24 protein-coding genes (1 of these 24 cut by a window edge) are annotated in these 57,671 nt (G+C 61.2%); 4 read left to right on the top strand and 20 right to left on the bottom strand.

Going from position 1 to position 57,671, the window contains the following annotated elements; translation table 11 throughout:
* Positions 1-107: 107 nt before the first annotated feature.
* The 3 genes from MTX36_RS11160 to MTX36_RS11150 form a co-directional block, all read right to left on the bottom strand.
* Entirely contained in the window at positions 108-32,756 is a 32,649-nt protein-coding gene (locus MTX36_RS11160; protein WP_243619806.1) for a non-ribosomal peptide synthetase, read from the bottom strand.
* Positions 32,757-33,360: 604 nt separating this feature from the next.
* A complete protein-coding gene (locus MTX36_RS11155; protein ID WP_374230464.1) occupies positions 33,361-34,710 on the bottom strand; it encodes an MFS transporter in 1,350 nt (449 codons plus the stop codon).
* 218 nt (positions 34,711-34,928) lie between these two features.
* Positions 34,929-35,474: a hypothetical protein gene (locus MTX36_RS11150; protein WP_243619805.1), complete on the bottom strand. Its 546-nt coding sequence runs from the start codon at positions 35,472-35,474 to the stop codon at positions 34,929-34,931.
* 206 nt (positions 35,475-35,680) lie between these two features.
* Between MTX36_RS11150 and MTX36_RS11145 the strand changes: the two genes are divergently transcribed.
* The gene (locus MTX36_RS11145; protein ID WP_243619804.1) at positions 35,681-36,559 is read left to right on the top strand and encodes a glycosyltransferase family 2 protein; all 879 of its coding nucleotides are present in this window, start codon (positions 35,681-35,683) and stop codon (positions 36,557-36,559) included.
* 3 nt (positions 36,560-36,562) lie between these two features.
* On the opposite strand, the gene eutC is transcribed toward MTX36_RS11145, so the two are convergent.
* The 10 genes from eutC to MTX36_RS11095 all read right to left on the bottom strand — a co-directional run bounded on the left by eutC (position 36,563) and on the right by MTX36_RS11095 (position 48,204).
* Positions 36,563-37,336, bottom strand: coding sequence for an ethanolamine ammonia-lyase subunit EutC (eutC, locus tag MTX36_RS11140; RefSeq protein ID WP_243619834.1), 774 nt, complete (start codon positions 37,334-37,336; stop codon positions 36,563-36,565).
* Positions 37,336-38,745, bottom strand: a complete 1,410-nt coding sequence (locus MTX36_RS11135; RefSeq protein WP_243619803.1) for an ethanolamine ammonia-lyase subunit EutB — start codon at positions 38,743-38,745, stop codon at positions 37,336-37,338. Before MTX36_RS11135 ends, eutC begins: the two co-directional genes overlap by 1 nt.
* Positions 38,742-40,214, bottom strand: coding sequence for an ethanolamine permease (gene eat / locus MTX36_RS11130; RefSeq protein WP_243619802.1), 1,473 nt, complete (start codon positions 40,212-40,214; stop codon positions 38,742-38,744). Before eat ends, MTX36_RS11135 begins: the two co-directional genes overlap by 4 nt.
* Positions 40,215-40,331: 117 nt before the next feature.
* Entirely contained in the window at positions 40,332-40,907 is a 576-nt protein-coding gene (locus tag MTX36_RS11125) for a DUF779 domain-containing protein (protein ID WP_243619801.1), read from the bottom strand.
* Between the two features lie 50 nt (positions 40,908-40,957).
* Positions 40,958-42,481: an aldehyde dehydrogenase gene (adh, locus tag MTX36_RS11120; RefSeq protein WP_243619800.1), complete on the bottom strand. Its 1,524-nt coding sequence runs from the start codon at positions 42,479-42,481 to the stop codon at positions 40,958-40,960.
* A 119-nt stretch (positions 42,482-42,600) separates the two neighbouring features.
* Positions 42,601-43,914 carry a helix-turn-helix domain-containing protein gene (locus MTX36_RS11115; RefSeq protein ID WP_243619799.1) on the bottom strand — a complete coding sequence of 438 codons (1,314 nt, stop codon included), beginning with the start codon at positions 43,912-43,914 and terminating at the stop codon, positions 42,601-42,603.
* 76 nt (positions 43,915-43,990) lie between these two features.
* Positions 43,991-45,457 (bottom strand): mycofactocin system GMC family oxidoreductase MftG, encoded by a 1,467-nt coding sequence (mftG, locus tag MTX36_RS11110; RefSeq protein WP_243619798.1) that lies wholly within the window; start codon positions 45,455-45,457, stop codon positions 43,991-43,993.
* Positions 45,454-46,851: a mycofactocin biosynthesis glycosyltransferase MftF gene (gene mftF, locus MTX36_RS11105; protein WP_243619797.1), complete on the bottom strand. Its 1,398-nt coding sequence runs from the start codon at positions 46,849-46,851 to the stop codon at positions 45,454-45,456. Before mftF ends, mftG begins: the two co-directional genes overlap by 4 nt.
* A gap of 70 nt (positions 46,852-46,921) precedes the next feature.
* The gene (gene mftE / locus MTX36_RS11100) at positions 46,922-47,614 is read right to left on the bottom strand and encodes a mycofactocin biosynthesis peptidyl-dipeptidase MftE (protein WP_243619796.1); all 693 of its coding nucleotides are present in this window, start codon (positions 47,612-47,614) and stop codon (positions 46,922-46,924) included.
* A 128-nt stretch (positions 47,615-47,742) separates the two neighbouring features.
* Positions 47,743-48,204 carry a hypothetical protein gene (locus MTX36_RS11095; protein WP_243619795.1) on the bottom strand — a complete coding sequence of 154 codons (462 nt, stop codon included), beginning with the start codon at positions 48,202-48,204 and terminating at the stop codon, positions 47,743-47,745.
* A 92-nt stretch (positions 48,205-48,296) separates the two neighbouring features.
* Between MTX36_RS11095 and MTX36_RS11090 the strand changes: the two genes are divergently transcribed.
* Positions 48,297-49,019 (top strand): HNH endonuclease signature motif containing protein, encoded by a 723-nt coding sequence (locus MTX36_RS11090; RefSeq protein WP_243619794.1) that lies wholly within the window; start codon positions 48,297-48,299, stop codon positions 49,017-49,019.
* 100 nt (positions 49,020-49,119) lie between these two features.
* On the opposite strand, the gene MTX36_RS11085 is transcribed toward MTX36_RS11090, so the two are convergent.
* The 7 genes from MTX36_RS11085 to mftA all read right to left on the bottom strand — a co-directional run bounded on the left by MTX36_RS11085 (position 49,120) and on the right by mftA (position 56,710).
* Complete coding sequence (locus tag MTX36_RS11085; protein ID WP_243619793.1) at positions 49,120-51,069, bottom strand: mycofactocin system FadH/OYE family oxidoreductase 2; 1,950 nt, start codon at positions 51,067-51,069, stop codon at positions 49,120-49,122.
* On the bottom strand, positions 51,069-51,890 hold the full coding sequence (locus tag MTX36_RS11080) for a mycofactocin-coupled SDR family oxidoreductase (RefSeq protein ID WP_243619792.1): 822 nt from the start codon (positions 51,888-51,890) through the stop codon (positions 51,069-51,071). Before MTX36_RS11080 ends, MTX36_RS11085 begins: the two co-directional genes overlap by 1 nt.
* Positions 51,887-53,812, bottom strand: a complete 1,926-nt coding sequence (locus MTX36_RS11075) for a mycofactocin system FadH/OYE family oxidoreductase 1 (RefSeq protein WP_243619791.1) — start codon at positions 53,810-53,812, stop codon at positions 51,887-51,889. Before MTX36_RS11075 ends, MTX36_RS11080 begins: the two co-directional genes overlap by 4 nt.
* A 26-nt stretch (positions 53,813-53,838) precedes the next feature.
* A complete protein-coding gene (gene mftD, locus MTX36_RS11070) occupies positions 53,839-55,014 on the bottom strand; it encodes a pre-mycofactocin synthase MftD (protein ID WP_243619790.1) in 1,176 nt (391 codons plus the stop codon).
* Positions 55,015-55,052: 38 nt separating this feature from the next.
* On the bottom strand, positions 55,053-56,267 hold the full coding sequence (gene mftC / locus MTX36_RS11065; RefSeq protein ID WP_243619789.1) for a mycofactocin radical SAM maturase: 1,215 nt from the start codon (positions 56,265-56,267) through the stop codon (positions 55,053-55,055).
* A 75-nt stretch (positions 56,268-56,342) separates the two neighbouring features.
* Complete coding sequence (gene mftB / locus MTX36_RS11060) at positions 56,343-56,630, bottom strand: mycofactocin biosynthesis chaperone MftB (protein ID WP_243619788.1); 288 nt, start codon at positions 56,628-56,630, stop codon at positions 56,343-56,345.
* Complete coding sequence (mftA, locus tag MTX36_RS11055) at positions 56,615-56,710, bottom strand: mycofactocin precursor MftA (protein ID WP_072782308.1); 96 nt, start codon at positions 56,708-56,710, stop codon at positions 56,615-56,617. Before mftA ends, mftB begins: the two co-directional genes overlap by 16 nt.
* Before the next feature lie 103 nt (positions 56,711-56,813).
* Between mftA and mftR the strand changes: the two genes are divergently transcribed.
* Positions 56,814-57,413, top strand: a complete 600-nt coding sequence (gene mftR, locus MTX36_RS11050; protein WP_243619787.1) for a mycofactocin system transcriptional regulator — start codon at positions 56,814-56,816, stop codon at positions 57,411-57,413.
* Positions 57,414-57,425: 12 nt separating this feature from the next.
* Positions 57,426-57,671 carry the 5' portion of a mycofactocin oligosaccharide methyltransferase MftM gene (gene mftM, locus MTX36_RS11045; RefSeq protein WP_243619786.1) on the top strand. Its footprint extends 603 nt past the window's final position, so the window shows 246 of its 849 coding nt (coding positions 1-246); the start codon lies at positions 57,426-57,428; its stop codon lies off the right edge, out of view.

Genomic DNA, 57,671 nt, shown 5'->3' with positions numbered 1-57,671 from the left:
TACCCCGTCACCCCCGCAAAGGGGTGAAAATCTCCTTCTTCGGGGGGTCTGAAACGGGCTACCCAACGCAGCTCCACACGGCCTCGCAGCCGTGTGGAGCCAGCTCGTCAATGCTTGGTGACCCGTACCGACCGGAGCACATCGTCCACGATCGGTCCCACCATTTCCAGGGATTCCGGAGACGTCATCAGCCAGTGCGTCGTGGGTACGCCATGGTTGCGGACGTTCCCGGTCACGGCCGACTCCCACCCGGACGCGGCCACCCGGCCGCTCGGATCATCGGACTCTGCGGTGAAGAACACCACGTCACCGTCGAACGGTTCAGGTTGGTACTCCCACATCATTCGGGAGTTTCGTGAAGCGCCCTGCATCATCCGTTCAATTGTCGCGGCCGAGTCTTGCGCTGATTGTCCGGTCATCCCGGCAAGCAACCCGGCCACGCTCCGCTCATCGAGCACACCCACAGCGTCAACCTCAGGTATCGCGATGCCGAGTCCGCCCAATACGTCATTCATCGTGACAGCCTGTGCGGTGTCCTCAGCCGGACGGCTCGACGAGGTGAAGCTGTCCATCATCGCAAGCAGTTCCACTTCCTCGCCGGCGCGCTGCAACTGAACTGCCATCGAATGAGCGATGACACCTCCCAACGACCAGCCGAGCAGACGGTACGGACCGGAGGCCTGCACCTTCCTGATCTCCGAAACGTAGCGAACGGCAACCTCGTCGATTGTTTCGGGAGCGAAGTCACTTTCGCGAATCGCGGGATTCTGCAGAGCGTAGATCGGTGTTTCCGAATCGAGGTGCCTGGCCAGTCCGGCATAGGACCAACCCAGTCCCACGATCGGGTGCACGCAGAACACCGGTGACGCACTTCCGGATTCGCGGATCGGGAACAAGACGCCGAGTCCGTTGTCATGACTGTCCCCACCTTCAGCGTCGAGGCGTTGCGCAAGTACCTCGACAGTGGAGTTCGAGAACATCAACGCAACGGGGACATCGCGGCCGAGTATCACCCGGAGCCGAGCTGACACCTGGACCGCGATCAGCGAGTTGCCGCCGAGGTCGAAGAAATCGTCGTCGAGACCCACTTCTTCGACGCCCAGAACATCGGCAAAGACTGACGCAACAGCGCGCTCCGTCTCCGTCGAGGGAGCCCGGAAAACCTTCGCCTCGAACACCGGATCCGGCAACAACTTCCGATCCAACTTGCCCGACGCACCCAACGGAAACGCATCCAACACCAACACAACATCCGGCACCATATAGCCCGGAACCCGCTGCGCCACCGCACCCTTCACCGCATCGACATCAACCGCCACCCCGGCGGCCGGCACCACATAACCCACCAACTGCTGACCCAGCACACTCTCCCGAACCAACACCACCGCCTGCGCCACCGACTCCTGCGCCAGCAACGCAGCTTCGATCTCCCCCAACTCGATTCGCAACCCGCGCAACTTCACCTGGAAATCGGTACGACCGATGTACTCGACCTCACCAAAACCATTCCAGGACACCAAGTCACCCGTGCGATACAACCGCGCGCCCGGGTCGAACGGGTTCGCCACAAACCGATCCGCCGTCAAATCAGCACGACCCACATACCCTCGCGCCAACTGGGTGCCCGCCAGATACAACTCACCCGGAACACCCACCGGCACCGGCTGCAAACGCGCATCCAGGACGTACACCTGCGTATTCCACACCGGCGCACCGATCGGGACACTCAGGGTGTCGGCAGCCGTGACCTCATGGAACGTCACATCCACCGCAGCCTCGGTCGGCCCGTACAAGTTGTGCAACCGCGCATCCGAAAGTGCCCGGAACGCTGCCGCCGAACTCGCCGGCAACACCTCACCACTGCAGAACACCTGACGCAACGACCCACACTGACCCGCCGGCGCCACCGCCGTGAACATCGACAGCATCGACGGCACGAAGTGCGCGACCGTGACGGATTCGTCGAACATGAGCTGCGCCAAATAGATCGGATCGCGATGCCCGTCCGGCTTCGCCACCACCAACGACGCACCAACCTGCAACGGCCAGAAGAACTCCCACACCGACACGTCGAACGTCGCCGGCGTCTTCTGCACCACCGCGTCTGCCGCAGTCAACTCGTACTCCGCCTGCATCCACAACAACCGATTCACAATCGCACTGTGCGCGACCGCAACACCCTTCGGTCTACCCGTCGAACCCGAGGTATAGATGACATATGCCGTCGACGCCGGATCCAGCACCCGGATCCGATCCGCATCCGTAACCGGAGCGTCGTCGAAACCCGACACATCCATGGCGTCCAACGTCAACACCGGCATACCCGCAGGCAACACAACGTTGTCCCGCGAAGTACTCAACACGCACACCGGGGCCGCAGACTCGAGCACATACTCGGTACGCGCCAATGGATGATCAGGATCTATCGGCAGATACGCACCACCGGCCTTGACGATCGCGTACATCCCGACCAACAATTCCACACTGCGCCGCATCGCCAAACCGACCAACGACTCCGAACCAACACCCTCAGCGATCAACCTGCGCGCCAACCGGTTCGACCGCGAATCAAGCTCACGGTAAGTCAGCGATTCACCCTCGAACACCAACGCCACCGCGTCCGGAGTCCGCAAGACCTGGGCGTCGAACAAGGACACCAACGTACCGTCGGCAACTACCTGACCCGTGTCATTCCACTGTTGCAGGACAAGTCCACGCTCATTCCCATCGAGGATGTCCACATCACCGACCGCAATCGACGGATCTTGTACTGCTGCCTCGAGTATCCGTACGAACCGCTCGGCGAAAAGTTTGATCGTCGACGTGTCGAACAAATCGGTGGCGAAGGTGAAATTTGCTGCCATACCGTTCGACTCGCCCGACTCGTCGAGAGTTTCCGCAAGAATCAACTGCAGATCAAACTTCGCGAAGTTGACGTTCGAGTCCACCCCCGAAACCTGGAGGCCTGGCAATTCGAACGAACCGCGTTCGTGATTCTGGAACGACAGCATCGTCTGGAAAAGTGGATGCCTAGCCTGCGACCGCACCGGGTTGAGCACTTCGACCAACCTCTCGAATGGCACGTCGCTATGTGCGAACGCCTGCAGGTCTGCCTCCCGTGTCTGCGCCACCAGTTGGGAGAATGTCATTGCCGGATCGACCTGTGCTCGCAGCACCAGTGTGTTGACGAACATGCCGACCACATCGTCGAGCGCCTGCTCACCGCGGCCTGCCACGGGAGTGCCGATGGCAATATCGGTGGTCGCGGATAATCGTGCGAGCAGAACGGCCAGCGCGGAGTGCATCACCATGAAGAGCGTCGAATGACTCGCACGTGCAAGCACATTAAGATCTCGCAGCAAATCAGCGCCGATACCGAAGTCGAACACATCGCCGCGATAGCTCTGTACTGCCGGGCGTGAACGGTCAGTCGGAAGATCCAACTGATCCGGCAACCCGGACAGCTTTGTCGTCCAGTAGTCGACCTGCTCCGAAATCAACGACGCCGGATCGTCAACTGAACCGAGAACCTCACGCTGCCACAGCGCGTAATCCGCGTACTGCACCGGCAACGGGGTCCAGCCGGGAAGTTGCCCCTGTGCCCGCGCCAGGTATGCCACCACGACATCCCGAGTCAACGGCGAGATGGAGAAGCCGTCACCCGAAATGTGGTGCACAACCATTGCCAGCACAAATTCGTCTTCGGCGAGATGGAAGAGCTTTGCTCGCATCGGCGCCTCCACAGTGACATCGAAGCCACGTGACAGAAATGCGGTTACCTCGGATGGGAACTGTTCTTCCTCGACAACGGCTGGCGTCAGATCGGGCGCCACCTGAGATGCAGGCACGATCACCTGCCGAGCACCGAGTTCGTCTTCGGGGAATATTGTTCGCAGTGCTTCGTGCCGCTCGACCACGTCGGTAACGGCCGCTTGAAGTGCTGGTACATCCAGTGCCCCCGACAACCGTATCGCCGCCGGGATGTTGTCCACGGCCGAGGTGGGATCGAAGCGGTTGAGGAACCACATCCGCTGCTGCGCCAGCGACAACGGAATTCGATCCGGCCGAGCTCCGGCTTCGAGCACCACCCGAGGACGAGAATCATCGCCGGCCGCTTCGATCCGTGCCGCCAGATCCGCAACACTCGACGTTTCGAAAATCAACCGCACCGGTACGGTGGTACCCAACGCAGCACCGAGGCGTGCAACCACTCGGGTCGCCGTCAACGAGTTGCCCCCGAGTTCGAAGAAGCTGTCGTCCAACCCCACGGTATCGACTCCGAGCAGTTCGGCGAAGACAGCGGCAACCAGTTCTTCGATCGGATTACTCGCGGCCCGGAACGGACGGGCTTCGAACTCGGGCGCCGGCAACAGTTTCCGATCGATCTTGCCGTTGACGTTCAAGGGCAGTGAATCGAGAACCATGAACGAATTGGGCACCATGTAACTGGGAAGCGCCAGATTCAGTGCTTCTCGGAGTTCCCCTGAGTCCACCCGGCTCGTGCCTACCGGAACCACGTACGCCACCAGTTGATCACCGGTATGCGCATCTGCGCGTGCGACGACTACCGCCTGGGCAACCGACGGGTGGCCTCGCAAAGCAGATTCGATGTCGCCCAGCTCGATGCGGAATCCTCGGACCTTGACCTGGAAGTCCGAACGCTGCAAGTACTCCAGATTTCCGTCGGCACGCCAGCGCACCACATCTCCGGTGCGGTACAACCGAGAACCTGGCTGGGATCCGAAGGGGTCAGCCACAAATCGCTCGGACGTCAGGTCTGCGCGTCCGTGGTAGCCGCGGGCAAGCTGCACGCCCGACAGGTACAGCTCACCCGGAACACCCGCCGGCACCGGATGCAGACCCGCATCCAAGACGTACACCTGCGTATTCCATTGTGGTGTTCCAATCGGCACGCTCGCCCCATCGCCGTCCCCGGTGCGGTATGCGGTGACCGACACTGCAGCCTCCGTGGGCCCGTACAGATTGTCGAGGCGGGCAGAACTGGTCTGCCGGAACCGAACAGCAGTGGATCCGGGGAGTTCCTCACCGATGCACAGCACTCTGCGCAGCGAAGGCGACAAACCTTCGGATTCGTCGGCGAGCAACATCGACAACATCGACGGCACGATGTGCAAGGTTGTCACCTGCTGCTCCACCAGAAGTGAGCGCAGGTAGTGGGGATCTTGATGTCCGTCCGCGGTCGCTACGACCAATCGAGCACCCACCGACAGTGCCCACCAGAATTCCCAGACCGACAAGTCGAACGTTGCCGCGGTCTTGAGCAACACTGCGTCCGAGCCGTCAAGCTCGTAGTGAGATTGCTTCCATGCCAACTGATTGCAGATCGCGCGGTGCGAAACGGTCACGCCCTTGGGTCGACCAGTCGATCCGGATGTGAAGATGACATAAGCAGTGTTGTCGGGGCGCAGCGGTGCCAACCGCTCTGCGTCGACCACCTCCGTAGCGTCCAGATCGGAGATCGCCAGCCTGTCGATGTGTACGACCGGGACCGCGTACGACGCGCCGTCGTCATCGGCGGAGGTCGTCAGGACCAATACCGGTGCGGCACTCTCGACTACGTAGGCGGTGCGTTCTGCTGGATGATGAGGATCGAGCGGCACGTACGCGCCACCGGCCGCCACGACCGCATACATACCGACCAACAATTCGACCGACCGAGCCATGGACAGGGCGACACGGGATTCCGGACCAACGCCCAATCCGATCAGATGCCGCGCCAAACGATTGACCCGAGAATCGAATTCGGCGTACGAGAGTTCGGCACCCTCGAACACCACGGCAACTTCCTGCGGAGTTCGAGCCACCTGGGCGGCAAACGACGCTGCCAAGGTCGTCGCGGGAACATCGACTGCCGTGTCGTTCCATGTCGAGACGACGGCCTCTCGCTCTGTTTCACTCAGGACATCGATATCACCCACGCGGACTGCGGAATTCGTCGCGACAGTATCCAGAATTCGAGCGAACCGATCAGCAAATCCAGCGATAGAGCCCGCGTCGAACAAGTCTGTCGCATAGGTGAACGACGCTTGGATCGCTCCGTGAGCTCCCGCCTGATCGGCTTGGTCCACCAGGGTGAGATGGAGGTCGAACTTCGCTACATCGACGCCGGCATCGACGGCGCTGATCTCCAGCCCGGGAAGCTCGAATCGATTCTGTGCCATGTTCTGGAATGACAACGCGACCTGGACGAGCGGATGCCGCGCCGTCGACCGAGCCGGGTTGAGCACCTCCACCAATCGTTCGAACGGCAGATCCGAATGCGCAAACGCCGAGAGATCACAGTCCCTTGTCGCTGCCAACAACTCCTCGAACGAGGCGTTCGGGTCCACCTGCGTCCGCAGCACCAGAGTGTTGACGAACATTCCGATCATGTTGTCCAGCGCTGCGTCACCACGGCCCGCGATGGGAGTACCGGTGACGATGTCGGACGTTGCAGACAACCTCGCCAGCAATATCGACCAGGCTGCATGCGCAACCATGAACATCGTTGCATTGTGTGCGCGCGCAATGACTTCGAGCTGTTGGCGTACATGCGAACTTATCGAGAAGTGATGCTGCGCTCCCGCATTCGACATCACCGCCGGCCTCGGCCGATCTACCGGAAGGTCGATTTGTTCGGGCACGTCAGCAAGCGTGCGCTTCCAGTATTCGGCTTGCTGCGAGATCGCCGAATCCGGGTTGCTTTCATCTCCGAGAACTTCCCGCTGCCACAATGTGTAGTCCGCGTAGTGCACCGGGAGGGGCTCCCACGCCGGTTCATTGCCGTGAGCGAGCGAGGTGTACGCCACCATCAGGTCTCGAGTCAACGGGCCCATCGAGAAGCCGTCGGCACTGATGTGGTGCACGACAAACGCCAAGACCGTTTCGGTTGCGGAGATCGAAAACACGCCTACCCGTAGCGGGACTTCGGATGTCACGTCGAAACCATCCGATATTCGTTGCGCAACAGCCGGTATCAGCTCCGAATCGTCGACCCACACCGGTTCGAGATCGAGGACTACGCGCTCGGCCGGAAGCACCTCCTGGTACCCGACGCCGTCTACATCCGGGTACACCGTTCGGAGCGATTCGTGCCGGGCGACGACGTTGCGGATCGCAGATTGCAACGCACCGATATCTATCGTGCCGGAAAGCCTGATGACGGCCGGAATGTTGTTGGCCGACGAATTGGTATCGAAGCGGTTCAGGAACCACATCCGCTGCTGCGCCAACGACAACGGCACCCGAACTGGGCGCACCATCGGCACCAACGCCAAGCCTGCGCCTTCACCGACACCCGAACTCAACCGCGCAGCAAGCGACTCCACCATGGAATCCTCGAACAACACCCGTACCGGCACCGACATATCCAACGCCGCACCCAAACGCGAAACAACCTGCGTTGCCACCAAAGAGTTGCCGCCAAGCTCGAAGAAATCATCATCGAGACCCGTACGGGGCACACCGAGAACATCGGCGAACACAGATGCCACCGCCATCTCTACCGGAGTGACCGGCGCCCGAAACACCTTCGCCTCGAACACCGGTGCCGGCAACATCTTCCGATCCAACTTACCCGCACCCGTCAACGGTAACCGCTCGAGAACAACAATTGCAGACGGCACCATGTACCCCGGCAACACCCCCGCCACGAACTCCGTCAACTCAGCCGTATCGACCGAATCGCCCATAGCAGCAACCACATACGCCACCAACACCGTGACACCCGCAGTCGACTCCCGGCCCAGGACCACCGCAGAATCCACCGAACCGTGTGCCAACAATGCCGACTCGACCTCACCGAGCTCGATCCGGAAACCACGAATCTTCACCTGGAAATCACCACGACCCACATACTCGATCGCCCGGTCAGAAGTCCACCGCACCACATCACCCGTGCGATACATCCGAGAACCAGCAGCAGTGTACGGATTCGCCACAAACCGCTCCGCCGTCAAACCGAAACGATCCCAATACCCCCGAGCCACCTGAACACCCGAGACATACAACTCACCCGTCACACCCACCGGAACCGGACGCAAACGCTCGTCAAGCACCAACGCCGACATCCCACGAATCGGACCACCGATCGTCACCGCATCACCCGCTGACAACGCACCACTGATGTTCGTCGCGACCGTCGCCTCCGTCGGACCGTACGCATTGAAGAACCGGCGCCCACCCGAACCCGCACCCGTCCACGCACTCACCAACTCCGGCGAACATGCCTCACCGCCCACGATGACTACCCGCAGATCATCAAGACCCGCCGGATCCACCGAACCCAATGCCGCCGGCGTCACAAACGCATGCGAGACCCGCTCCGCGCGTAGCAACTGCGCCAACTCACTACCGCCGTACACCGACGGCGACGCAATCACCATCGCCGACCCAGCACCCACCGCCAACAACAATTCCAACACCGACGCGTCGAAACTCGGCGACGCAAAATGCAGCGTCCGCGAAGCACCGGTCAACCCGTACCGATCTACCTGTTCCGCACAGAAATTCGACACACCCCGATGCGTGACAACCACGCCCTTGGGCACACCCGTCGTCCCCGACGTGTAGATGACATACGCCGACGAATCAGGCCGCACCGGCACCGCCCGATCCACATCCGAGACCGGTGCCCCCGACACCGCACCCATCAGATCCGCGCACTCACCGGACCCCAGCACAATCCAATCCACATCCGAAGGCAACACCGACGCGAACTCCGCCGTCGTCAACCCCACGACCACACCCGAATCCGACACCATGTGCGCTACACGATCCGCCGGATACGCGGGATCCACCGGCACAAACGCCGCACCCGATTTCACCACCGCCCACAACGCCACCACAGACTCGAACGACCGTGGCACTGCCACCGCCACCCGATCCTCAACACCCACACCACGATCGATCAATACCCGTGCCAACCGTGACGATCGATCGTCTAGCTCCGCATACGTCAACGACGCACCCTCGAACACCAAAGCCACTGCCGACGGATCCCCCGCCACCGCAGCCGCAAAAACATCCGACAACGTCCCCGCCACCGACGCAGGACCACCATCGACCGCAGTCAATGACACCCACTCCGCCTCCGAGAGCACCTCCACGTCACCGACCACCACCAACGGATCAACCGCCGCAGCCTCGAGAATCCGCACCAAACGATCCGCGAAACCACGCACCGTCGCCTCATCAAACAGATCTGTGGCATAAGTGAATTGTGCCGAGATTCCGGTTTCTGCGCCGTCTTCACCCACTGATTCCGACAACGTCAACTGCAAATCGAACTTTGCGGCCGAACCCTCCATGCCGACCGAACTCACCGTTACACCGGGCAACTCAAACGTCGACTCGGTGAGGTTCTGGAACGACAAGGCCACCTGGAACAACGGATTCCGGGCCTGTGAGCGCGCCGGATTGAGCACCTCCACCAAACGCTCGAACGGCACGTCCGCATGACCGAAAGCCTGCAGATCCACTTCCCGAGTCGCATCCAACAATTCGGCAAACGTCCACCCCGGGTCGAGTTCGGTACGCAACACCAGGGTGTTGACGAACATCCCGACCAGATCATCGAGCGCCTGCTCACCGCGCCCCGCAATCGGGGTGCCGATTGCAATGTCGGGGGTAGCCGACAGACGCGCCAACAGAACGGCCAACGCCGAATGCAACACCATGAACAACGATGCATTACGGTTGCGCGCCAACGTATTCAAAGCCGAATGCATATTTGCATCGAGCACGAACGAGTACGTGGCACCGCGGTTCGACGCCACCGCCGGACGCACCCGGTCGGTGGGCAATTCCAACTGTTCCGGAAGCCCGGCCAACGCATTCGTCCAGAAGCCGACCTGTTGAGCGATCAGTGAATCAGGCTCGCTTTCACTGCCCAGGACCTCCCGCTGCCACAGTGCAAAGTCTGCGAACTGAACCGGTAGCGGTGCCCATCCCGGAGCGTCGCCGTGGGTGCGAGCGGCATACGCCACCATCACGTCCCGCAGCAGTGGCGCGACCGAGAAGCCATCGGCTGCAATGTGATGCACCACAAAGACGAGCACATGTTCGTCTTCGGCAACCTGGAACAGTGCAACCCGCACCGGCGGAGCAAGCGTGACATCAAATCCGCCCGCGACAAACGCCGCAACCCGTTCGACTACTTCGAAGTCGGAGACCACGACAACGCCGAACTCCGCGCCGTCCGTGCTGACCGGCAGCACGACCTGGCAACCGATACCGTCGTGTTCCGGATAGATGGTCCGTAGAATCTCGTGGCGTTCGATGACGTCCGAGATAGCGGCCTGCAGCGCACCGACATTCAACTCACCGGACAGACGAACAGCCGCGGGAATGTTGTTCACCGCAGACTCGGGATCAAAGCGGTTGAGGAACCACATCCGCTGCTGCGCCAAGGACAACGGCACCTGCGCCGGCCTCGCCTGCGGCGCGAGCGCCTTGTGTCCACCGGTACCGGTATGCGTGAGCAGACGAGCAGCCAGGGTGGCCACGGTTGACGCCTCGAACAACTCGCGGACCGGCACCCGCATCTCGAGTGCTGCGCCCAGCCGGGCTGCGACCTGGGTAGCGATCAACGAGTTGCCGCCAAGGTCGAAGAAATCGTCGTCCAGACCGACCCGAGTCGTACCAAGGACATCGGCGAACACACCGGCCACAATCTCTTCGACCGGTGTGACCGGTGCCCGGAATTCACGCACCTCGAACACCGGATCCGGCAACGCATTTCGGTCGAGTTTGCCAACCGCGGTCAACGGCACTTCAGTCAACGACACCACTGCCGAAGGCACCATGTAACTGGGCAGCGACTCCCCGACAAACGCGGTCAACGCTGCTGCGGAAAAGTGGTCGATCGATTTCGGAACCACATACGAGACCAACGCCGTAGCGCCTGAAGGCAACTCACGCCCCACCGTCACCGCAAACTCGACATCAGGATGCCCCGACAACACCGCATCGATCTCACCGAGCTCGATACGGAAACCACGCACCTTCACCTGGAAGTCACTGCGCCCCATGTACTCGAGTTCACCCGTAGCACTCGACATGCCGCCGATCCACCGCACCACGTCACCCGTGCGATACATCCGCGAACCATCCACCGAGTATGGATTCGCCACAAAACGATCCGACGTCAACGACGGCCGATCATGATAACCACGAGCCAATACTGCGCCCGCAAAATACAACTCACCCCTGGTACCTACAGGCACCGGATGCAGACGCTCATCGAGCACCAACGCCGTCACGCCCTCGATCGGCAACCCGATCGTCACCGGATTACCGGCCGTCAGATGCGCGTACGTCGAGATGATCGTCGTCTCCGTCGGACCGTAGCCATTGAAGTACTTACGACCCGGAGCCCACTTGGCCAACAGATCCGGACTGGTGACGTCGCCGCCGATCGAGACCATCTCCAACGCGGTGAGCCCACTCGGATCCATTGTCCCCAACACACCCGGCGTGATGAATGCGTGCGTCACCTGCTCGGTGTGCAGCAACTCGGTCAACTCGTGACCACCCATGATCGAAGGCGGAACGATCACCGACGTCGCGCCGACCGAGAACGCCGACATCCACTCAAGCACCGAAGGATCAAAACTCGGCGAGCAGTTGTGCAGAACCTTCGCCTCGGGCCGCAATCCGTACAAGCCACTCGCCACATCGAGGAGACCACGTAACCCGGTATGCGTGACCGTCACGCCCTTCGGCTTACCTGTCGAACCGGAGGTGTAAATGACATACGCCGCATGCTCCGGACGAAGCACGCTCAGACGCTCAGCATCCGAGACCGGAGCCGCCGACTGGGCCTCGAGAAGTAGCTGCGTCTGCGGCGCATCGAGCACCAACCACTCGGCCGCCCCTACCGGAAGCTGCTCGGTAAACGCCGACCCGGTAACACCCAGCACCGCAACGGAATCGGAGAGCATATGCGCAATACGGTCCGCCGGATAATTCGGATCCACCGGAACGTACGCCGCACCGGACTTCGCGGCCGCCCACACCGCCACCACCATCTCGTACGAACGCGGGAATGCAAGTGCCACAATCTTTTCCGGACCAGCACCGCGTGCAATCAAAACCCGCGCCAGCCGCGACGACGCCTCGTCCAGCTCACGGTAGGTCACCGAACGACCCTCCGAACGCACCGCGACGGCATCCGGATCGATCGCACATCCGGCGGTCAGAATGTCCACCAACCGGCTATGCGGCATCGCGTCATCAGACTCGACCCGAGTCAAACGCGCATGCTCGGCCGGCGCCAACAGTTCAATATCGCCAACAGCACCGGACGGATCCGTGACCACCGACGCCATAACCCGCTGCAACCCGGCTGCGAACTCCGCCACAGTCGACTCGTCGAACAGATCTGTCGCGTAGGTAAACGTCGCCGACATCCCCTCGAAAGTACCGGCCGCGTCGATGTTCTCGACCACCGTCAGCTGCAGATCGATCTTCGCCGACGCAGCGTCGAAGTCCACTCCCGCAACTCGCAACCCGTCCAACTCGAGCGACGGTTGCGCCATGTTCTGCAAAGCCAACCCCACCTGGAACAACGGATGCCGAGCCTGCGAGCGCGCCGGATTCAGTACCTCTACCAACCGTTCGAAAGGTACGTCGCCGTGAGCGAACGCCTGCAGATCTGCCTCGCGTGTAGATGCCAACAATGACTCGAAGGACTCACTCGTGTCGAGTTCGGTTCGCAACACCAGAGTATTGACGAACATGCCAACCAGCTGATCAAGAGCCGCTTCACCACGACCCGCGACCGGCGTGCCGATGACAATGTCGGGGGTAGCCGCAAAACGAGCAAGTGTCACAGCGAAGGAAGCATGAAGCACCATGAACAACGACGCATTATGCTCACGCGCAACTGCATTCGCGCCGGCATGGGTATCAGCATCGATGGCGAAGACATAGTTGGCGCCGCGACCGGACGCGACCGCAGGCCGTGAGCGGTCGGTCGGCAACTCGATCTGATCGGGCAACCCCGCCAGCGTGGACTTCCAGTAGCCGACCTGCTGGGCGATCAATGAGGCCGGATCATCTTCACTACCGAGAATTTCGCGCTGCCACAGGGCGAAGTCCGCAAACTGCACCGGCAAGGGTGACCAGGAAGGTGCTTCACCGTCGACGCGAGCTGCATACGCAACCATGACGTCCCGGACCAGCGGGCCCATCGAAAATCCGTCAGCGGCGATGTGGTGAGCCACAATGACAAGTACGTATTCGTCTTCGTCTGACTGGAACAAACGTATCCGCAGCGGCGCTACGGCGGTGACGTCGAATCCTTCCGAAGCCAGTGCGACAACACGCTCGACAATCTCGGACTCGGAACCTGCTTCAACCTGGAATTCTGTTGCACCGGAATGATTCGGCAGCACAACCTGGTGGCCGATGCCGTCGATCTCCGGATACACCGTCCGCAACACCTCGTGGCGAGCCACTACATCGCCAACTGCCAACCGCAAGGCCTCCACGTCGAGTGCACCCGACAACCGCACCGCTGCCGGAATGTTGTTCAAGCCGGACTCCGGATCGAATCGGTTCAAGAACCACATCCGAGACTGCGCCAACGACAACGGAATACGCTCCGGACGAGGCCTCGCCGTCAACGCGACCCGGCCACCCGCACCCACTTGGGACGCCACCCGCGCAGCCAAAGCTTCTACCGTCGGAGCCTCGAACAACTCCCGCACTGCAACCCGCATATCCAACGCCGCGCCCAACCGCGACGCCACCTGCGTCGCGATCAGAGAATTACCGCCCAGAGCAAAGAAATCGTCGTCGAGTCCCACCCGCGGCACGCCCAACACCTCGGCGAAAACCGCCGCCACGCTCTCCTCGACCGCAGTCACCGGAGCGCGGAACAACGCAACCTCGAACACCGGCGTCGGCAACCCCTTACGATCCAACTTTCCACTGGAGTTGAGCGGGAACTCCGCAAGCACCATCACCGTCGACGGCACCATGTACGAAGGCAACGACTGCGCAGCATAAACCTTGAGTTCATCCTGATCGATTTCAGCGGACTGCGTCGCAACGACATAACCGACCAAATGATCACCCGTCGGCGTCGGCACGACCAACACCGCTGCCTGCAGCACAGACTCGTGAGACAGAAGAGCTGTCTCGATCTCCCCCAGCTCGATCCGCTGACCGCGGAACTTCACCTGGAAATCGGTACGACCGATGTACTCCAACTCCCCCATCGCCGTCCAGACAACCAGGTCACCGGTCCGATACATCCGCTCGCCCAAACTGCTCATCGGGTTAGCCACAAACCGATCCGACGTGATATCCACCCGGCCGTAGTAGCCCCGAGCCAACTGCACACCAGCCAGATACAACTCACCAGGCACGCCCACCGGCACCGGCTGCAGACGCGAATCCAGTACGAACACCTGGGAATTCCACTCCGGACGCCCGATCGACACCGCACCACCAACTCGCGCCGCCGTCACATCGGCAAAGGTGATCGACACCGCAGCCTCCGTCGGCCCGTACAGGTTGTGCACACCCGCATCCGAAACCGCAGCAAAATCCGCGATGGTCTCCGCCGGCAACGCCTCACCGATCACGAACACCAACCGCAACGACGTCAGATCCCCGCGCTCGACCGCACCGGCGAACACCGTCAACATCGACGGCACGAAGTCTGTCACCGTCACACAGCATTCGCGGATCGTCGACGCCACATACGCCGGATCACGATGCCCGTCCGGTGTCGCCACCACCAACTGAGCGCCTGCCCGCAACGGCAGGAAGAAACCCCACAACGAGACGTCGAACGTCGTCGCCGTCTTCTGCAAATACACATCCGAGGAGTCGAGAACGTATTCGGCCTGCATCCACGCAATCTGGTTCGCGATCGCCGCATGACTGATCGCCACACCCTTCGGCTTACCCGTCGAACCCGAAGTGAAGATGACGTACGCCGGATGCTCCGGCAACAACACCGAGGTGCGCTCGGCGTCGGTGACCGGCCCCGCCGAGAAGCCCGACATCTCGATCGTGTCGATGCACAGCACCGGACGCACGCCCGCCGCTGTGAACCCGTCCCGCGACGTGCTCAACACACACACAGGTTGTGCGGTGTCGAGGATGTGCCCGATTCGCTCCGCCGGATGATCCGGATCAACCGGCACATACGCACCACCCGCCCGCACCACCGCGTAGATCCCTACCACCAGATCCAAGGACCGGCGGATCGCCAACGCCACCAGCGATTCCGGACCCACACCCTCCGCAATCAACAACCGCGCCAGGCGGTTAACCCGCGCATCGAACTCCCGGTACGTCAACGAATCACCCTCGAACACCACCGCAGTGGCATCCGGGGTGGCCGCTACCGCGACATCGAACGCGTCGAGCAGCAAATCCCCCGCCGCAACCAGGTGATCGGTGTCGTTCCACCCCGCCAGCACCTGCTCGCGTTCGCCGGCACCGAGCAATTCGATATCCCCGACTACCACCGAGGAATCTGCGGCAACAGCAGCGAGAACGCGAATGAACCGGTCCCCGTAAGTGACCATCGTCGACTCGTCGAACAAGTCCGTCGCGTAGGTCAGGTTCACCGACAAACAGTCCGCAGCGTCCGCATCGCCGGACCGTTCGACAATTGTCATCTGCAAGTCGAACTTCGCGATCACGTCGTCGAGTTCGACGCCGGAGACGGACAATCCGTCAAGTTCGAAGTGCGCACGTTCCATGTTCTGGAAGAAGAGAGCAACCTGGAACAGCGGATGACGCGACTGCGAGCGGGCAGGGTTGAGTACCTCTACTAGTCGCTCGAACGGCACATCTGCGTGTCCGAATGCCCCGAGGTCGGATTCGCGGACCACACTCAGGAGTTCGTCGAACTTCGCTTGGGGCTGCACTTCGGTACGCAAGACCAACGTATTTACGAACATACCGACGAGATCATCGAGTTCGGACTCGCCGCGTCCCGCGACGGGTGTGCCGACAGCAATGTCCGAAGTCCCCGACAGTCTGGCCAGAAGAACCGACAATGCAGCATGGACGACCATGAACAGTGACGAGTTATGTTTCTGGGCAGTAGCATTCAGCGCCGACAGAAGGCCTGTGTTGATCACGAAGTCGACGCTCGCACCCCTGTTCGATGCAACAGTCGGACGAGGGCGATCGGCCGGCAGGTCCAGTTGGGCGGGCAATCCGCCTAGTGCCTCGGTCCAGTGGCCCAGTTGACGCGAGATCAACGACTCCGAATCATCCTCGGAACCCAGTACCTCGCGCTGCCACACTGCGTAGTCCGCGTATTGAACGGTCAGCGGCGCCCATGACGGCGACTCGCCCGTCGAACGCGCCGCGTACGCGATCATCACGTCCCGCGTCAGCGGTCCCAGCGAGAATCCGTCTGCCGAGATGTGATGTACCACGATCACCAGTACGAACTCAGTTGTAGACAGTGCGAACAACGCAGCCCGCAGTGGAACCTCGACAGTGACGTCGAATCCTGTCATTGCCAATGCCGAGGCGGCCTCCGACAACTCATCTTCGGTAACCTGCACCGGCGTGAGATCTGGAACGGCCTGTGCCAGTGGCAGAACCACTTGGACGCCTGCGCCTTCACTCTCTGGGTAGACCGTGCGCAGAATCTCGTGGCGCGCAATCACGTCCGCCACCGCTGCTGCCAATGCTCCCGCGTCCAGAGCGCCGGTCAACCTGATAGCAACCGGAATGTTGTTGACCGCGGAACCGCTGTCGAATCTGCTGAGGAACCACATCCGCTGCTGCGCCAACGACAACGGCACTCGTTCCGGCCGCGGCACTGATCCCAGTTTCGGCAGATCAGTGGAGCGCGAACTACTTTCGGCTGCCCGTGCCAACGACGCGGAATCCGGATAGTCGAAGATGTCACGAATAGCGAGCGAAGTACCCAGCGCACTGTTCACCCGCGCCACCAACCTGGTTGCGAGCAAAGAGTTTCCGCCCAGCGCGAAGAAGCTGTCGTCGACCGACACCTGCTCGATCCCGAGGAGGTCGGCAAAGACACCTGCGACGGTCTCTTCGATCGGGTTCGACGGCGCCCGGAATATGCTCTGGGACAGGAAGCTCGGCACTGGCAACGCACGACGATCCAGCTTGCCGGCGGTGGTGACCGGCAATTCTTCGAGCACTACCCACTGGGTCGGAACCATGTAGTTGGGCAACAAGAGCCCCAACTGAGTCTTCAGGTCTGCGTCGACGAGTTCCACGTCCGGTTCCCCGACCACGTAGGCGATTAGGCGATCGCCGGTACGGGAATCACGGTGCAGCAGAACCGCACTCTGCGCGACACCCTTGATCTGCGAGAGCACAACCTCGATCTCGCCCAATTCGATTCGCAGGCCACGCAACTGAACCTGATCGTCGCTGCGCCCCACAAAGTCGAGAGTCCCGCGAGCGCTCCAGCGAACCAAGTCGCCGGTGCGGTACATCCGCTCCCCCGGCGCACCATACGGATCGGCCAGGAAACGCTCCGCCGTCAGGGCGCTGCGAGCGTTGTATCCACGAGCCAGGCCGGGACCACTCAGGTAGAGCTCGCCGACGACACCGCGCGGGACGGGCCCCAAACGTGCGTCAAGTACCAGGGCCCCGGCTCCGGCGATCGGGCGTCCGATGTCGATCGCCTCACCGGCAGTGAGATCGTCGCTGACGGTGATGATGATGGTTGTCTCGGTCGGACCGTAACTATTGAAGAACCGTCGTCCCGGCGCCAGCCGCGCTGCCAGTTCGGGCGGGCACACGTCGCCGCCGACGATGACAGTCTCGACACCGGCAAACGCCTCGGTGTCCACTGTGCCGAGCACAGCCGGTGCACTGAGGATGTGCGTGATGCGTTCCGCCTGGATGAGCGCGCCCAATTCGTCGCCACCGATGATCGACGGATCGGCTACCACCAGGGTTGCGTTGACGCTGAATGCCACCACCATTTCGATCACGGAGGCGTCGAAGCTGGATGAGGCAAAGCGCAGTACCCGTGAGGAATCCGTGACTGCCAACTCGGTGCGAGCCTCGCCGGTGAACGACGCGAGGCCGCTGTGGGTGACGACGACGCCCTTGGGTAGTCCCGTCGAACCGGAGGTGTAAATCATGTAAGCGGGATTGGACAGTGCCGTCGGCGTCGGGAGGTCGTCCGCCGACAGAGTCTGATCGGACAACTTGCGAGTGGCTGCGGCCTCAACGGTTCTGTCGATCTCGAGCCAGTCCAGCTCTCCCGGCAGCGCCCCGCGCAGTGCGGGAGTGGTCAGACCGAGGACTGCGCCGCAGTCACGCACCATGTGCTCGATCCGGTCAGCCGGCAGAGCCGGGTCGACCGGCACGAAAGCGGCGCCGGTTTTCGCCACTGCCCACAGCGCGACAATCGATTCCGCAGTACGGGTGAAGGAGAGAACAATAAACTGTTCAGGTCCCGCGCCTCGAGCGATGAGCGCGCGGGCCAGGCGGTTCGATTCCGCGTCCAACTCTGCGTACGTCAGGTTGCCGCTCGGGGTGACAACGGCGACGCGCGTGGGATCGACCGCAGCCCCGGACGTGAGAATCTCAGCCAGGATGCGTGGTGCGGGCGCCGTCTCACTGGTCGACAACGCCAACTCGGATATTTCTTGCTCGTTGAGGATCGGTACCTCGCCGATGATCCGATCGGGGTCCTCGACGACAGCGCTCAACAGTTCGATGAAGCGCCGCGCGAATGTCCGGGCGCTACCGGCATCGTAGAGATCTGTGGCGTAGGTCAGTATCCCGGCATATCCGCCGTCGATGTTTTCACTCATCGTCAGTTCGAGGTCGAACTTCGCGGTACCGGCAGCAGTCTCGTCGAATTCGACTACTACACCGGGCAACTCGAAGGAACCGAGAGCGGATTCGTGCAGGGACAACGACACCTGGAAAAGTGGGGCGTGAGCCTGCGAGCGCACTGGATCCAGAGCTTCGACAACGCGGTCGAACGGAATATCCGCATTCTCGAACGCGTCCAGATCGACCGTACGAGTATCACTCAGCACTGCCGAGAAACTGGCCGCTGAATCGATCTCGGTACGCAACACCAAGGTATTGACGAACATACCGACCAACGCATCGAGTGCTGCCTCGCCGCGGCCCGCGATCGGGGATCCGACCGTGACGTCCGAGTTGGCGCTCAACCGCGACAACAGCACGGCAAGCGCGGCATGGATCACCATGAAGACACTGGCTTCGTGCTCACGCGCAACAATATTCAGCTTCTCGCGCACCGCCCTACCGACAGCGAATTCGACACGCCCACCAGTCATCGAAGCCGTGGCCGGTCGACTACGGTCCGTGGGCAGGTCGATAACCGCCGGGGCGGAGGCGAGTTGCCGCTTCCAGTAGGCAAGCTGAGTGCCAGCCGGCGAATCCTCGTCGGCTTCATTTCCCAACCGATCGCGTTGCCACAGTGCGTAATCCGCGTACTGCACCTCGAGCGGCGCCCAACCCGGCGCTGTACCCGATAGCCGAGCTGCGTAAGCGACCATCACATCCCGGGCCAACGGACGCATCGAGAAGCCGTCGGCGCTGATGTGATGAACCACGAGAGCAAGCGTGTACTCGTGTTCACCGATCCGAAAAATTCCGGCGCGTAACGGAACTTCGGTTGTGACATCGAAGCTGCCACCTACGACCGCGTACACCGCGGCCTTCAGATCCTGCTCAGCTGCCACCTCAATCGGGTCGAGGTCCAACTGAACGCTCTCCGCTGCCAGCACAAGCTGGTACGGGCCTTCCTCCGAGTCGGGGAACACCGTCCGCAGAGATTCGTGGCGGGCCTGCACGTCACGAACAGCCAGTGCGAGAGCGTGCGCATCTACGTTGCCGGTCAACCGGACCACGATCGGAATGTTGTATGCCGGCGACGCCGGATCGAAGCGGTTCAAAAACCACATCCGCTGCTGCGCCAACGACAACGGCACCCGAACTGGGCGCACCATCGGTGCCAACACCACCCCGCTGCCTTCGCCGACACCCGCACCCAACCGCGCGGCCAACCCCTCGACCGACGACACCTCGAACAACACCCGCACCGGCACCGGCATATCCAACTCCACGCCTAAGCGCGACGCCACCTGCGTCGCGATCAGCGAATTGCCACCCAACGCAAAGAAGTCATCATCGAGCCCAACCTGCGTGGCACCGAGCACATCGGCAAAGACCGCTGCAACGGTTTCCTCGACCGAGGTGGCTGGAGCCCGGAACTCCTTGACCTCAAAGACCGGCTCCGGCAGAGCCTTACGATCCAACTTGCCCGCCGGAGTCAACGGCATCTCCGACAAAACCATGATCGACGCCGGCACCATATGTGCGGGCAGAGTGCGCGAGACGAACTCACTCAGCTCTGCCGAACTCACAGCCGAATCCTTGCCGATGAATACATACGACACCAGCGCAGTCGCACCCGATGACAGGGTCGTGCCCATCGTCGCTGCAAACTCGACGTCGGAATGTGCCGTCAGAGCCGCGTCGATCTCACCGAGCTCGATACGGAAACCACGAATCTTGACCTGGAAATCATTGCGGCCCACATACTCCACCGCAAACTGATCCGTCCAGCGCACAACATCACCCGTGCGGTACATACGCTCACCGGGCAGACCATGCGGATTCGCCACAAACCGATCCGCACTCAAACCCGGACGACGATGGTAACCGCGAGCAACCTGCGGACCCGAAAGATACAGCTCACCCGCAACACCCACCGGAACAGGCTGCAAACGCGTATCGAGCACGAACGCCGCCATATCGCCGATGGTTCCGCCGATGGTCATCCGGTCGCCCGGCATCAACGGCTCACTGACATTGGTGACGATCGTCGTCTCGGTCGGCCCGTACACATTGAGGAACGTCCGACGACGATTCGGCTGATCCGCCCACTTCGCCATCAACTCCGGCGAATACGCCTCACCGCCCACACCCACAACTGCGAGATCGTCGAGACCCGACGGGTCCATCGACGCCAAAGCCGCCGGCGTGATGAACGCATGCGTGACACGTTCCGACGTGAACAGTTCAGTCAACTCGTCGCCGCCGTAGACCGACGTCGGCACGATCACCATGGCCGCACCGGTCGCCACAGCCAAGAACAGCTCGAGCATCGACGCATCGAAACTCGGCGACGCAAAGTGCAGGGTGCGAGAGTTCGGAGTGACCTTGTAATGCTGTGCCTGCGTGACACTGAAGCTCGCGAGGCCGGCACCGGTAGCCACAACACCCTTGGGCAAGCCCGTCGTTCCCGACGTGTAAATCACCCAAGCCGGATGCGCCGGCAAAACGGGGCGAACGCGCTCGTCGGCACGCACCGGCGAACTGTCCTGCGCTGCCATCAGTTCCGCACACTGCACACTGTCGACAGCGAGCCACTCGACAGTATCCGTGAGACCGGCCAGTTCAGCTTCCAGCGTCAAACCTACTGCGACACCCGAGTCGGACACCATGTGCGCGATACGGTCAGCCGGATAATGCGGATCGATCGGAACCACGGCCGCACCCGTCTTGGACACCGCCCACACGAGCAGAACCGATTCGATCGAACGCGGAATCGACACCGCCACCAAATCTTCCGCACCCAAACCACGCGCGATCAGAACACGGGCAAGCCGCGACGACCACGCGTCGACCTCGGCGTAGGTCATCGAACGATCCTCGAAGCGCAGTGCCTCATTGCTCGGGTACCGCAATGCGGTCTCGGCCAGGATGTCGGCCAACGGCTTCGGCGAGATACCCGAAGAAGCTCGACGACTGGTCAATTCGAGACGCTCAGGTATTTCGAGGATGTCGATGTCGCCGACAGGCTGGGCAGCATCCCCGACAACCGCTTCGAGAATGCGAGTCAACCGGGCGGCGAAGGAGACAACTGTCCCCTCGTCGAACAAGTCCGTCGCGTAAGAGAACTGCGCGGCCATGCCGGCCAGCGCGCCCGATTCTCCGATGGATTCGATCAGCGTCAGAGACAGATCAAACTTTGCAGTGGTGGTGTCGATCTCGAGTACGTCCACTGACATTCCGGGCAGTTCCAGGCTGGTCTGTGCAAGGTTCTGGAAGGACAAGGCCACCTGGAACAACGGATTCCGGGCCTGCGAACGCACCGGATTGAGCACCTCGACCAGACGCTCGAACGGCACATCTGCATGACCGAAAGCCTGCAGATCCACTTCCCTTGCTGCATCCAACAATTCGATGAACGTCCACGCCGGATCGAGATCGGTACGCAACACCAAAGTGTTGACGAACATCCCGACCAGATCATCGAGCGCCTGCTCACCGCGACCCGCAATCGGCGTACCGATCGCAATGTCGGTGGTAGACGACAACCGCGCCAACATCAACGCCACCGCCGAATGCAACACCATGAAAAGCGACGCATTACGGCTGCGCGCCAACGCATTCAATGCCGTATGCAAATCCGCATCGATGGCGAACGAGTAGGTTGCGCCGCGGTTCGACGCCACAGCCGGACGCACCCGATCCGTCGGCAACTCCAGCTGTTCCGGAAGCCCGGCCAACGCACTCGTCCAGAAATTGATTTGTTGCGACATAACAGATTCGGCGTCATCGACGGCGCCGAGAATCTGGTGCTGCCACAACGAATAATCGGAGTACTGCACGGCAAGTGGTGCCCAACCCGGGACATCACCGCGGGTGCGCGCGGAGTACGCGATCATCAGGTCACGGATCAACGGCGCGACGGAGAACCCGTCGGCCGCAATGTGATGCACTACGAATACCAGTACCCACGCATCGTCCGCGACTTGGAGCAATCGCACGCGCAGTGGTGCCGACGAGGTGACGTCGAATCCCTGCGAGACAATCGTGCCGACGCGGTCGACGACGTCCGTGGCATCGACCGTTTCGGCCATCAGGTCTATACCCTCGGCCACCGCAACATCATGGACGGACAAGACGTTCTGATAGCCGGTTCCGTCGTGTTCCGGATAGATTGTGCGCAAGATTTCGTGACGCTCGATCACATCTTCGATCGCGGCGCGGAGAGCCGAGCTGTCCAGTGCGCCGGAAAGCTGAATCGCCGCAGGGATATTGTTCACGCTCGACACCGAGTCGAACCGGTTGAGGAACCACATCCGCTGCTGTGCCAAGGACAACGGCACCCGCTCCGGACGCACCTGTGCCGTCAACGCCGCTCTGCCGCCGACTCCTACCTGTGATTCGATCCGCAAGGCCAGCAATTCGACTGTCGACGCTTCGAACAGGTCCCGTACTGGAATTCTGGTCTCGAGTGCTGCGGCCAATCGCGAGACGACCTGCGTCGCGATCAGTGAATTTCCACCGAGATCGAAGAAATCGTCGTCGAGTCCTACACGCGGAGTCCCGAGAATCTCGGCAAAAACCCCCGCCACAATCTCCTCCACCGGCGTGACCGGTGCCCGGAACTCACGTACCTCGAACACCGGATCCGGCAATGCATTTCGATCGAGCTTGCCGACCGGTGTCAAAGGCACAGCATCAAGCACGATGATCGCAGACGGCACCATGTGCGAAGGAAGGCTCGCACCGACATGTTTGGTCAGCGCTTCGAGATCAAGGTCACCTTCGAATCCTGCAGCGGCGACGACGTAGGACACCAAAGTGGTAGCACCCGAGGGCAACTCCCGACCAACGGTAACCGCAAACTCGACATCAGGATGCCCCGACAACACTGCATCGATCTCACCGAGTTCAATGCGGAAACCACGCACCTTCACCTGGAAGTCACTGCGCCCCATGTACTCGAGCTCACCCGCAGCGCCCAAAGTACCGCCGATCCACCGCACCAGGTCGCCAGTGCGATACATCCGAGAACCATCCACCGCGTACGGATTCGCCACAAAACGATCCGACGTCAGCGACGGCCGATCGTGATAACCACGAGCCAACACTGCGCCCGCAAAATACAACTCACCCCTAGTTCCTATCGGCACCGGATGCAGACGCTCGTCGAGCACTAGCGCCGTCACGCCCTCGATCGGCGAACCGATCGTCACCGGATTACCGGCCGTCAGATGCGCGTACGTCGAGATGATCGTCGTTTCAGTCGGACCGTATGCATTGAAATAGGTCCGACCCGGAGCCCATCGCGACAACAGATCCGGCGCCGTCACATCGCCACCGACGGACACCACCTCGAGATCCGCCAACTCCGCCGGATCCAAAGTCCCCAACACGGCGGGAGTAATCACCGTGTGCGTCACCCGCTCGACCCGCAGCAACTCCGTCAACTCGTGACCACCGATGATCGACGGCGGCACAATCACCGACGTCGCGCCAACCGAGAATGCCACCATCCACTCGAGCACCGAAGGATCAAAGCTCGGAGAACAAACCTGTAGCATCCGCGACCGCGACGTCAATCTGTATCGCGTTGTCGCCGACTCCAACAGCCCCCGCAAACCGGTATGCGTGACCGTCACGCCCTTCGGCTTACCCGTCGAACCGGAGGTGTAAATGACATACGCCGCATGCTCCGGACGAAGCACGCTCAGACGCTCAGCATCCGAGACCGGAGCCACCGACTGCGCCTCGAGAAGTACCTGCATCTGCGGCGCATCGAGCACCAACCACTCGGCCCCTACCGGAAGCTGCTCGGTAAACGCCGACCCGGTAACACCCAGCACCGCAACGGAATCGGAGAGCATGTGCGCAATACGGTCCGCCGGATAACTCGGATCCACCGGAACGTACGCCGCACCGGACTTCGCGGCCGCCCACACCGCCACCACCATCTCGTACGAACGCGGGAATGCAAGTGCCACAATCTTTTCCGGACCAGCACCGCGTGCAATCAAAACCCGCGCCAGCCGCGACGACGCCTCGTCCAACTCACGATAGGTCACCGAACGACCCTCCGAACGCACCGCAACAGCATCCAGATCGATCGCACATCCGGCGGTCAGAATGTCCACCAACCGGCCCTTCGGCATGGCGTCGTCGCTCTCGACCGTCGTCAACGCTGCAACATCACCGGGCGACATCCACTCCAGATCGCCGACAGCCACAGAGGCATCCGCGACCACTGCGCGCAGTATCCGCGTCAGCGCCGTCGCGAACTCCGCCACGGTCGATTCGTCGAAGAGATCGGTGGCGTAAGTGAAGGTTGCCGGCATTCCAGAGGACACGCCGTTCTCGGCCAAACCCTCCGACAGCGTGAGCTGCAAATCGAATTTGGCTGAGGCCGTGTCGAATTCCATCGTGGATACGGTCAGCCCCGACAGTTCCAGGCTTGCCCGCTCCAGGTTTTCGAAGGACAGCGCCACCTGGAAAAGCGGATGCCGAGCCTGCGAGCGGGCCGGATTCATCACCTCGACCAGTCGCTCGAAAGGCACGTCAGCATGTTCGAAGGCGCTCAGGTCGGTCTGCTTCACCTGCTCGAGGAACTCGGAGAAGGACACCGAGCCGTCGACCTGCGTCCGCAACACCAGGGTGTTGACGAACATGCCCACCAACTGGTCGAGTGACGCGTCACCGCGACCCGCAACCGGTGTGCCCACTGCGATATCGGACGTGGCGGAGCTTCGCGCGAGCAGAACCGTCAGTGCCGCGTGCACCACCATGAACAGCGACGCATTGTGCGCTCGGGCCAACCGGTTCAAACCGTCATGGGTCTCGCTGTCGATCACGAACGAGAAATCTGCGCCGTGGTTGGACGCCGCCACCGGACGCGGACGGTCCGCCGGTAGGTCGAGCTGCTCTGGAAGGCCATCGAGATTGGCCTTCCAGTAGCCGACCTGCTGCGAGATCAACGACGCCGGATCCTCTTCCGAACCCAACACCTGACGCTGCCACAGCGCATAGTCCGCATACTGCGCCTCGAGCTCGCGCCAGCCCGGCGCATTGCCGTCGATCCGAGCCGCGTACGCCTGCACCAGGTCCCGGGAGAGAACACGCATCGACCAACCGTCGACGCTGATGTGATGGACCACCATCAGCAGCACGTGCTCGTCTTCCGACACCCTCAACAAGGTCAATGCGGCGGGAACCTGCGAGGTCACGTCAAATCCGGTGGCCACAGCCTCCCGGATACGGGCTTCTAGTTCCGCTGCATCGACTTGCTGCGGTGTCAGATCTCTAACTACCTCTGCCGCAGGCAATACCACCTGGTGCGGCCCCTGCAAAGACTCCGGGTATATCGTCCGCAATGCTTCGTGACGAATGGTGATGTCCGACACCGACTCAGCCAGTGCAGCATCGTTCAGTGATCCCGAAAGCTTAAGCGCTGCAATGACATTGTATGCGCCGGAAGTGGGGTCGAAGCGATTGAGGAACCACATCCTCGACTGCGCCGACGAGAGCGGAATGTGTTCCGGTCTCACCGAAGCCGTCAGCGCCGGGCGCTCGGAATCCGAAGATTCCGCGCCGTCGACCAGTGCTGCCAATCCACCGATCGTGGGGGTTTCGAACAACTCTCGCACGCTCACGTGCACATTCAGCGCTTCGTTGATCCGAGCCAGAACTCGGGTCGCGACCAGAGAGTTGCCGCCGAGGTCGAAGAAGCTGTCGTAGACGCCAAATCTTCCCGTTGCATCGTCACCGGCCCCCAGGATCTCGGCGAAGATCTCCGCCACCAGTGCCTCGGTGGCGGTGCGGGGTGCCACGTAGTCGGTGAGCCGCTCGAATGTCGGCTTCGGCAACATCTTCCGGTCGAGCTTGCCGTTTGCGTTGAGCGGCAAGGCCTCGAGGATCGACAACGCCGAGGGCACCATATATCGGGGCAGCGCCTTGCCGACCAGTTCAAGCAGTGAACGCTCGTCGACTTCGGCCCCGGCCTCCAGCACTACGTACGCGGCGAGATAGTTCCCGGACACGGAATCATCGCGAACGATCGCCACCGACTGCGTCACCGCGGGGCAACCGAGCAGAGCAGCCTCGATCTCTCCCAGTTCGATTCGAAGTCCACGTAGCTTGACCTGGAAGTCACTACGCCCGACGTATTCCAGCTCACCGGCAGCGTTCCACCGAACGACGTCACCGGTCCGGTAGATCCGTTGACCGGTTCGATCGCCATCACTGAGTTCACCGAAGGGGTTCGCGACAAAACGATCGGCGGTGAGGTCTGGCCTTCCTACATATCCCCGGGCCAATTGCACGCCTTCGAGATAGAGTTCACCTGCAATACCGACAGGAACCGGATTGAGCCGCCCGTCCAACACGTATACCCCGGTGTTGTGCACTGGGCGCCCGATTGAGACCACCGCCCCGACCTTGTCGAGTCGGCCGCTCCGAACGGCGGTCACGGTCCCCTCTGTCGGACCGTACTCGTTGCACACCGCCGCATCACTGATATCGCGCAGCGACTGCAGAACAGACGGAATCAACGGTTCGCCGCCGCACATCACCAATCGCAGGGATTCGATGTCAGTTCTCGACGTGACAGACACGAACACTGCGAGCATTGACGGCACAAAGTGCATCGCGGTGATCCGATGACGGGCGATCATCCGTGCCAGATAGTAAGGATCCCGATGCCCGTCGTGCGTCGCAATCACCAGACGTGCGCCGACGAGCAAAGGCCACCAGAACTCACGAACCGAAGCATCGAATGTGAACGGTGTCTTCTGCAACATCGCGTCCGAACCGTCGAGTGGATTCTCCGCCTGACGCCACAGTGCACCATTGACGACAGATTCGTGTGACAGACCAACGCCCTTTGGCCGGCCCGTCGAACCTGAAGTGAAAATCACGTACGCAGGATTCGAAACTCTCAGCGGCGCAATTCTGTCGACATCGTCGATCCTCGCCGTCGAGTACCCCGAAATATCGATAGCGTCCACGTTGACGACAGTCGCCGTACCTGTCGCGGCGAAGGCGTCGCGCTTGGTCGACAGCACACACACTGGATTGGCGACGTCGAGGATGTAGCCGTTGCGTTCCGCCGGCTGATCCGGATCGAGTGGAACGTAGGCGGCACCAGCCTTCACGATCGCGTACATACCGATGAGAAGATCGAAGGAACGACGAATCGCCAGTCCTACCAATGATTCCGGACCCACGCCGAGTTCGATCAGGTACCGAGCCAACTGGTTTACCCGAGCATCGAACTGCGCGTAGGTTAGCTGCTGGTCCTCGAATTCGAGTGCTGTGCGGTCGGGTGTCGCCGAAACCTGTCGATCCCACAGGTCGACCAGTGTCGCAGAAGACACCGATGCAGATTCGCCGGACCATCGCTCCAGAATCAACGCGCGCTCTTCGTCCGCGAGAACATCGATGTCACCGACAGCCACCGACGGATCTGTCGCCACTGCAGCAAGAATGCGCTGGAAACGCTGGGCAAAAGCCTCGACGGTGTTGATGTCGAAAAGATCTGTGGCAAAGACGAATCCGGAGGTCATTCCAGCCGGGGTGCCGTCGGCATCGTGAACTTCGGCAACGGTCAGTTGCAGGTCGAACTTCGACAACTCGAGGTCGAATCGGACCGGCTCGACGGTCATGTGCGGCAATTCCAAGCTGACTGCCGCGTTGTTCTGGAATTCCAAGAGCACCTGGAACAGCGGAGCATGAGCCGTCGAACGGACGGGCGCGAGCACTTCCACCAACTGTTCGAAGGGAACGTCAGAGTTGCCGAAGGCACCCAGATCGATTTCCCGAACCTGCTCGAGCAGGTCGGAGAAGGGTGTCTGCAAGTCCACCTGTGTGCGTAGCACCAGAGTGTTGACAAAAACACCGATCAAGTCGTCGAGTGCCGGCTCACCACGGCCGGCAACCGGGGTGCCCACCACGATGTCGGAGGTTCCGGACAATCTCGCCAGCAACACGGCCAACGCCGCGTGCATGACCATGAAGACGCTTGAATTATGTTGATGCGCAGTAGTTACGACAGCATCGTGAATGTCGGCGTCGATGCGGAACTCGACGCGGGCACCGCCACGGGACTGCTGATTCGGACGCGGTCGATCGGTGGGCAGTTCCAGCAATTCGGGAAGTCCGGTCAATGTGTCCGACCAGTAGCCGAGTTGCTCCGAGGCCAGGCTCGCGGGATCCTTCTCGTCACCGAGCAGTTCGCGCTGCCACAATGTGTAGTCGGCGTACTGGATGTTCAGCGGACTCCAGGTCGGCACGTGCCCGGCCAGATGCGCACTGTAGGCCACCATGACGTCGCGAACCAACGGGGTGAGCGAAAATCCGTCGGTGGAGATGTGGTGGACCACAATCGCCAAGGCGTAGTCACCGCTGTGAACTTCGAAGAGTCTCGCTCGCAACGGCACTGCCGCGGTGACGTCGAAACCGGCGAGCGAAAACTCACGTAGCTGCGCCTGCAGGTCGGCTTCGCCGGAAACGACGACCGGAGCCAGGTCCGTGTGCACTTCAACGGCCGCCAGTACAATCTGATGCGGGCCGTTCGGGGTGTCCGGGAACATTGTCCGCAACGACTCGTGCCGTTCGATCACGGCGAGAAGTGCAGCGCTGAGCGCGGGTACGTCGAGTTCACCGGTGAGCCGCACGATCATCGGCACGTTGTATGCCGCTGAGCTGGTGTCGAATTGGTTGACGAACCACATGCGCTGCTGTGCGGCCGAGAGCGGTATGTGCTCGGGGCGCACGCTGGCGATGAGCGCCGGGCGACCCGTAGCGATACCGCTGTGCGCCATGACCTTGGCGGCAATACCGGACACCGTCGGGTCGTCGAAGATATCGCGCACGCCGAGATGGGCGTCAAGAGCCGTATTGACCCGCGCGATCACCTTGGTCGCGATCAGGGAGTTGCCGCCGAGCGCAAAGAACGAAACGTCGACACTGATTCTGTCGATACCCAGCAGTTCGGAGAATACCCCGGCGACGATTTCCTCGGCCTCGGTGGTGGGCGCTCGGTATTCGTCTTCCGGCGCCGTGAACACCGGCGCCGGCAGGGCGCGGCGGTCCAGCTTGCCGGTCGGTGTGAGGGGCACGTGTTCGAGCCGAATGGCAGTGGTCGGGACCATGTGTGACGGCAGTTGCTCGGCTACAGCAGCGAGAATCGCCGCGGAGTCGAAGTCGAAACCCGGGGCCGGTCGAAGGTAGGAGACCAACACTGTGTTGTCGACTGTTGCCTCGTGTGCGACGGTGACCGCAAAGTCAACCGAATCCTGAGCTGCCAGGACCGCGTCGATTTCGCCGAGTTCGATGCGGAATCCACGAATCTTGACCTGGAAGTCCGATCGACCGATGAACTCGAGTTGATGGTCAGGCGTCCACCGCACCTCGTCGCCCGAGCGGTACATCCGCGACCCGGGTTCACCGAAAGGGTTGGCAACAAAGCGTTCTGCTGTTGTATCCGGACGTCCGTGATATGCGCGCGCCAGTCCGGGGCCACTCAGATACAGCTCCGCCACAACGCCTACCGGGACGGGGCGAAGCTTGCGATCGAGCACGACTGCGGAGGCTCCTTGAATCGGGCGTCCGATCGTGGCGGGGACGCCCGGCGTGATCGGCTCACTCGTGGTGATGACGATCGTGGTTTCGGTGGGCCCGTAGCTGTTGGTGAAACGGCATGCGGGACCGAATCTTTCGACCAGGTCCGGAGTACAGACGTCGCCGCCGACCATGACTGCCTCGAGATCGGGTAAACCTTCGGGGTCGACCGTATTCAAAAGTGTCGGGGCAGAGAGTATATGAGTCACCCGTTGCTCGCGCAGAAGGTCGACGAGCTCTTCGCCGCCGTAGACATCCGGCGGTGTGACGATCATGGCTGCACCGGCGCTGAAGGCCTGCAGCATCTCGAATACCGATGCATCGAAACTGGCGGAGGAGAAACGCAGGACTCGGGAGGACGCGGTGATGCCGAGTTCCGGCCGCGCTGATGCCGCGAACTGAGAGAGCCCCTGGTGTGTGACGACGACACCCTTGGGCAGTCCGGTAGATCCAGATGTGTAGATGACGTAGGCGACATTGTCGATCGACGGTGTAGAGAGCCGTTCGTCAGCGGAAAGTGCTGATACGGAACGGGAGTCGATATCCACCCGAGTCTGGTCGGAATCGAGGACCATCCAGTCCACGATGCCGGGAAGAGAGTCTGTCGTTCGGACTGCGGTGATCCCGAACCGGACGCCGGAATCACTGAGCAGATGTATGATTCGCGCCTGCGGAAGCTTGGGGTCGACCGGAACGAACCCGGCGCCGGTCTTGGCCACTGCCCAGAGTGCGACGAGGGCGTCGACCGAACGGTCGAGAGCGAGGGCGATCAATATCTCGGGGCCGGCGCCGGCGTCGATCAGAACGCGCGCAAGCTGATTCGATCGCTGATCGAGTTCGCGATAGGTCATTGTGTGGCCGGCCGACCACGCCGCGTTTCCGTCAGGGTTGGCTACGACGCCGTCGAGCAGGAAGTCCACGAACAGGCGCGGCTGTGTGGCCGGCGCTCCCACTGCCGGGACCAAGTCGCGATATTCGTCTTCATGCAGAACATCAATCGACGAAATCTGCTCTTCGTCAGCACTTCTGGCGAAATCGCGAAGAAACTCACTGAACCGCGCGTGGTGCGCGGCGACATCCTCGCGCGTGTAGAGGTTGGGGTTGGCCTCGAAGTCGATGTGGGCATGACTGCCGACTACCGCGGGATAGATGTTGATCGACAGATCGTCCACGGGACCGGTTGAGAGAACGTTGAGCCTGCCGACAGTCGAGCCGAGCCGAATCTCGCTGTGGAACATCATGATGTTGATCGCCGGACCGAAGAACCCGCGCCGCACACTGCCGACGTCGGCCTCGCGACGGATGTCTTCATGACGGAACTGCTGGTGCCGCAAGGCGCCAGTCAATCCCAACTGCACTTCGCGCACCAATGTGCCGGTGTCCTTGTGCCCGGCAGTCGAAAGCCTGATCGGTACGACGTTGGACATCATGCCGCCGGACCGGCGGAGTCTGGCTGTTGTTCGAGCCGAGACCGGCAGGCTGAGGACGATGTCGTCTTCTCCGGTCAACCGAGACAGAAATGCTGCGACTGCCGCGATCACGACTGTTGCGAAGGACGCTCCCGGCGTCCTTGCCACCATCGCCAGCACCGCGTCCTCGGTATCGACGGACATTTGATCGCTGACGACTATGGACTGCGAACCAACGGGCGCGGTACGCCCGGCCAGCGAGATAGGATGCGGGAAGTCGCGGGTGATGTCGGCCCAGTGCGCGCGGTCCGTCTCGAAACGGCTCGATCCGCGGTACTTGTCCTCGTATTCACGGATCTCGCGGAGGTCACTGAAATTTCCCGGGGCTGCAGGGGTGCCCTCGATTGCCTCGGTATAGCGCTGTGCGACCAGATTCATGAACGTCATCGCGCCGAAACCGTCGAGTGCGATGTGGTGCATTCGGGTGTACCAAAAGTAGTGGTTGTCGGCGAGGCGCAGCGTCACCGACCGATTCAACGAGCCTTTCACGATATCGATCGGAGCCCGGAAGTCCGCCTGCATCCATTCGTGGGCGGCCGCGACGGGATCGGGATAGCTTCGGAAGTCCATCGGAGTAATCTCCGCCCGAAGTGCGGGGTCGATCATCTGGAACGGCTCGTTGTCGATCTCGATTATGCGAAGAATTCCCGAGCCGAGTTCTACACCTGCCTGGTGTCCGCTATCAGAGAGCAACTGCACATCCAGAGGTCCGAAGATTTCGACGTACTGGGCGATGTTGACCGGAACGTCACCCAGCAGATGCTGAGCGAACCACATGCCACGTTGCGCAGTGGACAACGGAAATACGTCTGAATTCGAACCTGTCGTTCCCAGATTCGACGACCCAGACATACCGTTCACAGCTTCGTTGCCCGTTGAATTCACCGAGCCACCTCATTCCTTTTCGCACCACCACAACAACTGCACCCTGCCGATGTGCAACCGACAGATTAGGCGACGAGAAGGTCGATTTCATCAAAATGGAATCACGTGTCGGACGAGCGTCCAATCCGACCGGTTGACCGCAGCGCATATCTGCTTCGGCCAGGGGTTTCTTTGCGACGCCTCACCGATGCCGCCGAAGTGAACACGTGTCGATTCCGGCGCTACGGCCTTCCCCGGCGGTGGGGTCGAGCGGTTCCACTTTCGGAAAGCTGCAAGCATGCACTGCCCACCGAACAAACAAATCGCCGTACGAAGCGCAATTGCGCTTCGTACGGCGATCTTCTCAAACCTGCCGACCCGTGAATAGTGACAAAGGTCCGAATTCAGCTAATGTACCGACCGGCCGGGACTGATCCGAATACTTTCGGCCCACAACCACCTGGTGGACATCGAGCAGAATCCGGGCGCGTAATCATCGAGCTAAGTTTCGAGTTCGAGAAACTCCGCACTGCGGACCGTCCCAACGCGCGGGGCACCGGTCACCAACCCCGACGCCCCCTCGTAGTGACACAACCTCACGGGCAGTTCGAGCAGTTTGCCACGATTAAAGTGCGTGGTCTTTGGTTTCCACCAGAGCCCAGGTGCAGACGAAACTCAACACACCGAGGACGGCCAGCATGATGCCGATAGCCATGCTCCCGTACGCCGAAGCAAGCGGTGCTGCGATCAGCGGCGGAACAGCACCGCCGAGGACGCCGGCGAGGTTGTAGCCGAGACCGGCACCGGTGTAGCGGTAGCGAGTCTGGAACATCTCCGGAAGCAGCGCGCCGCAGGGACCGTAGGCGATTCCGAAGATCATCAACGTTCCGAACATTCCGAGCACGAAGGCGATAGGCGATCCGGTGTCGAGAAGTGGGAAAAGGACCAGCGCCCAGACGACAGCCATGCCACACGAGATCATGATGACCTTACGACGCCCGATCCTGTCGGAGTACAGCGCCGAGACGATGATTGCAGCGCCGAAGACAAATGCCGAGGCGATGCCGACTGACAAGACGAACGGCCGCGAGAAGCCGAGTGTCTTGGTGCCGTAGCTCGTCAGGAAGGCAGTACCCATGTAGAAGAAGGCGAACAGGCAAGCCAGAGCACCCGCCGAGAGCAAGATTTCCTTGGACTGGAAGCGCCACGCGTCCAGGAACGGCAGAGTGCGAGGTGCCTCGTTCTTCTCAGCTGCAACGCGCTCGGCCTGCTCGGCCTTGAACACCGGAGTTTCTTCGATAGCGAGGCGCATGTAGAGCCCGATGCCGACCAGAACGATGGAGAACAGGAACGGGATACGCCACCCGTAATCAAGGAACGCTTGATTGGTGTCGCCGAGAACCGCGCCGGTAATGAGGAACGTACTGCTGGAGAGAATAAATGCGATGGCCGGACCCAACTGTGGGAACATCGCATACAAGCCGCGTTTACCCGGTGGCGCGTATTCGGCAGTCAGCAGGGTCGCGCCGGCCCACTCACCGCCTACCGCGAAACCTTGCCCGAATCGCAAGACCACCAAGATGATCGGCGCTGCGATACCGATAGTGGCAGCGCCGGGAAGCAAGCCGATGAGGAGCGTCGAGATGCCCATGAGCAGCAGCGTGGAAATCAGCGTTTTCTTGCGGCCGATACGATCACCGAAGTGCCCGAACAACATTGCGCCGACGGGTCGTGCAATGAACGCCACGGCAAAGGTGGCGAACGACGCAACCGTGCCGGCAGTAGCACCCAAAGCCGGGAAGAACACCGTCGGAAACACAAGTGCCGCAGCAGTTCCGTAGATGAAGAAGTCGTAGAACTCAATAGTCGTGCCGATGCAACTGGCGATGGCCACTCGCCGCACGCTCGTCTTGTTGGCGGGGACTGTTGCAATGCCTGCGGCACTGGTTTCCCCTGATGGAGAGACTGTTGTCACTCGTTTCCTCCGTGGTCCGGTGGCGACTCCCTGTGGGTGTCACCTTCGATAGAAGGAAAGGTAGTGATACGGCTCACCCCCGCACTACCCCCGAAAGTGGGTGATCGTGATTTGCATCACGAATCATATGCAAAAGTAACGGGTTTCACCTTGAAAAATAACCGAAGAAGGCCGCCCAACTCACACTCGAGTTGAGCGGCCGCTTTCAGATACTGCCGTCAGTTCTGGGTCTTGCCCGCTGCCTCACACAACTCCTGGCGAATCTCCACCCAGACAGTGGCGTACGAGTCGATACCCGGCTCAGCAATCCACTTCAACTCTCCCGCTTGAACTTTCGTCAACGCGCTGGAGAACAGATCCTGGTAGCGAGACAAGCGCGGAACGAAGGCCGACAGATCATCGAACACATTGGACGCGCGACGGTCCAGGGCTGCGAGAGTGTCGGCGTCAGCACGTGCAACGAGGGCAGAGAATTCCTCGTCGAGCGGCAGGAATGCCTCGAGCACTTCGAGAATCGAATCCTCGTCAATCGAGACGCGCTCAGCGTCCAGTTGATCGTTCAGCTCAGTAAGACCCTTCTCGGTCAGGCTGATCATGCTCTCACTCTCGAGCGCCTTACCCTGCGCAATCAGGGCGTCGTAAGCAGCTTGTCCGGACGCGGCACTGACTCCCAAATGCTCGGCAAGAACGGAAGATCCAACCCGCCCCTTGAGTCGCACCGACTGAAGCAGCGCCAACTCGTCCACATTGCCGGCAAAGGCCATCGCATTCTCCTCATTACGTGCCGCCGGGGGCGGCTCTGCATTCGACGCGAACTCCACCCGAGAGCTCGCTGCCCCACTGGGCAAGATCAATCTGCCCCGAAGGGCAAACCAATCTCATCACAACGATCCAGGCCGTAGCGCTGCCACCTGTGATCAGGAAACTGACCGACGCGTGCGACCTACCGGGCATACGGTACCTTTGGCGCGTGAAACCCACCCTCGTGTCAGTGGTGATCCCGGCGTACAACGCTATGGAGCACATCGACGAACAGTTGACGGCTCTGGCCTCGCAAGATTACGACGGTGAGTTCGAAGTCATCGTCAGCGACAACCGCTCAACCGACGGTCTTGCACAGTTCATTGCGAACCACCCCGCCACTGATGCATTGTCCCTCCAGGTCGTGAATGCCTCCGAAGCTCGCGGAGGCGGCTACGCACGCAACGTGGGAGTTGCAGCTTCCCGCGGTGATTTCATCGCGTTCTGCGACGCGGACGACCGCGTGCACCCATCCTGGCTGACGGCCATCACGCGTGCTGCCGAAAACTCCGACGCTGTCGGCGGAGTTGTGGAAACTACGTCGATCAACTCCGCCGAGGTCGCCACGTGGCGCACGTTCACCACCGAAACACAGTTCGGCAGCAATGATTTCCTTCCCTACGGCATTACCTGCACCTTCGGGATCTGGCGCGCAGCTTTTGACGTGATCGACGGATTCGACCTCCGATACGTCAATTCAGGCGAGGACATCGACCTGAGTTGGCGACTGCAATTGGCCGGAATGACACTGGCGCACGCTCCAGATGCGGTTGTTGCGTACCGCCTACGTAGCACCTATCGCGGAACGTGGAATCAAACGCGCGCCTACGGAATTGCGACGGCGCAGCTGTACTCACGTTTCCGCGATCACGGCCAGAAACGGACGGCTCCGCGAGAGCTCGCACTAACCGTACTTGCACTACTCATTTTCAACCCCCTAATCCCCCAACGGATCTGTCCGATGCCACGCGGCCGTTGGTTCGTTCACGCCGGCAACTTGGTTGGAAAGATCCAAGGCAGCGTCAAACATCGCGTCCTGTACATCTGAGAGCTATTCGAGCGTCAGCGCCTCGCCCGCAGGCAGCTCGTCGGTGCGCGAAGTGTCCTTGAGATCTACACCCGAGCGACCCAATTTTCGGGCGCCGGCAACCAAACTCGCAACGACGCGGGCAGCCTGCTCGTAGCCCAATCCTTCCGGCGGATGGATGTTGGAGATGCAGTTTCGATCGGCATCGGTACGTCCGACGCGTGGGAGGTGCGTCAGATAGATCCCGACGCTGTCCGCGACGGACAGGCCGGGGCGTTCGCCGATCAGAACGATAGCGGTCTGCACTCCCATCGCCGACGCTATGTGATCGCCGAGCGCAACCCGCGCGTTGGTCGCAATGACCGGCAATGCAAGGGAATAACGCTCCCCCAATACCGCAACCAGCGCGGAGAGCAATTGCTCACCGTGATCCATCAGGGCACGCGGCGAAAGTCCGTCGGCCAGGATAAATCCGATCTCCTTGTCGGAGTGCTCGATCGAACGCAGGTCTGCCGGCCGGCGGCCCAGATCCGGTCGACGCAAATACTCACTACGTGAAGACACCGCGCTGGTCACCAGTGCCGGCGCTCCGATGCCGACAGCCTCGACCCGCTGAGCGAGCGTCTGTGTGTCGAGTGGAACATGAACGGCGTCGCGGGCCGCGGCATGAGCGGCCTTGAACTCGAGAACTCGACTGGTAGGCAGGGAATCTCCGCTGCGGCCCAAACCGATTCGGGACTGGGTGGTCTTACGAAGCGGGCCCCAGAAATCGGAGACCAGCGCGTTGTCGTCGATCATCATTTCACCGTCAACGATCGCAGTGGGGATGATCCGGCATCGATCGGGAGCACCCGACCGTTGTCGTCCGTCATCCCCAAACCGTGTAGCCACGCCTCGAACTCGGGGGCGGGTTGCAGGTCGAGTACGCGGCGCACATACAGCGCATCATGGAACGCGAGACTTTGATAGCCCAGCATCACGTCGTCGGCGCCGGGAACAGCGATCACAAAGGCTGCGCCGGCCACTCCGAGCAACGTCAACAGGTTGTCCATGTCGTCCTGATCGGCCTCGGCATGGTTGGTGTAGCAGACGTCGACACCCATCGGCAGGCCCAGAAGCTTTCCGCAGAAGTGATCTTCCAATCCTGCCCGAATGATCTGCTTGCCGTCGTACAGATACTCAGGCCCGATGAATCCGACCACCGAATTGACGAGCAGTGGTTCGAGATCCCGTGCTACCTCGTAAGCCCGTGTTTCGAGAGTCTGTTGATCTACCGGCGCTCCCCCGGTACCGAGATGATGCCCAGAACTGAGCGCCGATCCCTGCCCCGTCTCGAGGTACATGACGTTGTTTCCGACGGTCCCCCGGTTCAAGGACCGTCCGGCTTCGTTTCCTTCACGCAGCAACGGAATGTTCACTCCGAAACCCGAATTGGCACCTTCGGTACCGGCGATCGACTGGAAGACCAAATCTACGGGGACACCGGATTCGATGAGTCCGATCGTGGTGGTGACGTGCGACAGCACGCAGGATTGTGTCGGGATTTCGAACCGCTGCCGGATGTCGTCGAGAAGATGCAACAGATCCGACGTCGCCTGCGGAGAGTCCGTCGCGGGGTTGATCCCGATGACGGCGTCACCGCAGCCCATCAGAAGACCGTCGAGTGTGGCTGCGGCGATTCCGTGTGGGTCGTCGGTGGGATGGTTGGGCTGCAACCGGGTGCTGAGTCGCCCCGGCAGTCCGATGGTGGTCCGGAACCCCGCGGTGACGGTGATCGCCTTCGCGACGGCAATCAAATCTTGATTGCGCATGATCTTGCTGACCGCTGCCACCATCTCCGGGGTAAGGCCCCGGCTCACCGCCGCGAGCACCGCTGCGGCGCCGGGCGCCGACGCAGTCTCGAGCAGCCAGTCGCGGAATCCTCCGACGGTCAGATGCGCGACCGGTTGGAACGCCAGTCGATCGTGGCTGTCGATGATGAGTCTGGTGACCTCGTCATCTTCGTACGGAACCAGGAGGTCTTCCAGAAAGACCTTCAGTGGCAGTTCTGCCAAAACCCATTGGGCAGCAGCACGTTCCGCATCGGAATGCGCAGCGCAACCTGACAACTCGTCACCTGATCGCAGCGGTGTCGCCTTGGCCATGAGGTCGACGAGACCGTCGAACGTGTAGGTGGTTCCGGATATCTGTTGGTGATACGTGCTCATCCCAGTTCTTCTTCCGCCTGTGCAAGTACAGCAAACTCCTCATCGGGTGAGTTGGCAACAAGGTGATGACGGCTGTAGAGACCGAAGTATGCCATCAACACAGCGAATGCGACCAATGTAAGAAGTGCTGCAACAGGATCGACCAGGAACGTTGCCACCACCGATACAGCGGCGATGACGAGCGCAAACGACGTTGTGACGATCCCGCCGGGGGTCCGGTACGGGCGGGGCATGTTCGGCTCGCGCTTACGAAGCACGATGTGGCTCACCATCATCAGTACGTAGCTGACAGCCGCGCCGAATACCGCCATGTTGAGCAGCATGGCACCTTCGCCGGTGAGCGAGAGAGCAAATCCGATGATGCCGGGAACGACGAGTGCGAGTGTCGGAGCCTTGCGCTTGTTGGTGATCGAGAGATTTTTGGGCAGATATCCGGCACGCGAGAGCGCAAACGTCTGGCGAGAGTACGCATACATGATGGAAAAGAAGCTTGCGACCAGGCCGGCGAGTCCGATGTAGTTGACTGCCTTGGCAGCTCCGCTGTCGCCGAGTGCTTCGACCAACGGATTTCCCGAGGTAGCCAATGCGTCGGCCCCAACCGCTCCGGTGGCGAGGAACAGGACCGCTGCACCCGTGACGATCAGGATCAGCATGCTGATGATGATGCCTCGCGGAACGTTCTTCTCCGGCTCACGTGCTTCTTCGGCTGCAAGCGGAACGCCTTCCACTGCAAGGAAGAACCAGATCGCGAAGGGTACTGCAGCCCAGATTCCGAGCAATCCGAAGGGCAGGAAGGATGACGACCCCACGGCAGTTGAATCAACGGCGATATCGGTCAAATTCGACGAATCGAACAGTCCCACAGCCGAAACCGCGAAGACGATCAATCCCACCAGTGCGATCGCGGTGATGATGAACATCGCCTTGAGTGCCTCACCGGCGCCGGTCAGGTGAATTCCGATGAAGATTGCATACACCGCCAGATACACCCACCACCCGTCGGTAATTCCGAACAGGTTCAGGGACTCGACGTAGGCTCCGATGAACGTCGCGATCGCCGCCGGCGCGATGGAATACTCGATGAGAATTGCTGTGCCCGTCGCAAATCCACCCCAAGGGCCCAATGCACGTCGCGCAAAGGTGTACCCGCCGCCGGCCGCCGGAAGCGCGGACGACATCTCCGCCATTCCCAGCACCATGGCCAGGTACATACCCGCGATGACAACGGCCGCGATGAGCAGGCCACCGAATCCGCCCTCGGCCAATCCGTTGTTCCATCCGGCGTAGTCGCCGGAAATTACATAGCTGACGCCCAACCCGGCCAGAAGCACCCATCCGGCGGTGCCTTTTCGCAGTGTTCGTTTCTCGAGATACGAGTTGTCTTCCGCATGAAAGTCCGCGCCGTCATGGTGAGCGCCGGATGCAGCGCGCTGATCAGCTTTGCCGGGCACTTGATCTGAAAGAGACATGTCTATCCCCTTGAATCGGTCAAAAATGAGACGCCGCAAACGAATGCGTCGTATGAGGTGAACCGTAGGACCATGAAGTTAAGAGCGGCCACCGCGGGATGACGGCGATGTAACGGCTCAGTCTCGGCTGGTCGTTCCCGGAACAGGGCAGGCATCGATAGCTTCGGCGACAACCTGAGGAACGGTGGGTGGGTGAGGCCGCACTCCGGCCTCCCAATCCGCACCGACCAGAATGGTCGACGAGTTCAGAGACACATTCTCTTCGGGCGCGAAAGCCCTTGCTCGACTGAGGAATCGATATCCTTCAGGAGCTTCCAAGCTGAATCCGCCGCCGCGGCCCGGCACGACGTCCAGAACGAGTTGGGTGTGCTTCCAGGCTTCGAACTGGGAACCGGAAATCCACACCGTAACGGCGTCGATTCCCGTCGGCAGATCCGCCGGAACCTCGCCGACCCCGAGCCTCAAGTCGATGACACCGAGTAGTACATCGCGGTCACCGACGATGAATTCGCCTGCGGGATAACACATCGGCGCGCTGCCGTCACAGCATCCACCGGACTGATGCATCATGAGTTCACCATGATTCCCACTGAGGCGGCGCAAGAGATCGGCCGCCCCAGCGGTGGTCACGAGACGAGGTGGAACGACGCCGGCTGAGCTGGCACCTGGCTCAGCAATATCTGGGGCGTTCATTCCAACCTCCGTATGTTCGTTACTCGAGCTGACCTGGTGCAATCACCGGATCAGAAGAAGCCCTGAGCCTTCTGCGCGTAGCTGACCAGGAGGTTCTTGGTCTGCTGGTAGTGCGAGAGCATCATCAAGTGATTCTCGCGGCCGATACCGGACTGCTTGTATCCGCCGAACGCAGCGTGCGCCGGGTACTGGTGGTACGTGTTGGTCCACACACGACCCGCCTGGATATCACGGCCCGCACGGTAAGCGGTTCCACCGTCTCGTGCCCAGACACCGGCGCCGAGGCCGTAGAGGGTGTCGTTGGCAATTTCGATGGCTTCTTCGTAATCCTTGAACGACGTAACGGAGACGACCGGTCCGAAAATCTCTTCCTGGAAGATGCGCATCTTGTTGTGGCCGGTGAAGATCGTCGGCTGCACGTAGTAGCCGCCGGCGAGGTCGCCGCCCAACTGAGCGCGTTCACCACCGGTGATGACCTTGGCGCCTTCAGCCTTACCGATTTCGATGTAGGACAGGATCTTCTCGAGCTGGTCGTTGCTGGCCTGCGCACCGATCATCGTCTCGGTGTCGAGCGGATTGCCCTGGCGCACAGCCTTGGTGCGGATAGCTGCCATGGCGAGAAAGTCGTCGAAAATGTCTTCCTGGATCAGAGCACGGGACGGGCACGTGCAGACCTCACCCTGATTGAGGGCGAACATCGTGAAGCCCTCGAGAGCCTTGTCCTGGTAATCGTCATTGGATGCGAGGACATCGGAGAAGAACAGATTGGGGCTCTTGCCGCCAAGCTCGAGAGTGACCGGAATGAGGTTCTGCGACGCGTACTGCATGATCAAGCGTCCGGTGGTGGTCTCACCGGTGAAGGCGATCTTCTTGATGCGAGGGCTCGACGCCAACGGCTTGCCGGCTTCGACACCGAATCCGTTGACGATGTTGAGCACACCAGCCGGCAGCAAGTCGCCGATGATGCCGATGAGGTGCAGGATCGAGACGGGAGTCTGCTCTGCGGGCTTGAGGACTATTGCGTTACCGGCGGCAAGCGCAGGGGCCAGCTTCCACACCGCCATCAGGATCGGGAAGTTCCACGGAATGATCTGTCCGACCACACCGAGCGGCTCGTGAAAGTGGTAGGCAACGGTGTCGGAGTCAATCTCGGACAGCGAACCTTCCTGTGCGCGAATAGCTCCCGCAAAGTAGCGGAAGTGATCGATGGCCAGGGGAATATCGGCGTTCAGGGTTTCGCGGATCGGCTTGCCGTTGTCCCAGGACTCGGCGAGTGCGATGGATTCGAGGTTCTCTTCCATCCGATCGGCGATCTTGTTCAAGATGATGGCACGCTCGGCAACAGAGGTCTTGCCCCAAGCCGGAGCGGCTGCGTGTGCCGCGTCGAGTGCAAGCTCGATATCTTCTGCGGTGGAGCGAGCTACGTCGCAGAAGTTCTGCCCCGTTACCGGAGTCGGGTTCTCGAAGTACTGGCCCTTGACTGGTGCGACCCACTCGTTTCCGATCCAGTTGTCGTAACGAGACTGGAAGGACATGATCGCGTCGGCGGTACCGGGGCGGGCGTACACGGTCATTTGCAAGCTCCTCTGTGAACGGATCTTCGCCTGTGACCACCGAGTTCATGGCCACAGCCCCACCCCCGCGGGGTGTGATTCACAACACTAGGAGAGACAACGTTGCAAGTACGTTGCGCTCAGAGACGCAACTGCCGGTCGAGGACGTCAATCTTGGCTTTGACCTGGGAATACAACGCAGATTTTGGATCGAGCGTCGACAAGTACGCCTCCCAGACGACGGAATCTTCGCGCCCGTGGACGGAGGTAGTCCAGCGCGCCAACAGAGCTGCATCGCCGCCGCGAAGCAGGGCTGCCTGAACGCGCGTGCGAAGTTCATCTCGGATGGCGTCGATGCCCGGAGAGGCCGATCCGCTCAGAACCGGCCCCGTGTACAGGCGCATGGCAGTCGCCGCGTCACCTCGATCCAACGCACTCCGAACGTCATCGACATCGGTAGTGAACTCGGTAATGATGCGATACGGCCTCGACGCCAACCTGTCGGCACCGAAAACCTTACGTAGGCGCGACATTTCAGCGCGGATGGTGACACCGTCCAGCTCACCTTCGTCAAGGAGAACCGCAAGATGATCCGCGCTCAGGCCCTCAGGATGCTCGGAGAGCAACAACAAGATTTCGGCATGACGTTGCGACATCTGAATCCGCTCACCCCCGCGGACGAGTGTGGGCCGTCCGCCGCCGAACGTGTCCAACCGGGGCGCCGAGGCCGTCAGCGGGATCGGCGAGTTGAGGAGGTGGAACCGTAGTTCCGACTCCGCAGCCGCCACGGTTGCACGGATCAACGACAACACTTCCGGGACAGCGACGCGTGGCCCGCCCGTGATATCGATGGCACCGAGAATCTGCCCGGTAGTGGGGTCATGGACCGGCGCCGCCGAACAACTCCAATCGTGCACTGTCCGATTGAAGTGCTCCGAGCCGAAGATCTGCACCGAGTGATCGATTGCGAGTGCGGTGCCCGGCGCATTGGTACCGACACGATCCTCGCTCCAGTCGGCGCCCTCGACGAAGTTCATCGACAACGCCTTGTCCTTGGCGGAACTGTCACCCTCCACCCAGAGCAATCGGCCGTGCGCGTCACTGATCGCGATCAACAACCCAGTCTCGGCAGCATCTTCTACCAGCAGCTTTCGGATCACCGGACGAATGAGCGACATGGGATGCGTCGATCGGTAGTTCTCGAGTTCGAGACCTTCGAGCATCTCGGGATTTCCGACGACGTCGGGATCGACGCCTTTGTTTCGGCTGCGCATCCAGGATTCGAGCACGACGGAACGTACGTGCGAGTCGTCGGGAAGGCCATGCCCCGGCCCGTCGTGGGCATCGATGAACAACTGATGAGCGCTGGAGAGTCGACGCGCCAGCAGCGCCACGTCATCTCCTGGCCGTACTGCCACCCACGGGTTGCCGTACACAGCCTGTTCACGTGCCATATTCTGCGTTCCTCCGCTCCCCTGTCACTGTAATGCCGATCACAAATCAATGCTGAAGCTGACCATGCGGTTTCCTTTATCCGGCCGCTACCTGGACCAATTCGCTTGCGCGCTCAGCCACCATGACCGCAGTTGCGTGCGGTCCACGACTGGGGATCGCGGGAAAGATCGAAGTGTCGACGATACTGAGTGCGTCGACGCCGAAGACACTGCACTGCTCGTCCACGACCGACCCCATCGCACAACTGCCACTCATGTGCAGCGACGTCCCCAGCCTCGACTCGATCCACTCGTCCGAGTAGTCGATGTCCGGTCGCTCGATCAGTCCGGTAGCGGCGATTGATTCCAGCAGGTCCTCGGCCAACCTCATACCCCGACGAATCGTCGCGCGATCATGCCCCGAATCCAGATAGTTGTACCGAATCCGTGGAGCACCCGCCGGCGCCATCGCGTCGAGCTCTACACTTCCACGACTGTGCGGTGCCATGAGGACAACGCCCATACCGTGATCCATCGGCGCTACGCCTGGCACAAGATCTGTGAATGACGCGGTGTACGGACGGAGTTCGAGATCCGGATCATTGAGCGTCACTTCCAAAACCGGCGTTCGGTATCGCAGCAACTCGGGCGTCGAATATCGGTACGGGATCAGAACTTCCGGATGATCGACGAACCCCTGCCCAACTTCGGGCAGGTCAACTACGACGGGAATTTCTTGGGCGGCAAGGTGTTCGGCCGATCCGACACCGGAATTGAGCAGCAAATGTGGCGTCGCAACGGCACCCGCACACACCACGACATGAGCGGCACGAATACGTCGAAGTTGTATGCCGTCGAGGACGTCGACTCCGATGGCGCGGGTTCCCGAGAAGACAATTCGAACGACCACGACACCGACGTCGACGCTCAGATTTGTGCGGCCCAGAGCCGGCATCAGATAGCCGAGCGCCGTGCTGATTCGGCGATGCTCGGAAATATTGAGCGGGACGGGGCCGACGCCGACAGAGTCCGGAGCATTCTTGTCGAGGTCATCGGGAAAACCTGCCTCGATCGCCGCTTGGTGGAACTGTCCACTCAGCGGATGCATGTGATCCAATTGCCGACGACGAACCGGAATCGGGCCGCGCTCACCGTGATACGGCCCGCCGAAATCGTGATCGGTCTCCGACTGACAGAAGTACGGCAATACCTTCTCGTAGCTCCACGATTGTGGCCAGTTCCCGAAATCCGTGCGTGTGGCTCGAGCAAAATACGCGCCGTTGACAGCCCCCGAACCTCCCAACGTCCGACCGCGCGAGATCGTGGCGAGGCGATCGGGCGTCAACTCGACCGGGTACGTCCATGTGTGCTCACTGGTCGGACCCACCGGCAACAAGTATGGATCGTCCAGTACCGCCGGGAGTTCGAGCGTCGACCGATAGCCCGGTCCCGCTTCGAGAAGCAACACCGTCGCTGCAGGATCTTCGCTGAGCCTCGCCGCGATCACGCAACCGGTGGTGCCGCCGCCGACAACCACAAAATCTGCGTAATCCGGAACACTCACTTGGTAATTCGAGGCTTCAACGCAGCCAGGTCGCGCGCCTCGATTGCACCGCGCCACAGGCCGAATCCGTACGCCACGTCATCAGCCCGCTTGAACAACACGTACCGCACCGGCCCCAGCCCACCGGGTTCACGGTGCCGGTACCAATCCACCAGCCCCTCCCCGACTGCTGCAGCAAGCGCCAAGCGTCGAATCTTGCGTGAACTGATGACCGCCAACAGAGTGACCGGCCAATAGTGACGGCACATCGCCGACGCGAGTTGCCAGAACCCGCCCACAAATCCTTGGGCAGCAAGAATGGCCGCGATGCGTGTCGGCTGACGTAGCCCGGTGAACATCTTCCGCAAGCGGAACGTGGTGAACAGCAAAGCCCCGATCGCGCCGGCCAACCCGGACCGGGTGAGAGTGGCAGCAGCAATGCACGAGAACAACATCCAGAACGACATGGCCATCGGCGGCACCGACCCCGGATGACGCGCGGCCAGCGGCGCCGCGCCGGTTCCGTAGAAAGCGCGTCGACTGAACCACTTGTCGAACTGCACCCGGTGATCGTGGGCGACATTCGCAACCGGTTCATAACGCAGGCGCCAACCAGCAGCCTGCAAACGCCAACAGAAATCGACGTCCTCGGCCACTTCGAGGCTTTCGTCGAAACCTTCGCATTCGAGGGCCACGTCGCGGCGCACGATCAGCGCTGCACTGGGCACGTAAGCCACGGGACTACCCGACTTGACCGCAGCCTCCTTGCGTCCCAGATCCAGGGAGGAGCGCATGTTCTCGTAACGAGCCAAAGCTGTCCCGTACGGATCGAGAGCCACAATCCTCGGCGCCACCAAGGCAACTCCCGGGTCACTGAAATGACCCAGCATCAGCTCGAGCCAACCGGCCCGCGGAATGACGTCGGAATCGAGGAATGCCACGAAACGTGTTTGGGCCGAACGCAACCCTGAGTTTCGAGCCGCCGACGGACCACGCGCCTTATCGTGCCGGACGACGGTGATCGAGCCAGTTCCCGGAGCATTCTGACGGGGCTCCAGAGGAACCTCGGATCCGTCGTCGACGACGATCACAGTCAGATCTTTGAGAGCAGGCAACAGCCGTTCGACACCCACCTTGTTGTCCTTCACCGGAATCACAACAGTGACGTCGGCCGCTGACGGCGTCGACATAGGTCGAGGATTTGCCACTCCCGAATCGAGCAGATGGCGCGCCACTGCCGCACTCTGCTGATCGACGACCTCGAGAAAACCGTCGCCGATCATCGCGGCCGCAGTCGGAGCGAGCTTGAGCATGCGCGTCGGCGAACCGCCGATGAGCACGCGGCCACCCGAGTACGTGCGAACTTTGGGATCCAACCGAATGCCGAAGCCATCGGGGAGTCGTGCGGGTCGCATCAGGCGATCGTCGCGGCAAGCACCGTGAATCGGTTCGGGTAGATCGCCCGCCCCCCATCGGTTGCAATCATCACCGAAGCCTCCCATCCGGACCCGGTTGCCACCGGGTCAGTCCATCCGTCGCGCGTTGCACCAACCCGCCGAAAATCTGTGCGCCGTCAGCGGCTGTCGCCTCGACTGGATCACCCAGAACTCCATTATCCGACACAGCGACCATACCGCCCGAACGCAATCCTGGCATCAGGTCTGCGATCGGAGAAATATTTCCGGCCACTGCGCGGGCCATATCCACGCAATCCGGCGAAAGATGCAGTAAGAGGCTTGTTTCTGTCCTGCCCGCATGAGCGTCTGCCCCCGGAACTGCGCAGGGCGCCCAGGCCGCATCACGGCCTTCGTAGCGCAGTAGCGCCACGGCTTTGGCCAAAGCCGGGCCGTTTCCACCGTGACCGTTCACGAACAACACCCGAGTTGCCCATCGAAACGCCGACCGCCCGTACTCGACGATCACCATTTCCATGGCCTCGGCACCGATTGAAATGGTCCCGGCAAATCCTTCATGCTCACCGCTCGCGCCGTACTCGAGTGCGGGCGCAACCACGACGCCGGGAAGCGCGCCGGCGACAGCTCTCGCGATTCGAGTATCGGTATCGAGAGGTAGGTGCGGACCGTGCTGCTCCAACGAACCGACCGGGACCACGACGGTGAGAGCCGTGCCTTCGAGACAAGGACTTGGTATGGCGGACAGCTCTCGAACTTCGGTCATCATCCGATGGTATTCGCCAACGGGCAAGTGCACGAACTCCACCCACCCTACCTCTTCCAGAATGCCGAATATATATGTATACCAACAACTCTCGAGCGCAAATTCGCCAAAACCTGTCCGAAATGTCTCTAGGAATCGAAATCCTGTTCGATTAGAATCAATGCATGAGGAATCGGGAAGCATGGCAACTGAACAGCGAGGGTCTCAAAGTCGAGGCCCTCGACCTGGTCCGCGCCCGCCACGGCCTGCAATCGCGCCTGGTGCACCTCGTTGTCGAGATGTTCACCCGTGACGCTCTCCCCGACACAGGCTTCCGGGCTATCGCCCAGTGGCTTCACCGCTCCACCAACCTCGAGATCGGTGAGTGCAGCCAACTGGTCTCGCTTGCGCGGCTGTTCATGCTCGAACCTGTAGTTGCACAGTCCTTTTACGATGGTGACATCGACGCGCTCAAAGCCCGGCAGGTAGCCCAGTTCTGCCAGCACCCACCCAAGAACATGCATACCGCGGACATCGAAAAGGCCCGCGACATCCTGCTGGACCTGGCCTCGAAAAAGGTTTCCGACTGCGACGGAAGTCCGCGCGGCCATCCGGCGTATCGAAAAGAAGTACGGCAATCGCGACGACGGAGTCCCCGTCGGGGAAGATTCTTCAGCACAACGAGTCCTATGCATCGAAAGGTTTGTACGGTCGCGTCAGCGTCAAGGGTGATCTCGATGCCGTGAACGGCGCCCGGTTGATAGCGCTACTCTCCGGACTCTCGAAGCCGACTCCCGAAATTTACGGCGTGAAAGATGCTCGTACCCCGGCACTTCGACGCGCCGACGGTTTCTGCGAACTCCTGCACCGCTTTGAGATGGCCGGCCTCGGACCCGTCGAAGGTGGCGTCAAACCGCACCTGACGATTACGGCTACCGCGAAAGACCTCACGGACCTGCAGGCATTGAAAGACCTGTTACCGTCCACCGAGGAACTCGGCTATGCGATTACCAACTGGGCCGGCCCGATCAGTCTCGACAGTGCCCGCATGCTGGCCTGTGACTGCACGGTCACCCGAATCCTGCTCGACCAGAACGGCGTTCCGCTCAATCATGGGCTCGACGAGCGAACAGCGACGGTCCCGCAGCGGCGAGCTTTGGCCGTCAGAGATGGTGGATGCGCTTTTCCCGGCTGCGGTACCCCGCCCGGATGGTGCGACGCCCACCATGTAGTTCATTGGATGGACAGTGGTCCAACGGATTTCGATAATCTCATACTTTTGTGCGGCCACCATCATCGGTTACTGCACCACAGCGAATGGAGTGTCGAGATCGGGGACGATCGGAAAACCCGGTTTTATCCGCCGATGTCTGTCGATCCGTCTCAGGTTCCGATACCGGGAAACAGTCCCCCGACAGCCGCTTGAACAACCGGATGGTCCGCGTGTACACCGGGGCAGAAACATGCCCTGGTGTAAATGCGTTGGTGCACACGTTGTTGGGGTTCATGGCATTTCGCAGCGCAGATTAGATCGCCGATGCAACACGGTGGCCCTCGATTACCGCGGCATGTGAACGGCGCGGCGACAACGCATCACCGATACGGTGAATCTCGAAGGAACTGCCTCGCAGCATGTTCCACAGATCATCTTCCGGTTCCTGCTGCGTCGCATACACAACCCAGTCGACAACGCTGGTCTCCGCCACACCGGTTGGGTGGTGCACCAAATCGACGGTCAACGGACTATCTCCGTGCACTGCCGTCACCATCAGATCCGTGCGCTGCGTAATCGACTTCTCGTGCGCCCGCCGGTTCCACGCCTCAAAATCCAAGGTAATGCTCAAATCCTGAGCGACCACCATCCCGTTGGTCGCGATGGTGACCTCACAGCCGTGATCGGCCAGGAACTCCGCAACCGAGGGGCCTTGATGAAATCCAAGCTCATCGAACACCAGCACCGAACCACCCGGAAGAATCTTGCCGTCCAGCACATCTCTGACGCCGATTACGCGCTCCGACTCCCCCGCCCACGCTGGGGGAACTGCCCGCGCTCCCGTTGCGATCACAACAACATCAGCGGCCATGGCCGCCAGCATCTCGCCCGTCGCGTCTGTTCGTAAATTGATCTCGACACCGCTTCTGCGACATTCGGATTCAAGGTTGCGGATCAGGTCACCGAGCTCTCGGCGAGCGGGCATCACCGACGCTGTGCAGATTTGCCCACCAAGAACACTGTCACGCTCGAACAGCGTTACCCGATGCCCCCGCCGGGCCGCTGTCGCCGCGGCCTGCAACCCTGCCGGGCCACCGCCGACCACCACGACGCGTCTTCCCCGCACATGTGGCACCGGCAACAAGACCGACTCACGACCAGCCGTCGGATTCTCCGTACACCCCAGCCAACGGTTGAGCCCCATCCGTCCGACGCATTCTTGGTTGCAGGACAAGCAGGTTCGTACCGTTGCCGATTCACCGGCGCGAGCCTTGTTCACAAAATCCGGGTCAGCGATCTGGCCGCGCACCACTCCCACAAGATCACACAGACCTTCATCGAGCGCCTGCTCAGCCTGCTCTGCAGACTTGAACCGTCCCACGCCGATCACCGGCAGTGAGACTACTTCTTTGATCGCCGACGGAATGAAGTTCGCGTAGCCGGCCGGCACTGCCATCGACGCCTCGATCAGATGTAGTGTCTCCGTAGCCATCCCGATGGCAGTATTGATGTAGTCGACCTGACCGTCGGCCTCCACCAGCTGCGCCGTTTCGACGGCGTCGACCAGTTCGATGCCGCCGCGCGTACCTTCGTAGCCGCTGAGCCTGACCCCGAGAATTCGATCAGGACCGATCGCCTCGCGGAGAACACGCAAGACCTCCAGCAGAAACTGCGCCCGGTTTTCCGTCTTGCCGCCATACCGATCCGTGCGACGGTTTGTGGACGGTGCCAGAAATGCGCGGACTATCGACGACTGCGACGCCTGTAATTCGACGCCGTCGAAACCGCCGGCAATGCAGTTGCGCGCTACCAGTGAGAAGCCGTCGAGAATTTCGGCGATGTCGGCGTCGTCAACCGCTTTGGGGACTTCACGAAACAGTGGATCCGCGATTGCGCTGGGGGCCCAGAGCGGGCGCCTCGAGTATGTTCCGGCTCCCTGCCCGCCGTTGTGATTGATCTGCGCCAGGATCACCGAACCGTGCGCGTGCACAGATTCGGTGATCCGGCGATACCCCTCGACCACCTCGGGCCGATAACCCTCGATCATCTTCTCGTACGGTCGATCCGACGGATGAGTCGAATGTTCCTCACTGATGATCAGCCCAGCCCCGCCCTTTGCCCGCGCCCCGTAATACGCGGCGTGCTGCGCTGTCGGCAACCCGTCCGCGGCGTAGTTGGTCAGGTGCGCCGAGAACACGACCCGGTTACGCAGAGTCAGGTTGCCCAGGCGCAGAGGTGCGAAGAGTCGAGGGTATGACGTCATCAGACCTTGGAGTTGCCCTGATCGAGCGCGAAATGACTGGCCGTCACGGTGCGTGATCCGTCGCCCGCCAACCACGCGACGGTATCGGAAATCTCCTCCGGCTCCGCAAACGCGGTGTCAGTGAGGATGGGTGCAAAGTTAGGCAGGTATTGCGGGTAGTTCTGGAAAATCGCGAGGGCACCCTGATCGGTTCCCATCGGGGTGTTGACGCCGTACGGATGAATGGAGTTGACGCGGATCTTGTACTCCCCCAGTTCCTTTGCTGCAGCCTGTGTGAGTCCGACGAGACCGAACTTCGCGCTACCGTAGTGGGCCTGGCCGGGCATGGCTTTGAGGCCGGCGACGGAACTGATCACGACGATCGACCCACCGCGGCCACCCTCGATCATGGTGGGAACCGCAGCTTTGAGCGTCTTCCAGACACCGGTCAGGTTGATGTCGATGAGGGTTTCCCACTGCTCGTCCGACATCTCCCAGAAGCGGTTCCAGTTACAGACACCGGCATTCGCTACGACGATGTCGAGTCGACCGAACTGCTCGACGCCTTCCTTCACGACGGCTGCGAGTGCCGCGCTGTCTCGGACGTCAGCCTCACGGGCAAAGATCTTTGCGCCTTCTGCTTCCACCAGACGCACGGTCTCGGCGAAATCGTCGGCTGTCGATGCTTCATAGGTGTTGTCGGCCGCGACTGCCGCGCACACATCGACGGCAATGATCGACGCGCCTTCGCGAGCCAGGCGGATGGCATGCGAGCGACCCTGTCCGCGTGCTGCGCCGGTGATGAATGCAACGCGGCCCTCGAGTGAACGTGTCTGTGTCATGTGCTGACCCTCTCATCGGAATTGAAACTTGTTCTAGTAGTAAACCCTGCCGAACGCCCTTCGCGTATGGATTCGAGAACAGTTCTCGGAGCAATTGCATCTCCGACTCGCAAGACACCGAAATTCTGGAGGGTATCCGCAGGCAGACGTGGTGAGCAGTCGACCACCACGGCGCAGGGCAACTGCGTCTCCACACCCGTATAGACGTTCTCGACAACCACAGCACCGTTGGAGACCGCGACAACTCGAGAGGAACACACCCGCAAGATTCCGGCCTGCTGGATTCGGGTGTTGGCGCCCACCAGATCCCCGCTCATTCCCAATCGCGAACCGACGATCGTGTCGGAGGTGACTATCGAAACGGCGAGGCCCTGCTCTGCAAGTGCCTCGGCGATCGCAATTGCAATCGGCCCACCCAGTGGATCGACCAGAACGACAGGGCCTTTCATATAGGTTGGCTCCCGAGCTGCCGACGCGTCCATCCAGCGAACCGACGAATCCACGGGGTACGTCGGGGGCCTGGCGACGCTACCCGTCGCAATCACTACCAACTCACCTCTGCCGTGCGCGTCATCGATGTCCTGCGAACTCACCACGGTCTCGGTCCGCAGGACCACCCCGAGCGCCCGGCATTCGTCCTCGAGCCACTGCGACAGCAAGCCGAACCGGGCTCGCCCAGCCCCCTGTGCAAAATTTTCGATCATGCCACCCCACCGCGACGACTGTTCGTTGAGAGTCACCGACCAACCCTGCCCAGCCAGGATTCTTGCTGCTTCCAACCCTGCTGGTCCGCCGCCCACCACTAGTGCGGATCCCGACGCCCGATCCTGCTTTCGCTCATCAGGATCCATCGTCTCGAAGCCTGCGGTGGGATTGCCGACGCATGTCACCACCGGATTCCGGGGGTCGAGTACCAGGCATGTTTGATTGCAGAGCACGCATGGCCGCGGCTGATCGCCGCGGCCGGATTTGAGAACCAGGTCGGGGTCGGCGATCTGGGCTCGGGTCATTTCCACAAAGTCTGCGACGTTCAGGCTGTCACACGCGTCGGAGACGTTCGCGATACTGCCTTGCGCAACAACAGGAATCGATACCGCACTCTTCATACCGCGGCACAGATCCAGATTAAAGTTCGGCGCTTCGTGAAAGTCCGGGCGATATTGCGAAACCGAGTAGAGACCACCGCGCACCACTACGAGCAGATCGAGGTACTGCTCCAATTCGGCCGCATACCCAGCCGCCAACTCCGGTGTCACGCCCGCCCACGGAGCCAACTCGTCGCACGACAACCGCAGGGAGACAACCCCACCCGCCCCGACCGACTCACGAACGGCCTGAAGAACTTCCCGCAGCAACGCCGGCCGATCAGTCCCGTATCGATCGGTTCGTGTATTGGTCAGCCCGGAAAGAAACTGCCGCAGAATACTTCGCGGTCCGGCATCAATCTCGACTCCGTCCATACCGGAAGCAACCGCAAGCGCCGCAGAGGAACAAAAGGCCGCGATCAACTCTTCGATGTCGGACTGCTCCATCACCATCGGCAACTCGCGTGTCACCGGATCAGCTACCCGCGACGGCCCCCACAGCACGGATTGTGAGTAGGCACTCGAACCCTGCATTCCGGTATGCCCCAGCCCGGCAAGAATCAGTGCGCCGTGGGCAGCGCAGGCCGCCGAGATGGACTGCCAACCCGGACCGCACAGCGCTGCCAGCGGCGCCCGCTCGTACGGCCAGTCGTTCTCCAGAACCGAGGCAACCTCCGTGACGATGATCCCGGCACCACCTTCGGCGCGGCGCTGGTAGTACGCGCGATGCCGATCCGAAAATGATCGCCCCACACCGAGATTGGTCTCATGCGGACCGAAAACAACCCTGGACCGGACTGTGCGTCCGGCCAGGGTTGTGTGTTCGTCGATGCTCACTTCACAGTTCGATCACCAGGCGAGGGTCAAGCGCCCAGCGTGCGGGTGAAACCTTCCGGGATCACCAAGTCAGCGGGACTGAGCTCGCTGATGGAGGCATGTCCGAGGCCCATCAGGCCCGAGTCGATACCCATACGCATGAGGTCGAGAACATTCTCGACACCGGCCTGGCCGTTTGCCGAAAGGCCCCACAGGTACGCGCGCCCCAGCATGACTGCCTTGGCGCCGAGAGCAAGTGCCTTCACGACGTCGCCGCCGCGTCGAATACCGCCGTCGAGAACAACTTCCACCTGATCGCCGACCGCTGCAGCGATACCCGGGAGCACGCGGATCGGTGCCGGGGTGCCGTCGAGGTTGTTACCGCCGTGGTTAGAGACGGAGATCGCGGAAACTCCGGCGTCGACGGCACGCTTCGCGTCGTCGATACGCATGATGCCCTTGAGCATGAACGGGCCACCCCACTGCTCGCGCAGCCACGCGATGTCTTCCCAGGTCGGGAGCGGGGTCTGCATCCATTCGCCGTACGCGCCGAAGAACGTCGGTGCCGGCTGGCCCGGTGCGGCAAGGTTCGGTGTCGTCAGGTCCGGGATCTTGCCGGTCTTTGCGAACTCGAACAACCACTTCGGGCGCATGATGCCCTCGGGTGCGAACTGGAACATCGCCTTGAGGTCCATCTTTTCGGGGATGGACGGGCTGCCCCAGTCGCGACCGTACGCGAAGGACCAGTCGGTAGTGATGATCAGGCCCTTGGCGCCGGCAGCACGTGCGCGCTCCATGCGCTGCAGGAGCACGTCGCGGCTACCGACCCAGTACATCTGGAAGAACACCTGCGGGTTGGCCGCGGCGACCTCTTCGATGGACTTGCTGGCAAAGGAGCTCAGTCCGATGGCTGTTCCTCGTGCCGCAGCAGCCCGCGCAACAGCGACCTCACCGTCGGGATGCACAGCCTGCACACCCGTCGGCGAAATCATCACGGGGAGTGAAATATCCTGCCCCATAATGGTTGTGGACATGTCGCGCTCGTTCGGCAAACCCGCCGCGTGCGGTGAGAAACCCAATTCACTGTAGGCCGCGATGTTGTCGTCAACGGTCAGACCCTTTTCGGACCCGGCCACCAGCGCCGCATACACGGACTTGGGCAACCTCTTCTGGGCGCGTCGCTGAGCTTCAGCGACGGTCTCGAAGAAAGCGTTCTTAGCCATCAAACAAACCTCTCGTAGCGCAAGTAGCGAAGAGCTACTTACATTCCCGCAAGCGGGTTTTCGTCACAGATCTTGGAAGGGGGACGCATCATCAGCGTCAGGGGAACGGATGCGCGCGGAGTCTTGCGCTGCCCGGACCGCGAGTGGTCGACGCTGGACTTGGGAACCTCACCGGCGCCCGCAAGGGCCATCTCGCCGTTACCGATGACGCACTCGGGATCGGGGCCGTCCATCGGCAGTCCGGTGAAGAACTTGGCTGCCATGCAGCCGCCGCGGCAGGAGTCGTAGTGGTCGCACTTTGCGCATGCGCCACCGGTCTGCGGTGAACGCAGTTCCTGGAACAGATCCGAATGCTGCCACACATGCTGGAAGCCACCGTCTTTCACGATGTTTCCGGCAAGGAACTGCTCGTGAATCGCGAACGGGCAGGCGTAGACGTCGCCGACCGGGTCGATCAAGCAGACAACGCGACCGGCACCGCACAGGTTCAGGCCGGGCAGTGCATCTCCGAAAGCGGAGAGGTGGAAGAAGGAGTCACCGGTCAGGACGCCTTCACCGTTGGCAACCAGCCAGTTGTAGAGCTCACGCTGCTGCTCCGGACGGGGGTGCAGATCGTCCCACACGTCCGCGCCACGGCCCGAGGGACGCAGACGGGTGATGCGCAGGGTCGCGTCGTACATGTCCGCGAGTGCCTTGAATTCGTCGAGCTGACTGACGTTGTGACGGGTGACGACAACCGAAATCTTGGCGTCTTTGAAGCCGGCTTCCTTCAGGTTTTCCAGCGCGCGCACTGCCATGGCAAACGAACCCGGTCCGCGCACAGCATCATTGACCTCGGCGGTCGCGCCGTCGATGGAAATCTGCACGTCGACGTAGTCGCTGGCCGCAAGACGCTCGGCGACCTTCTTGTCGATCTTGACGCCGTTGGTGGAGAACTTGACTCCCACCTGATGGGCCGTCGCGTAGTCGACGAGTTCCCAGAAGTCGGAGCGCACGGTGGGCTCGCCGCCGCCGATGTTGACGTAGAAGACCTGCATGCGCTGCAGCTCGTCGATGATGGCCTTGCACTGTTCGGTGCTGAGCTCGTTGGGGTCACGACGACCCGAAGACGAGAGGCAGTGCACGCACGAAAGGTTGCAGGCGTAGGTAAGTTCCCACGTCAGGCAGATGGGTGCGTCGAGTCCGAGTTCGAACTGATCGACAAGGCGACCCACCGGTGCCGGCGTGGAGGGATGTTCAAGAACTGAGGTCATGGCTGTGTCCTCGCGAAGTATGAAGCGGGCGAACGTGCAGAAGGGCTGTTCCGCACGGTGGAGCGAGCGTCTGACTCAGGCAGGCACAATCATGTGCGAGTCCGCGAGAGTGCTCAGCGCACGGGCATATTGGGGAGCCGCGTCATCCGCGATGCCCTGCGCACGCAGTGCGGATCGGACATCAGGATGGTCTGGCAACGCCTTGACCACAGCAACGATGGTCGTGTTTTTCAGGAACGAGAGCTTGCGTGTTCCGAAGTGGTAGAGCAACGCCCCGAAAGGTTCGGGGCGAAGCGCTACCTGCGGGTGGAGTTTCCACCCCGCATCGAGATCAAGAGCAGGCACGGTCAGTACACGCCGCACATGCCGTCGATGGAGACCTCTTCAACGAGCGATTCTTCGATCAGGTCGTTGTCGAGTGCCTTATTGTCACGATCGGACATGGATTCCTCCTGAATCTGTGGTCACGAGTGGGATTTCACTGTGACTCGGTTCACCACTGTAATGGCATCGAGTGCACAATGACAGACATGGAGCGAAAAAAGAATGGCTAGCCGGAAAACCCCGTCCGCTCGGATCGGTCGTAAACCCTCCACGACCAGGGACGGAATCAGCACGGTCGGCATCAAGCTCTTCTCCACGCTCGGCTTCAACGACGTCAGCGTCGACCAGATCGCCGACGCCGCCGGCATCGCCCGACGGACGTTCTTCCGTTACTTTCCCTCCAAGAACGCCGTCCCCTGGGGCGACTTCGACGCCCACCTCGACGAGATGCGTGCACACCTCGATTCGCTCCCCGAAGAACTGCCACTGGTCGACGCACTCGAATCCGCACTGTTGACCTTCAACACTTTCCCGCCCGAAGAGACTGCTGTGCACCGTAAACGGATGGAACTCATCCTTACTGTGCCCACCCTTCAGGCATACTCGGCGGTGATGTACGAAGGTTGGCGGCAGGTGGTCGCCGAGTATGCAGCTCGGAGAATGAATCTCGAACCGACCGATCACGGTCCACGTACCGTGGGTTACCTTCTGCTCGGTGTCGCGATGGCCGCGTACGAACAGTGGCTCACCGACGACGCTCTGGAACTACCCGAACTTCTGCGAACCGGAACGCAGGCCTTGCGCACCGGTATCAGCATCTAACGAAAGACACTGATGGCTACCTCGACCCCCGCAGTCATGGATTCACTTGCCCCCTCGGCGCCGGGCCGATGGTCGTTCGGGCATGTCACTGTCGAGCGCGTCGACTCTGTCACCGTCGAACGCGTGAAGTCGGGCCCGCTGGAGCTCAGCCGCAACGACGACGGACTGCTGGTGCGACATTCACTGACCGCCGCCGATCTGAGCGAGCGCCTCGTTGCCGGTGTCACCGCGTCGATCGAGGACGCAGACTTCGGACAG

The organism is Rhodococcus sp. ARC_M6 (assembly GCF_022810305.1).
Lineage (GTDB): Bacteria > Actinomycetota > Actinomycetes > Mycobacteriales > Mycobacteriaceae > Rhodococcus_F.
This window is presented reverse-complemented; position numbering and strand designations above follow the sequence as displayed.

Coding starts and splice junctions, on each gene's coding strand:
- MTX36_RS11150 (WP_243619805.1), bottom strand. CDS start 35,474: ATGGCCTTTGCCGGCAATGTGGACGAGTTGGCGCTGCTTCAGTCGGTG.
- eutC (WP_243619834.1), bottom strand. CDS start 37,336: ATGATCGACGACAACGCGCTGGTCTCCGATTTCTGGGGCCCGCTTCGT.
- MTX36_RS11135 (WP_243619803.1), bottom strand. CDS start 38,745: ATGAGCACGTATCACCAACAGATATCCGGAACCACCTACACGTTCGAC.
- eat (WP_243619802.1), bottom strand. CDS start 40,214: ATGTCTCTTTCAGATCAAGTGCCCGGCAAAGCTGATCAGCGCGCTGCA.
- MTX36_RS11125 (WP_243619801.1), bottom strand. CDS start 40,907: ATGAACGCCCCAGATATTGCTGAGCCAGGTGCCAGCTCAGCCGGCGTC.
- adh (WP_243619800.1), bottom strand. CDS start 42,481: ATGACCGTGTACGCCCGCCCCGGTACCGCCGACGCGATCATGTCCTTC.
- MTX36_RS11115 (WP_243619799.1), bottom strand. CDS start 43,914: ATGGCACGTGAACAGGCTGTGTACGGCAACCCGTGGGTGGCAGTACGG.
- mftF (WP_243619797.1), bottom strand. CDS start 46,851: ATGCGACCCGCACGACTCCCCGATGGCTTCGGCATTCGGTTGGATCCC.
- mftE (WP_243619796.1), bottom strand. CDS start 47,614: ATGACCGAAGTTCGAGAGCTGTCCGCCATACCAAGTCCTTGTCTCGAA.
- MTX36_RS11095 (WP_243619795.1), bottom strand. CDS start 48,204: ATGGCCGCGCGGACTTCCGTCGCAGTCGGAAACCTTTTTCGAGGCCAG.
- MTX36_RS11085 (WP_243619793.1), bottom strand. CDS start 51,069: ATGACGTCATACCCTCGACTCTTCGCACCTCTGCGCCTGGGCAACCTG.
- MTX36_RS11080 (WP_243619792.1), bottom strand. CDS start 51,890: ATGACACAGACACGTTCACTCGAGGGCCGCGTTGCATTCATCACCGGC.
- mftD (WP_243619790.1), bottom strand. CDS start 55,014: ATGGCTAAGAACGCTTTCTTCGAGACCGTCGCTGAAGCTCAGCGACGC.
- mftC (WP_243619789.1), bottom strand. CDS start 56,267: ATGACCTCAGTTCTTGAACATCCCTCCACGCCGGCACCGGTGGGTCGC.
- mftA (WP_072782308.1), bottom strand. CDS start 56,710: ATGTCCGATCGTGACAATAAGGCACTCGACAACGACCTGATCGAAGAA.
- mftR (WP_243619787.1), top strand. CDS start 56,814: ATGGCTAGCCGGAAAACCCCGTCCGCTCGGATCGGTCGTAAACCCTCC.